Annotated in this window: 55 protein-coding genes, 1 other RNA gene and 1 pseudogene (1 of these 57 running past the window's edge); 30 read left to right on the plus strand and 27 right to left on the minus strand. The window is 53.7% G+C overall.

The window, feature by feature from the left end:
- Nucleotides 1-275: pseudogene (locus tag TH30_RS13805) on the plus strand (methyl-accepting chemotaxis protein); the annotation flags it as partial.
- 81 nt (nt 276-356) lie between these two features.
- Here the strand turns inward: TH30_RS13805 and TH30_RS13810 are convergent.
- The 5 genes from TH30_RS13810 to TH30_RS22000 form a co-directional block, all read right to left on the minus strand.
- A complete protein-coding gene (locus tag TH30_RS13810; RefSeq protein WP_114098691.1) occupies nt 357-1,172 on the minus strand; it encodes a TIGR00282 family metallophosphoesterase in 816 nt (271 codons plus the stop codon).
- 132 nt (nt 1,173-1,304) lie between these two features.
- Nucleotides 1,305-1,465, minus strand: a non-coding RNA gene (ssrS, locus tag TH30_RS13815) — 6S RNA.
- Nucleotides 1,466-1,632: 167 nt separating this feature from the next.
- Nucleotides 1,633-1,971, minus strand: a complete 339-nt coding sequence (locus tag TH30_RS13820; RefSeq protein WP_114098692.1) for a cell division protein ZapA — start codon at nt 1,969-1,971, stop codon at nt 1,633-1,635.
- A gap of 3 nt (nt 1,972-1,974) precedes the next feature.
- Nucleotides 1,975-2,241, minus strand: coding sequence for a hypothetical protein (locus tag TH30_RS13825; RefSeq protein ID WP_114098693.1), 267 nt, complete (start codon nt 2,239-2,241; stop codon nt 1,975-1,977).
- Nucleotides 2,216-2,677 carry a hypothetical protein gene (locus TH30_RS22000; RefSeq protein ID WP_147252005.1) on the minus strand — a complete coding sequence of 154 codons (462 nt, stop codon included), beginning with the start codon at nt 2,675-2,677 and terminating at the stop codon, nt 2,216-2,218. The genes TH30_RS13825 and TH30_RS22000 overlap by 26 nt, the downstream gene beginning before the upstream one ends.
- Here TH30_RS22000 and tkt point away from each other — a divergent pair.
- Both tkt and gap read left to right on the plus strand, forming a co-directional pair.
- On the plus strand, nt 2,666-4,648 hold the full coding sequence (tkt, locus tag TH30_RS13835) for a transketolase (RefSeq protein ID WP_114098695.1): 1,983 nt from the start codon (nt 2,666-2,668) through the stop codon (nt 4,646-4,648). The genes TH30_RS22000 and tkt overlap by 12 nt on opposite strands.
- A 113-nt stretch (nt 4,649-4,761) precedes the next feature.
- Nucleotides 4,762-5,769: a type I glyceraldehyde-3-phosphate dehydrogenase gene (gene gap, locus TH30_RS13840; RefSeq protein WP_114098696.1), complete on the plus strand. Its 1,008-nt coding sequence runs from the start codon at nt 4,762-4,764 to the stop codon at nt 5,767-5,769.
- A 68-nt stretch (nt 5,770-5,837) separates the two neighbouring features.
- Here the strand turns inward: gap and TH30_RS13845 are convergent, their stop codons facing one another.
- Nucleotides 5,838-6,815 carry a hypothetical protein gene (locus TH30_RS13845; RefSeq protein ID WP_114098697.1) on the minus strand — a complete coding sequence of 326 codons (978 nt, stop codon included), beginning with the start codon at nt 6,813-6,815 and terminating at the stop codon, nt 5,838-5,840.
- Nucleotides 6,816-7,011: 196 nt separating this feature from the next.
- Between TH30_RS13845 and TH30_RS13850 the strand changes: the two genes are divergently transcribed.
- The 9 genes from TH30_RS13850 (at nt 7,012) to TH30_RS13890 (ending at nt 15,694) form a co-directional block, all read left to right on the plus strand.
- Entirely contained in the window at nt 7,012-7,734 is a 723-nt protein-coding gene (locus tag TH30_RS13850; RefSeq protein ID WP_114098698.1) for a polyamine aminopropyltransferase, read from the plus strand.
- Nucleotides 7,735-7,746: 12 nt separating this feature from the next.
- Nucleotides 7,747-8,175, plus strand: a complete 429-nt coding sequence (locus TH30_RS13855) for a hypothetical protein (RefSeq protein WP_114098699.1) — start codon at nt 7,747-7,749, stop codon at nt 8,173-8,175.
- A 77-nt stretch (nt 8,176-8,252) separates the two neighbouring features.
- Entirely contained in the window at nt 8,253-8,894 is a 642-nt protein-coding gene (thiE, locus tag TH30_RS13860; protein WP_114098700.1) for a thiamine phosphate synthase, read from the plus strand.
- A gap of 196 nt (nt 8,895-9,090) precedes the next feature.
- Nucleotides 9,091-9,657: an elongation factor P gene (gene efp, locus TH30_RS13865; protein ID WP_114098701.1), complete on the plus strand. Its 567-nt coding sequence runs from the start codon at nt 9,091-9,093 to the stop codon at nt 9,655-9,657.
- Nucleotides 9,658-9,724: 67 nt separating this feature from the next.
- Nucleotides 9,725-10,534, plus strand: a complete 810-nt coding sequence (locus TH30_RS13870) for an inositol monophosphatase family protein (protein WP_220150324.1) — start codon at nt 9,725-9,727, stop codon at nt 10,532-10,534.
- A 267-nt stretch (nt 10,535-10,801) separates the two neighbouring features.
- Entirely contained in the window at nt 10,802-12,007 is a 1,206-nt protein-coding gene (locus tag TH30_RS13875) for an OmpA family protein (protein WP_114098703.1), read from the plus strand.
- Between the two features lie 12 nt (nt 12,008-12,019).
- A complete protein-coding gene (locus TH30_RS13880) occupies nt 12,020-13,204 on the plus strand; it encodes a flagellar motor protein MotA (RefSeq protein WP_114098704.1) in 1,185 nt (394 codons plus the stop codon).
- Between the two features lie 4 nt (nt 13,205-13,208).
- Nucleotides 13,209-14,372 (plus strand): peptidoglycan -binding protein, encoded by a 1,164-nt coding sequence (locus TH30_RS13885; protein ID WP_114098705.1) that lies wholly within the window; start codon nt 13,209-13,211, stop codon nt 14,370-14,372.
- Nucleotides 14,373-14,512: 140 nt separating this feature from the next.
- Nucleotides 14,513-15,694, plus strand: coding sequence for a benzoate/H(+) symporter BenE family transporter (locus tag TH30_RS13890; protein ID WP_114098706.1), 1,182 nt, complete (start codon nt 14,513-14,515; stop codon nt 15,692-15,694).
- Nucleotides 15,695-15,753: 59 nt separating this feature from the next.
- Here the strand turns inward: TH30_RS13890 and TH30_RS13895 are convergent, their stop codons facing one another.
- From TH30_RS13895 to TH30_RS13915, 5 genes are all read right to left on the minus strand, one after another.
- Nucleotides 15,754-17,538, minus strand: coding sequence for a SulP family inorganic anion transporter (locus tag TH30_RS13895; RefSeq protein WP_114098707.1), 1,785 nt, complete (start codon nt 17,536-17,538; stop codon nt 15,754-15,756).
- A gap of 58 nt (nt 17,539-17,596) precedes the next feature.
- The gene (locus tag TH30_RS13900; protein ID WP_114098708.1) at nt 17,597-19,270 is read right to left on the minus strand and encodes a bifunctional protein tyrosine phosphatase family protein/NAD(P)/FAD-dependent oxidoreductase; all 1,674 of its coding nucleotides are present in this window, start codon (nt 19,268-19,270) and stop codon (nt 17,597-17,599) included.
- 18 nt (nt 19,271-19,288) lie between these two features.
- The gene (locus tag TH30_RS13905) at nt 19,289-20,173 is read right to left on the minus strand and encodes an MBL fold metallo-hydrolase (protein WP_114098709.1); all 885 of its coding nucleotides are present in this window, start codon (nt 20,171-20,173) and stop codon (nt 19,289-19,291) included.
- 219 nt (nt 20,174-20,392) lie between these two features.
- Nucleotides 20,393-21,046, minus strand: coding sequence for a Crp/Fnr family transcriptional regulator (locus TH30_RS13910; RefSeq protein WP_114098710.1), 654 nt, complete (start codon nt 21,044-21,046; stop codon nt 20,393-20,395).
- 201 nt (nt 21,047-21,247) lie between these two features.
- Nucleotides 21,248-21,694, minus strand: coding sequence for a VOC family protein (locus TH30_RS13915; RefSeq protein WP_114098711.1), 447 nt, complete (start codon nt 21,692-21,694; stop codon nt 21,248-21,250).
- A gap of 396 nt (nt 21,695-22,090) precedes the next feature.
- Between TH30_RS13915 and TH30_RS13920 the strand changes: the two genes are divergently transcribed.
- A complete protein-coding gene (locus TH30_RS13920) occupies nt 22,091-25,573 on the plus strand; it encodes an indolepyruvate ferredoxin oxidoreductase family protein (protein WP_114098712.1) in 3,483 nt (1,160 codons plus the stop codon).
- Between the two features lie 57 nt (nt 25,574-25,630).
- Here TH30_RS13920 and TH30_RS13925 read toward each other — a convergent pair whose 3' ends face one another.
- The 4 genes from TH30_RS13925 to TH30_RS13940 form a co-directional block, all read right to left on the minus strand.
- On the minus strand, nt 25,631-26,077 hold the full coding sequence (locus TH30_RS13925; protein ID WP_114098713.1) for an MmcB family DNA repair protein: 447 nt from the start codon (nt 26,075-26,077) through the stop codon (nt 25,631-25,633).
- Between the two features lie 76 nt (nt 26,078-26,153).
- A complete protein-coding gene (locus tag TH30_RS13930; RefSeq protein WP_007090950.1) occupies nt 26,154-26,399 on the minus strand; it encodes a DUF2312 domain-containing protein in 246 nt (81 codons plus the stop codon).
- 100 nt (nt 26,400-26,499) lie between these two features.
- Nucleotides 26,500-27,669 (minus strand): carboxylate-amine ligase, encoded by a 1,170-nt coding sequence (locus TH30_RS13935; protein ID WP_114098714.1) that lies wholly within the window; start codon nt 27,667-27,669, stop codon nt 26,500-26,502.
- 1 nt (nt 27,670) lies between these two features.
- A complete protein-coding gene (locus tag TH30_RS13940) occupies nt 27,671-28,471 on the minus strand; it encodes an N-formylglutamate amidohydrolase (RefSeq protein WP_114098715.1) in 801 nt (266 codons plus the stop codon).
- 285 nt (nt 28,472-28,756) lie between these two features.
- Here TH30_RS13940 and TH30_RS13945 point away from each other — a divergent pair, with 285 nt between their 5' ends.
- Nucleotides 28,757-29,506 (plus strand): FadR/GntR family transcriptional regulator, encoded by a 750-nt coding sequence (locus tag TH30_RS13945; RefSeq protein WP_114098716.1) that lies wholly within the window; start codon nt 28,757-28,759, stop codon nt 29,504-29,506.
- A gap of 54 nt (nt 29,507-29,560) precedes the next feature.
- The gene (locus TH30_RS13950) at nt 29,561-30,823 is read left to right on the plus strand and encodes a glycerate kinase type-2 family protein (RefSeq protein WP_114098717.1); all 1,263 of its coding nucleotides are present in this window, start codon (nt 29,561-29,563) and stop codon (nt 30,821-30,823) included.
- Between the two features lie 16 nt (nt 30,824-30,839).
- Here the strand turns inward: TH30_RS13950 and TH30_RS22130 are convergent, their stop codons facing one another.
- From TH30_RS22130 to gcvA, 3 genes are read right to left on the minus strand one after another with little or no spacing between them, the layout of a single operon-like run.
- Nucleotides 30,840-31,079, minus strand: a complete 240-nt coding sequence (locus TH30_RS22130; RefSeq protein WP_114098718.1) for a hypothetical protein — start codon at nt 31,077-31,079, stop codon at nt 30,840-30,842.
- 15 nt (nt 31,080-31,094) lie between these two features.
- A complete protein-coding gene (otnI, locus tag TH30_RS13960; protein WP_114098719.1) occupies nt 31,095-31,880 on the minus strand; it encodes a 2-oxo-tetronate isomerase in 786 nt (261 codons plus the stop codon).
- 59 nt (nt 31,881-31,939) lie between these two features.
- Nucleotides 31,940-32,854, minus strand: a complete 915-nt coding sequence (gene gcvA / locus TH30_RS13965) for a transcriptional regulator GcvA (protein WP_114098720.1) — start codon at nt 32,852-32,854, stop codon at nt 31,940-31,942.
- 122 nt (nt 32,855-32,976) lie between these two features.
- Between gcvA and TH30_RS13970 the strand changes: the two genes are divergently transcribed.
- From TH30_RS13970 to hemN, 3 genes are all read left to right on the plus strand, one after another.
- Entirely contained in the window at nt 32,977-33,666 is a 690-nt protein-coding gene (locus TH30_RS13970; protein ID WP_114098721.1) for an FMN-dependent NADH-azoreductase, read from the plus strand.
- A gap of 206 nt (nt 33,667-33,872) precedes the next feature.
- A complete protein-coding gene (locus tag TH30_RS13975) occupies nt 33,873-34,301 on the plus strand; it encodes an HIT domain-containing protein (RefSeq protein WP_114098722.1) in 429 nt (142 codons plus the stop codon).
- A 92-nt stretch (nt 34,302-34,393) separates the two neighbouring features.
- A complete protein-coding gene (hemN, locus tag TH30_RS13980; protein ID WP_114098723.1) occupies nt 34,394-35,749 on the plus strand; it encodes an oxygen-independent coproporphyrinogen III oxidase in 1,356 nt (451 codons plus the stop codon).
- Nucleotides 35,750-35,817: 68 nt separating this feature from the next.
- Here hemN and TH30_RS13985 read toward each other — a convergent pair whose 3' ends face one another.
- Together TH30_RS13985 and TH30_RS13990 are read right to left on the minus strand one after the other, a co-directional pair.
- A complete protein-coding gene (locus tag TH30_RS13985; RefSeq protein ID WP_114098724.1) occupies nt 35,818-36,642 on the minus strand; it encodes an aldo/keto reductase in 825 nt (274 codons plus the stop codon).
- A gap of 91 nt (nt 36,643-36,733) precedes the next feature.
- A complete protein-coding gene (locus TH30_RS13990; protein WP_114098725.1) occupies nt 36,734-37,918 on the minus strand; it encodes an MFS transporter in 1,185 nt (394 codons plus the stop codon).
- A 168-nt stretch (nt 37,919-38,086) separates the two neighbouring features.
- Here TH30_RS13990 and TH30_RS13995 point away from each other — a divergent pair, with 168 nt between their 5' ends.
- Nucleotides 38,087-38,968 carry a LysR family transcriptional regulator gene (locus TH30_RS13995; protein WP_258548738.1) on the plus strand — a complete coding sequence of 294 codons (882 nt, stop codon included), beginning with the start codon at nt 38,087-38,089 and terminating at the stop codon, nt 38,966-38,968.
- 15 nt (nt 38,969-38,983) lie between these two features.
- Here the strand turns inward: TH30_RS13995 and TH30_RS14000 are convergent, their stop codons facing one another.
- Nucleotides 38,984-39,934 (minus strand): EamA family transporter, encoded by a 951-nt coding sequence (locus TH30_RS14000; protein WP_114098727.1) that lies wholly within the window; start codon nt 39,932-39,934, stop codon nt 38,984-38,986.
- A gap of 65 nt (nt 39,935-39,999) precedes the next feature.
- On the minus strand, nt 40,000-41,007 hold the full coding sequence (locus tag TH30_RS14005) for a mitochondrial fission ELM1 family protein (protein WP_114098728.1): 1,008 nt from the start codon (nt 41,005-41,007) through the stop codon (nt 40,000-40,002).
- Nucleotides 41,008-41,245: 238 nt separating this feature from the next.
- Between TH30_RS14005 and TH30_RS14010 the strand changes: the two genes are divergently transcribed.
- The 7 genes from TH30_RS14010 to TH30_RS14040 all read left to right on the plus strand — a co-directional run bounded on the left by TH30_RS14010 (nt 41,246) and on the right by TH30_RS14040 (nt 50,159).
- Complete coding sequence (locus tag TH30_RS14010) at nt 41,246-43,261, plus strand: sensor histidine kinase (RefSeq protein WP_114098729.1); 2,016 nt, start codon at nt 41,246-41,248, stop codon at nt 43,259-43,261.
- A gap of 47 nt (nt 43,262-43,308) precedes the next feature.
- Complete coding sequence (locus TH30_RS14015) at nt 43,309-44,685, plus strand: sigma-54-dependent transcriptional regulator (protein ID WP_114098730.1); 1,377 nt, start codon at nt 43,309-43,311, stop codon at nt 44,683-44,685.
- A gap of 282 nt (nt 44,686-44,967) precedes the next feature.
- Nucleotides 44,968-45,957, plus strand: coding sequence for a TRAP transporter substrate-binding protein (locus TH30_RS14020; RefSeq protein WP_114098731.1), 990 nt, complete (start codon nt 44,968-44,970; stop codon nt 45,955-45,957).
- Between the two features lie 42 nt (nt 45,958-45,999).
- Entirely contained in the window at nt 46,000-46,578 is a 579-nt protein-coding gene (locus tag TH30_RS14025; protein WP_258548731.1) for a TRAP transporter small permease, read from the plus strand.
- Between the two features lie 21 nt (nt 46,579-46,599).
- On the plus strand, nt 46,600-48,009 hold the full coding sequence (locus TH30_RS14030; RefSeq protein WP_114098732.1) for a TRAP transporter large permease: 1,410 nt from the start codon (nt 46,600-46,602) through the stop codon (nt 48,007-48,009).
- 360 nt (nt 48,010-48,369) lie between these two features.
- Complete coding sequence (locus TH30_RS14035; protein ID WP_181850292.1) at nt 48,370-49,623, plus strand: multidrug effflux MFS transporter; 1,254 nt, start codon at nt 48,370-48,372, stop codon at nt 49,621-49,623.
- A 26-nt stretch (nt 49,624-49,649) separates the two neighbouring features.
- Nucleotides 49,650-50,159, plus strand: a complete 510-nt coding sequence (locus tag TH30_RS14040) for a DinB family protein (protein WP_114098734.1) — start codon at nt 49,650-49,652, stop codon at nt 50,157-50,159.
- Between the two features lie 8 nt (nt 50,160-50,167).
- Here the strand turns inward: TH30_RS14040 and TH30_RS14045 are convergent, their stop codons facing one another.
- The 3 genes from TH30_RS14045 to TH30_RS14055 all read right to left on the minus strand — a co-directional run bounded on the left by TH30_RS14045 (nt 50,168) and on the right by TH30_RS14055 (nt 53,224).
- The gene (locus TH30_RS14045; protein ID WP_114098735.1) at nt 50,168-50,953 is read right to left on the minus strand and encodes an enoyl-CoA hydratase/isomerase family protein; all 786 of its coding nucleotides are present in this window, start codon (nt 50,951-50,953) and stop codon (nt 50,168-50,170) included.
- A gap of 116 nt (nt 50,954-51,069) precedes the next feature.
- Entirely contained in the window at nt 51,070-52,827 is a 1,758-nt protein-coding gene (locus tag TH30_RS14050; protein WP_114098736.1) for a SulP family inorganic anion transporter, read from the minus strand.
- Between the two features lie 124 nt (nt 52,828-52,951).
- On the minus strand, nt 52,952-53,224 hold the full coding sequence (locus TH30_RS14055) for a helix-turn-helix domain-containing protein (protein WP_114098737.1): 273 nt from the start codon (nt 53,222-53,224) through the stop codon (nt 52,952-52,954).
- Between the two features lie 278 nt (nt 53,225-53,502).
- On the opposite strand from TH30_RS14055, the gene TH30_RS14065 reads away from it, so the two are divergent.
- A complete protein-coding gene (locus TH30_RS14065; RefSeq protein ID WP_114098739.1) occupies nt 53,503-54,192 on the plus strand; it encodes an orotate phosphoribosyltransferase in 690 nt (229 codons plus the stop codon).
- A 93-nt stretch (nt 54,193-54,285) separates the two neighbouring features.
- Here the strand turns inward: TH30_RS14065 and TH30_RS14070 are convergent, their stop codons facing one another.
- Complete coding sequence (locus tag TH30_RS14070; protein WP_181850294.1) at nt 54,286-54,990, minus strand: glutathione S-transferase family protein; 705 nt, start codon at nt 54,988-54,990, stop codon at nt 54,286-54,288.
- Nucleotides 54,991-55,027: 37 nt separating this feature from the next.
- Nucleotides 55,028-55,399 (minus strand): VOC family protein, encoded by a 372-nt coding sequence (locus tag TH30_RS14075; protein WP_114098741.1) that lies wholly within the window; start codon nt 55,397-55,399, stop codon nt 55,028-55,030.
- A gap of 119 nt (nt 55,400-55,518) precedes the next feature.
- Between TH30_RS14075 and TH30_RS14080 the strand changes: the two genes are divergently transcribed.
- The 3 genes from TH30_RS14080 to TH30_RS14090 form a co-directional block, all read left to right on the plus strand.
- On the plus strand, nt 55,519-56,391 hold the full coding sequence (locus tag TH30_RS14080; protein WP_114098877.1) for a LysR family transcriptional regulator: 873 nt from the start codon (nt 55,519-55,521) through the stop codon (nt 56,389-56,391).
- Nucleotides 56,392-56,574: 183 nt separating this feature from the next.
- Nucleotides 56,575-57,132 carry a hypothetical protein gene (locus TH30_RS14085; protein ID WP_114098742.1) on the plus strand — a complete coding sequence of 186 codons (558 nt, stop codon included), beginning with the start codon at nt 56,575-56,577 and terminating at the stop codon, nt 57,130-57,132.
- Nucleotides 57,133-57,282: 150 nt separating this feature from the next.
- Nucleotides 57,283-57,671, plus strand: the 5' end (the start) of a protein-coding gene (locus TH30_RS14090; protein WP_114098743.1) for a universal stress protein. The gene runs 454 nt beyond the window's last position; the window shows 389 of its 843 coding nt (coding positions 1-389); the start codon lies at nt 57,283-57,285; its stop codon lies off the right edge, out of view.

The raw sequence follows: 57,671 nt of genomic DNA on the forward strand, positions 1-57,671 counted from the left end.
TCAATGAAATTGCCACCACGATCTCGGCGGCTGTCGAGGAACAGGGCGCTGCAACCGACGAGATCAGCCGCAATGTTCGCGGGGCTGCTGATCGCACCCGTGCAGTTTCGGCATCGATCACCGAGGTTGCAAATGAAACCGGTCGCACCGGTCAGTTGTCGGGCGAAGTTCTTACGACTTCCCGTGCGGCATCTGAAAAGGTCGGTGAAATGCGAAACCGCATTACCACCATTCTTGATGCATTGCGTCAGCAGGCCCGGGACCGCGCAGCGTAATTATCCTGCCCGACCTTAACAAACGAAGGCCCGCCATTTGGCGGGCCTTTTACATTGGTAATCCGATAATGGATTTCGCGATCAGGCGCTTGGCCAACTGCCCTTAAGGCGTCCGCCAATCCGCACTGATTCAATACGTTTTGCCAAACCGGTCTTATCATCGGTTTCGACAAAGACGCCACAAACTGTTGCAGGCCCCTCGGCCGGTTCAAAACGCCCCGCCGGCATCTTGGTCAGGAATTTACGGACCGAGTTTTCCTTTTTCATGCCGATGACGGAATCAAAGTCACCACACATGCCGACATCCGTCTGATAGGCCGTGCCATTGGGAAGAATTTGCGCATCTGCCGTCGGGACATGGGTATGCGTTCCCAGAACCAGCGATGCACGACCGTCACAGTGATGCCCGAAGGCCATTTTTTCCGACGTGGTTTCGGCATGGAAATCAAGAATGATCGCATCAACATTCTTGCCAAGCTTATGCTTGGAAAACAGCTTGTCCGCGCCCTGGAACGGACAGGAAAGCGGATCCATGAACAGGCGACCCATCATGTTGATCACACAAACTTTCTTGCCTGATCTGGTTTTGAAAACATAATCGCCATTGCCCGGCGTCCCATCAGGGAAGTTCCATGGCCGCAAAAGCTTTTCGTCTTCATCGATATAGGCAATGATTTCGCGCTGATCCCAGACATGGTTGCCTGTGGTCAGGACATCGGCCCCGGCAGCGTAGAATTCCTTGCAGATCTTTGCCGTTACCCCGAAGCCGTGCGCGGCGTTTTCAACATTCACCACTGCGACGTCGACTGACAAACGATCGCGGAGCATCGGCAATGCCTCAAGTGCTGCCTTGCGACCGGTTTGGCCCAGAACGTCGCCAAGATGAAGTAAACGCATATTCTTTCCTGTGTCTTTTCCATGCCCGAATATTTGGCATGGCTTTTTATCAATGCACCCTATCCGGGACGCACAGCATATTGCACTACGCAAAGGAGAAGGGAAATGTCCGGATCAAAATCCGGGAGATAAGCGGGAGCCACCGCTGCCGTTGGCCATGTGGTAATTCCTCGTGACCTGCAGGTGCAGGTGGGCGCCGTATAACCAGACCACGGCCTGGAAAGGGACAGCTCCCTAGAGAAATGAGCATCGGCCCCGGGAATTAGCGAACCTGACGAACAGGGCAGCCCCCTTATGCTGGGTTCTTGATCGCCGCGAACGACGCATCGCAAACTGTCAGCGCCCGGAACTTAGTCCCCGGACGGCTGAATTTCAAGTAGATTGCATCGATATGCCCGCTGCGCGTTAGCCGCAACACTTTGCCAGACCAAGCCCGGCTGACCGATATGCATCGGGATAATCAGTTTTGGGCAAGCTTTTCGGCGATTGCTTCGACGCGCGCGGCCATGGTTTCGATATTGTCAGCCAGGGCATCACTTTCCGCATCCGACAGCCCGGTCACCTGAGCCGACTGCTGCGCACCGTTTTCAAGCTTTTCCTGGGTGTTCCCAAGTTCATCGGCAATCAGAAGACTTGCCATGACCAGCAAACGTTGCTCGCCGATCTGGCCGACAGCCTCGGCGATTTCCCTGACCCGTTCGTTGACATAACCGGCAAGGGCGTTAATGCGATCTTCCTGCCCGTCATCACATGCGATGTCGTAGCTGCGACCGTTAATGCGAATGGATACCTGTGCCATGGGTTATGCCTGTTTCTTTACGGGATCTTCGGAAAGAACGAATTTAAGCTGATCAACCGCACCATCAAGACGGGCAGAAACCGTTTCGGTCGCCTCGGTCAGACGGTCGTAATCAGCGCGCATTGCCGAAAGCTGGGCACGCAGTGCTTCAACTTCCTGTGTATCTGAAACTGCAGACTGGTCTTTTTGAGCGATAGCCGACTCCGCGACCATTTCAAGACGGTCCAATGCTGTTTTCAGCCGATCACTTGCCTGTTGCAACCGCGACATTGATCACTACCCGATTGTTTGCTGTTTTACCCAAGACCACAGAACGAACTGAACTGTGACGAATCACCAAAGGCGACATCAAGCCCGGCGAAGATGTCATGATAATGGCTGATTTAGCATCCAGTATCCCGATCAACAACATTTTTGCCCGATTGAACAAGAAATCTGTGAATTGTTTGAAGACCGGTAAAGCAATGAAAACACTGTATGACAATTGCAGGCAGATCAGCAAGCGCGTCACCAGCCATGCACTATTGGCACATCTGTTAGCCAGAATCCGGGTAACAGGTACAGTTTTTCGACAGAAGCGGTTGACGTATGCCCCCTGTAAGGGCATCTTCCGCGCGAATTCCGTTAATTCTGGAATAACCGTATTTAAAGTGTTTTGATCGCCCGACCGCGAAACCCCCAGGAACCGCATCACATGACGACGCAAGTAGAACACAACCGCATGGCCAATGCCATCCGCTTCCTCTCGGCAGACGCTGTTGAGAAGGCCAATTCCGGCCACCCCGGCATGCCGATGGGCATGGCAGACGTTGCGACTGTTCTTTACACCAAATTCTTGAAATTCGATCCGAAGCATCCGAACTGGCCGGACCGCGACCGTTTCATCCTGTCCGCAGGTCACGGTTCGATGCTTCTTTATTCGCTTCTGCACCTGACCGGGTACGAAGATTTCGATCTTGATCAGATCAAGAATTTCCGTCAGATGGGCTTCCGCACCGCCGGTCACCCGGAATTCGGCCACGGTGCCGGTATCGAAACCACCACCGGCCCGCTGGGTCAGGGTATTGCGACCTCGGTCGGTTTCGCACTTGGCGAACGCATCATGAATGCGCGCTTTGGCAACGACGTTGTTGATCACTTCACCTATGTGATCGCAGGCGACGGTTGCCTTATGGAAGGCATCTCGCAGGAAGCCATTTCGCTGGCCGGCCATCTGAAACTGTCGAAACTGATCGTTCTGTTTGACGATAACGGCATTTCGATTGATGGCCCGACCTCGCTTTCGACTTCTGAAGATCACACCAAGCGCTTTGAAGCAGCAGGCTGGGACGTTCAGGAAATTGACGGCCATGATCCGGTCGCCATCGAAGCCGCCATTGCCAAGGCAAAAACCACCAACACCCCGTCGATGATTGCTTGCAAAACCGAAATCGGTTTTGGCGCACCGACCAAAGGTGGTACCTCGGCAACGCACGGATCCCCGCTTGGTGCATCCGAACTTGCTGGCATGCGCGAGAAACTCGGCTGGACTTCCGAACCGTTCGATATCCCGGCAGACATTCGTGATGCATGGCTTGCAGCAGGTTCGCGCGGTGCAGAAGACTTCAACGCCTGGGGTGGTCGTTTCGAAAACCTCGAAGCTGCCCTGAAAGACGAGTTCGAGCGCCGGGTTGAAGGCAAGCTTCCGGAAAACTGGATCGAAGCGTTCAACGACTATAAAAAGCAGATCACCGCTGATCAGCCGAAAGTCGCAACCCGCAAGGCTTCGGAAAACGTTCTTGAAGTTCTGACCAAAGCCATTCCGGAAATGATCGGTGGTTCTGCCGACCTGACCGGTTCGAACAACACCAAGACCAGCGTTCAGGCACCGATTACCGCCGCAGGCGGCTATGAAGGTGCGTATATCTATTACGGTATCCGTGAACACGGCATGGCAGCAGCCATGAATGGTCTGGCGCTGCATGGTGGTGTTCTGCCTTATGGCGGCACCTTCCTGGTCTTTACCGATTACTGCCGTCCGTCGATCCGTCTTTCGGCTTTGATGAACCAGCGCGTTGTTTATGTCATGACCCATGATTCCATCGGTCTTGGCGAAGACGGCCCGACCCATCAGCCGGTTGAACATGTTGCTTCGCTGCGTGCGATGCCGAACGTCACCGTGATCCGCCCGGCGGACGCCGTCGAGACGGCAGAAGCATGGGCAATGGCAATCACCAATGAGAGCGGCCCGACCGTTCTGGCCCTGACCCGTCAGAACCTGCCGACGCTTCGTACCGACTATCGTGAAGACAACCTCGTCGCACGTGGCGGTTATGTGATTTCCGATTGCGACGGCGACCGTCAGGTCACCCTGATCGCGACCGGTTCCGAAGTTGAAATCGCAGTTGCCGCACAGGCCAAGCTGAAAGCAGACGGCATCAACGCCGTTGTTGTTTCGCTGCCAAGCTGGGAACTGTTCGACGCCCAGTCACCGGAATACCGCAAAGACGTTCTGGGCAGCGCACCGCGCGTTGCCATCGAAGCTCTTTCGGTCTTCGGTTGGGAAAAATATGTTGGCGATAACGGCAAGGTTATCGGCATGCACGGTTTCGGTGCTTCGGCACCTGCCCCGGTCCTTTACGAGCATTTCGGCATCACCGCCGATGCGCTGGTCAAAGCGGCCAAGGAACTGGTTTAATTTACAGGGCCGGATCGGTAACATGCCGATCCGGCCTTTTTTCTATGGGTTTGAAACCCTAAGCCGTGATTGATACTCCCCAGGTAGCAATCATTATAATTTTGGAGGGATGAATGGCTATTCGCGTAGCGATTAATGGTTTCGGTCGTATCGGCCGTCTTGTTCTGCGTTCTATCGTTGAAAGCGGTCGTACCGACGTCGAAGTTGTTGCCATCAACGACCTGGGTGACGTTGCCACCAACGCGCATCTTCTGAAATATGATTCAGTTCATGGCGTTCTGGCCAATGACGTCAAAGCCGAAGGCGAAAATCTGGTCATTGACGGCAAAGCCATCAAAGTTTGCTCCGAGCGCGACCCGGCGAACCTGCCGTGGGCGGCCCTGAATGTTGATATCGCATTCGAGTGCACCGGTATCTTCCTTGACGAAGCGGGTGCTGGCAAACATCTGACGGCTGGCGCAAAACGCGTTCTGATCTCTGCCCCGGCAAAGGGCGATATCAAGACCGTTGTTTACGGTGTTAACTCCGACACCCTGACGGCTGATGACGTGATCGTTTCGAACGCATCTTGCACCACCAACTGCCTTGCACCGGTTGCAGACGTCCTGAACAAAACCGTTGGCATCACCAAAGGCTTCATGACCACCGTTCACGCCTTCACCGGCGACCAGAACACCGTGGACAGCCTGCACAAAGATCTGCGCCGTGCGCGTTCGGCATCGCTTTCGATGATCCCGACCTCGACCGGTGCAGCAAAGGCTGTTGGTCTTGTTCTTCCGGAACTCAAGGGCAAACTCGATGGTACCGCCATCCGCGTTCCGACCCCGAACGTTTCCATGGTTGACCTGACCTTCGTTGCTGGTCGTGACACCACTGTTGAAGAAGTCAACGCCGCAATCAAGGAAGCAGCAAACGGCCCGCTTAAAGGCGTTCTTGGCGTTTGCGAAGCACCGCTGGTTTCGGTTGACTTCAACCACAACCCGAACAGCTCGACCTTTGATGCGACCCAGACCCAGGTTATGGACGGAAACTTCGTTCGTATTCTGTCCTGGTACGACAACGAATGGGGCTTCTCCAACCGTATGAGCGACACCGCTGTCGCCATGGCGAAATTCCTCTAAGCATCCTACATAAAAAAAGAAGGGGCAGCTTAAGCTGCCCCTTCCTCCTCCAAGCTCTAAACTTTAAGTCACATAAAGTGATTGTGCAATCTACTCAAGAACCGGTCGAATGCCTCTCTAAGAAAAGACGGCCTACCTGATAGGGGCTGCCTCTCTGGCCACTCAAGAACAAAAAGAACCACGGCACCAGTCAGTTTTTTCAACTCCCCTCTTGCTCTAGAGGAATCTGTTTTTAGGGATCTACGAACAACTGATGTATAGAATTGTTCGAGTGGGAGAGTAAGTTCTGGAACAAACTTGGTTGCTAATCCAATTACCGTCAGCATAACCAACTCAATGTCTTCGCGCTCAATAATAGAGATTATATGATCCGCACGTCTCGGCAACAAACCAGAGCTCTTGTAGTTCCCTAGGTCCTCTCCAGCTAAGTAATCAATTCTCTCCCGTATGTCCCGCAAAGCTCGTCGGGTGAACGCCGCATCATCTCCGTTCGTTGAGATAGTATTGATTGCTGACCTTAATTCTGAAATCTCAGATATAATTTCGGCGAAGCTACGATCTTCCGGATCACCACTCGACCTCAACATTTGCAAATCAATTGTTGTAGACAACGGGGTTTCAATATTCCCCGGGTCCGCCTCAATTTCCCTAATTTGCCGTTCTATTGACTCTTTCGCAGCAGCGGCACTATCCAAATCCTGATGATCGACATGAATAGTACGTGTGCCTGCTACATCAAATGGGATTCTCTCACCTTTCTGGATGATCTGCACCAGTGGTTTGCCAGTCGCATGACGTAGTGCCAACTCATAAAAGACATTAGGGTTCGTCTCCGTGAGATCCGCAATCACAAGTTGGTCAGAAATTACTCTTTCAATAACCTGACTCGTAATCAATCCAGGTTTGTCGATCTCGTCAGCACGCTGGGCTTCGTATCCGCAAGCTTCCGCAGCAGGCCTTATGATATGCTTTAGGACCTTATTTGCTCTATTGCGAGTATCTGATCCTTCCTCCCCTATCGGAGAAATCACAAAACAACTTTTCATATCACCCTCAAAGCTTTTATCTCGCTTTAAGATACTTTTCAGAGCCTAATACAATCAATAACAAATATCTTAATTAAGGCGATTTGCTTACACCTTTACTTCGACTGATCTTGCCCCTTTTGAGGCTTTAAAAGCTTTCTAAACATGCAATAATATCAGTTCGAATATCCCATTTATGACAAAAGGAACCTGACTCTTGGGCCTTCTTTTCAAGGAACTCGATTACCGGCCTACCCCGATGGGCGTTCTTATCCTGCGTCGTCGGCGCGAACTTAGTCTCGATATCGACGTCTACGAGATCAAGCTTGATGACGAATATCTGATGTCGAGCCTGTTCACCGACGCCGAGATTGCCCTTGCCGATCTGGGACTGGCAGAACTTGACCGTGATAACCTTGATGTTGTGGTCGGCGGATTGGGACTTGGCTATACCGCGAAGGCGGCCCTTGATAATCCCAAAACCGGAAAGCTGACCGTGCTTGATACCTTGCCCGAGGTCATCGAATGGCATCAGCAAGGCTTGCTACCGCTTGGCGCGCAACTTTCGAGCGATCCGCGTTGCGCGCTGGTGCATGGAGATTTCTTTGGCGCAGCCCTTTCGGAAACGGCCGGAATGAACCCGGATGCCCCCGCAACAAAACATGATGCCATCCTGCTTGATGTTGACCATTCACCGGGCAATGTTTTGCATGATGATCATAAACGCCTTTATACCAAGGATGGCCTCCAGAAACTTGCACAGCACCTTGTCCCCGGTGGTGTTTTTGCCCTGTGGTCAACCGAGTTGCCCGAACCGTGGTTTGAAGAAAACCTGTCAGCTGCCTTTGACAATATTCGTGCAGAGGTAATTACATTCCGGCATCCGTTGATTGATCGCGAAGACATCAACACAGTCTATGTTGCCCGCACCCCCTTATAACGATACGCACCCATGACGTCAGAGCTTGATCCCATCATCCGAATTCAGGGCATTTCCGGTGCAAGATCGGCATGCCGCGTTATGGGAAACCGGTCCTTCGTCCTGCTCTCACCTGAAAATGCGGCCCTTTCGCATGGTGCGCAGTGGTTCGGTGATCTGGTCACGCTGATCCGCACCGAATTCCCCGACGCCCGGTTCAAGGCAACGCTTGATTGTCGTGGACGCCTGTCGGGGGCATTGGCCGCAATCGAGATCGGCATTGATTGTGTTATCATTGATCCCCTTGACGAGGTGCAAGTCCAAAGCCTGCGCGATCTGGGGCGGCAAGCCGCATGCGCGATCCTGACAGCACATCCGGCGGCAATCGCAATTTATGAAATGGAAGATGACCGATTGCCCGACCATGAACTTGACCGGCGTTTGAAAACCAGTCTTCGATAGGCCCCTTCCCCAAGGCAATTGCCAAAAGCACCGCCAAGGGTTACATAACACGCAGGAAATCATCAGGAATTATCATTGTGAATACTGACGAACTTGCCGGTCTTTATCTTCTGACCCCGCCGAAAATCGAACTTTCTTCCTTTGGCGAGAAGCTGAAGTCCGTTCTTGATACCGGTGCGGTTGATTGCCTGCAGCTCCGCCTTAAAGACGTCAGCGACGATGAAATCCGCAAGGCGATTGATACCATCCTTCCGATGTGTAACGACCGCGACATTCCGCTGATCCTTAATGACCGTCCGGATCTTGCCAAAAAATCGGGCTGCGACGGCGTTCATGTTGGCGAGGAAGACGCCAGCTATGACGAGGCGCGCGCGATTATGGGCGAAGAGCATATTGTCGGTGTTTCCTGCTATGACAGCCGCCACCGCGCGATGATCCTTGGCGACAAGGGTGCTGACTACGTTGCATTTGGTGCGTTCTATCCGACCGAAACCAAAGAAGCCAAAACCAGCGTCACGCCGGAAATCCTTGAAATCTGGACGACCTTTACCACCGTCCCTTGCGTTGCAATTGGCGGAATAACCGCCGAAAACCTTGGCCCTATTGTGTTGGCCGGGGCTGATTTCATCGCAGTGACCGGTGGTGTCTGGAACCATCCCGACGGGCCCGAGGCCGGGGCAAAGGCGATCAAGGCAGCGATTGCGGCCACTGCAATCTGATTGCGCAATCCGTCATAAAGATATTGGGTGACAACCGGTTGGCCTAAGCCATGCGGGAATGACAGGCTGTCATGCACGACAACCCTGATCAATCTGCTTGCAGCAAAAACGCCAAACTGGTACTTAACGCACCTTAAATGGGGCAAGTGCCCCTTATTGCATTGTGAATCTGTGATCTGAAAGAACGGTTGGTGCCATGAAAATCAACGGCAACGAAATCCGTCCGGGTAACCTTATCGAACATAAAGGTGCCCTGTGGCGTGCAGTAAAATGCCAGGCTGTGAAGCCGGGTAAAGGCGGTGCTTTTAACCAGGTTGAACTTAAAGACATTCGTACCGGCACCAAGCTGAACGAACGTTTCCGTGCATCGGAAACTGTCGAAAAGGTTCGCCTTGAGCAGAAAGAATACACCTACCTGTTTGCCGATGGTGACATGATCACCTTCATGGACAGCGAAACCTACGATCAGATCACGATTAATGCTGACCTTGTTGGCGAACCGGCTGTTTATCTTCAGGATGGCATGGTTGTTACCATCGAATCCTTCGAAGGCGAGCCGCTTGGCGTGACCCTTCCGGAACATGTTGTCTTCCAGATTGTTGAAGCCGACGCCGTTGTCAAAGGTCAGACCCAGTCTTCTTCTTTCAAACCAGCCGTTCTTGAAAACGGTGTTCGTGTGATGGTGCCCCCGCATATTGAATCGGGTACCCGCATCGTCGTGAACACGGTTGAAGGCACCTATATCGAGCGTGCCAAGGACTAAGGGCGTTATCCGCTCTCTGGTTTAGGGTTTTTGCCCTCCCTTTAATTCAAACACCGGGAGATATGCCGTGCGAGGCGCCGCCCGTCGTTCTGCGAATATCAACGTTATGTACAAGGCTGTTGAAAAAGCAGCCTATGGACTGAAACGCGACTTCGGTGAAGTCGAAAACCTTCAGGTGTCGATGAAAGGCCCGGCAGATTTCGTATCTGCGGCTGATCACCGTGCCGAGAAACGCCTGCGTGAAGAGCTGGAACGTTCCCGTCCGGGTTACGGCTTCCTGCTTGAAGAAGGCGGTGAGGTCAAGGGATCCGATCCGGAACATCGCTGGATCATCGACCCGCTTGATGGCACCACCAACTTCCTGCATGGCATTCCGCATTTTGCCATTTCGGTTGCCCTTCAGAAGGGGGACGAAATCATCGCTGGCATGATCTATGACGTTGCCAAGGATGAGTGCTTCTGGGCGGAAAAAGGCCTTGGTGCGTTTCTTGACAACCGTCGCCTGCGTGTTTCCGGCCGCCGTCGTATGAACGAATGCGTTCTGGCTTGTGGCGTTCCCCATCTTGGCCATGGCGATCATGCTGCCTTCGAAAAACAGCTGCATTCGGTCATGGATCGTTGTGCAGGTGTTCGTCGCATGGGTGCTGCATCTCTTGATCTGGCTTATGTCGCAGCAGGCCGTTACGATGGCTACTGGGAGTCCCACATCAATGCGTGGGATATCGCAGCAGGTCTTCTGATCGTGACCGAAGCTGGTGGCTATGTCCGCGATATTAACGGTGGTACCAACATGCTTGGCACCGGTAGCGTCGTTGCTGCCAACGACTATATCCAGCCGGTTCTGGCTAAAACGCTGAAGAAAGCGATCACGGACTAACATCCCGCTTTTATTACCGTTTTTTGAAAGGGGCACTTCGGAATTTACCGAAGTGCCCCTTTTGCTTTATCGGTCAAAGCGGTTGTCCATTACCTGTCTCTAAGCTATGGTGCTTGGTACTGAGTGGCCTTTGAACGGGCTGCCAGACAACAGGGGCGGCATTCGGTAAATTTTTGCGGGTGCCTAACGATCGACACAAAACTGTGTGAAAAAGAAAAACGTTATAAAACGATTTCAAACACAGGGTATTAAGGGGCCTGCGATTTGATGAAGGGGTATTCCAATATTTCCGTGCTTGCGATGGCAGCTGCACTGGGAACCGGCGTGTTCTATGGCAGTGACGCATCCGCACAGCAATACTCCCCCGTCTCGGTTGATAATAGCGTACAGGTAAACTGGGATGTCGCAGACGGGTTTGGCGATCAGCCGACCGTGCCGCAATATCTTTCGCCAACCGTTTCGCGCGAACATATCGTGATGCCCGGTGGAGATCTGATTTACCCGGAAACCAGACCGAAATCCGAGTTCCTTGCAGGCGACCAGTTCGCCGGTGCCAGGGCAGCGAGCAGCGATGACATCGGTTATGAAACCGTTGTGATTGATGGTGCAGGCAGTGGCAACGCATTTCCAAGCCGATCCGAATTTTATGGCGTTCCGGGCGTGAGTGCATCGGCGGCAATGGATGATGGTGCAAACCAGACCATTGCCCTGCAACAGCCTGAACCGACGTCTGCGCCGCGCAGCAAACCGGCCGCACCGGTTATGGCAGAAAGCAGCGCATCAAATACGCCAACGCCCTTGACCAAACCGGCGCCGGAACCTGCACCTGCGGCACCGACCATGGCAGCAGCACCGGTTGTAGCCCCGACTGCAGCGCCGGCGGCCGAAACAGCCGAAGTTATTGAACCGCCAAAGGCCCCGCCGCTTCTGTCCGAGGACAGCGCAGCCCCCGCCGCACCAAGTGCGCCAGTAGTTGAACCGATCGCCAAAAGCACCGAAGTTCCGCCTGCACCGGCACCCTCACCTGATACGACCCAGTCTGCACCGGCGATGGCCGAAGCCGCACCGAAAGCCGAACCGGCACCTGCACCGCAACCAGTTGCTGAGGAAGCCGCTATTCCGCCCGCAAGCACTGCACCGGCACCGATGCCTGCAAGTGGTGGCGATGAATACAGCCTAGGCTTTGCCGCCGACAGCTTTGAACTCAGCAGTCAGGCAAGAAGCGAGCTTGATCAGGTGATCGCCGCCATGAACAAAGATGACAGCCTTCGCATTCAGCTTCAGGCCTATGCGCAGGGTGACGGGGCGAATGCGTCAAAGGCGCGTCGACTGTCGCTTTCGCGTGCACTTCAGGTCCGTTCCTATCTGATCGATCAGGGCGTGCGCTCCACGCGCATTGATGTTCGTGCCCTTGGCTCGAACGTTCCATCCGGCCCTGCTGATCGCGTCGATATCAAAACCGTTCAACGCTAGGATTAATCCGTCATGAGCAGTCATTCGGCCAATGGTGCAGGCACGGTCCTGCCCATTACCAAACCCGGAAGTTATCTGACACGTATGGCAATCTTTGTTGCCATTATCGTCGGGGTCGGCGCATTGCTGTTCCCTACATTGTCTGATGCCTTTATGGCCAATGCTGTTCTCAATGGTCTGATCCTTGGCGTGTTTGTGGTCGGGGTTGTTTATACCTTCCGCATGGCGGCAAGCCTGTCACCGGAAGTAACCTGGATCGAGGATTTCCGTCGGTCACGTCCGGGCCTGACATCACAGGTTCCGCCGAAACTTCTGGCTCCGATGGCCAGCATGATGGCCGAACAGCGCCGTGATCGTCCGCAGCTTTCGACCACATCGACCCGGACGATCCTTGATTCCATTCGTTCGCGCCTTGATGAGAGCCGCGAATTGTCGCGCTATGTGGTGGGACTTCTGGTGTTCCTTGGCCTGCTCGGCACGTTCTGGGGCCTGCTTCAGACCGTCAACTCGGTCGCGGATGTCATTGGGAATGTCAATGTCGGCAGCGGGTCGAACCTTGATCTCTGGTTCTCCGATCTTAAGGAAGGCCTGTCTGAACCGCTAAGTGGTATGGGCACAGCGTTTTCGTCATCACTGTTTGGTCTGGCAGGGTCGCTTGCCCTTGGTCTTCTTGATATGCAGGCAGGCCAGGCACAGAACCGTTTCTTCAATGATCTTGAAGAATGGCTTTCAAGCTTTACCCGTCTGGGTTCGGGCAGCGCACTTTCGGATGGCGAACAATCGGTTCCGGCCTATCTTTCGGCCCTGATCGAACAGATGGCTGACAATATGGAAGGCTTGCAGAACTCGATCCAGCGTTCTGAAAGCTCGCAGATCAAGTCGCATAACACCCTGATTGATCTTGCTGACAAATTGTCGACCCTCACCGATCAGATGAAAGCCGAGCAGCAATTGATGGTCAAGCTGGCCGAAAACCAGATGCATCTGAAACCGGTTCTTGATCAACTTGCAGACTCCATGAAAATGGGCAGCTTTGGCATTGATGACAACACGCGTGCGCATATCCGTTCGCTTGATAACCAGTTGAGCCGTGTCGCCGAAGAACTGACCATCGGCCGCCAGCAATCCACACAGGAAATCAGAAGCGAAATCAAACTTCTGGCCCGCACCATCGCCGCCATCGCCGAGGAGGGCTGATCGCATGATCGGGCTTTCGCGCCGTCGTAACCGCGATGTAAATACCTGGCCGGGCTTTGTTGACGCGCTGGCAACATTGTTGATGGTGATCATCTTTCTTTTGATGATCTTCGTGATTGCGCAGGTCTATCTTGGCGCGGCTCTTTCGGGTCGTGATGAAGCGCTGAGTGATTTGACCGCACAGGTCAATGAACTGACCAATCTTTTGTCGCTTGAACGTGGAAATAACCAGCGGATGGAACTGGAACTGACCCAGTTGACCACTGAACTTTCCAACACCAGTGACCAGCGTGATGATCTTAAGGCGCGCGCGGCTGCATTGGCGACGCAGCTTTCTGATGCCAAGCTTTCGGCTGACGAGATCGAGAAAAAGCTTCTGGCTGCCCTTGCCTCACTTGAAGACAAGGAAACCGAGCTTTCCGAACTGCGCAGCAACAGCGAAGAAAAAATATCGGATCAGGATGCCCGTATCGAAGAACTTTCTGCCCTTCTGGCATCGCGTGCGGCCGAACTGGAAACCCAGAAAAACCTGAGCACCGAGGCACAGGCACAGGTTGCCGCGCTGAACCAGCAGATGCTGGCACTGCGCCAGCAATTGCAGAAAATCGAAGCAGCCCTTGAAGCATCCGAACGTGAAAATGCCGACAAGCAAGCCCAGATCGTCAATCTGGGGCAGCGCCTGAACGCGGCATTGGCGACCAAGGTCGCGGAATTGCAGCGATACCGGTCAGAATTCTTTGGCCGCCTGCGCGAGGTCCTTGGCGACCGTCAGGATATCCGTGTGGTTGGCGATCGCTTTGTCTTCCAGTCAGAAGTCCTGTTTGCATCGGGTTCTGCGGATCTGGGCGAAGGCGGTCAGGAACAGCTCGCCAAACTTGGCGAGACGCTTAAAACCATTGCGGCGGATATCCCCGACGATATTGACTGGGTCATGCGCGTTGACGGCCACACTGACAAGGTACCGATCCGGAACCTGAAATTCGCATCGAACTGGGAACTTTCAGCCGCGCGCGCCATCTCGGTGGTCAAGTTCCTGATTGATCAGGGTGTTCCGCCAAATCGTCTGGTTGCAGCGGGCTTTGGTGAATATCAGCCCCTTGATAACCGCGATGATGAAATCGCCTATCGCCGAAACCGGCGTATCGAGTTCAAAATCACCGAGCGCTGATCAAAAAAACATAACCACGCATAAAGGTCCCGAGCCAAGAGCTTCGGGACCTTTATTTTTGTGGTGAAATCAAGAACTTCCCGCTAGGTTCGAAAACCGCGCCATCGCGCAACTCAGAATAGTCAGATGTCGGAGCCATCATGCTGCGGGATATTTCGCCTCAAAGTATTTTCATGGGCCTTTTGGCCGGTTTTGTCGGGTTTGCCAGTTCATTTGCAGTTGTCCTACAGGGATTGACTGCCGTCGGGGCATCGCCCGAACAGGCGGCGTCCGGGCTTATGGCACTTTCGGTTTCGATGGGTCTATGTGCGATCGTCCTGTCATTCAAAACCCGCATGCCGATCAGCATTGCATGGTCAACGCCCGGAGCAGCACTTTTGGCAACGTCCGGAGCAGTTGACGGGGGATTTGCCGTTGCTGTCGGTGCCTTTATCGTTTGTGCGATCCTGATCGTTATAAGCGGTGTCTGGCGTCCATTGGGCCGCGCGGTCGCGGGCATCCCTGCCCCGCTGGCCAATGCGATGCTGGCCGGTGTTCTGCTGGGACTTTGCCTTGCGCCGGTCAAGGCCGTTGCCTTTAATCCATTGCTTGGTCTGCCAATTGCTGTTGCCTGGCTGGTGGTCGGGCGTTTCAATCGTCTATTGGCGGTTCCTGCGGCTCTTCTGGCCTTTATTGCCGTCATGATCTTTGGCGTGGAGTTTCCGGAAAACGCCCTTGCCGATCTTGGTAACTCAATCGCCCCGCCGGTCGAGTTTGTCATACCGGAATTCACGTTAAGCGGCCTGATCGGTATTGCCCTGCCACTGTTCATTGTCACCATGGCATCGCAGAATATTCCGGGAACGGCTGTTTTGCGGGCCAATGATTATGATACACCGCCGGGTCCTCTTTTCACCGTAACCGGTATCTTTTCACTATTGTCCGCGCCATTTGGCGGACATGCGGTTAATCTGGCAGCAATTACGGCGGCCCTTTGTGCAGGCAAGGACGCCCATCCTGACCCATCAAAACGCTACTGGGCAACAATTTCGGGCGGTGTTTTCTATATCGTCTTCGGATTGCTTGCCGGCCTGGTCACCGCCTTTGTCAGTCTGGCACCAAGCATCCTTATCGAAGCAGTTGCCGGGCTTGCCCTGATCGGGGCTTTTGCCGGATCAACCGTTGCCGCCTTCAAGGAAGAAGATGGCCGCGAAGCTGCGGCTGTGACCTTTATCGTTACGGCCGCCGGACTGACATTCTACGGGATTTCAGGTGCGTTCTGGGGGCTGCTGGCTGGGGGGCTGATTTATCTGCTGACCCACCTTGGGAAACGAAAGACCTGACCCAAAAAACAAAAGCCCGGTATACGCAATGCCGGGCTTTTGTCGTTTTATCGTGGCGATCAAACAGCCTTTGACGCAGGCTTTTCATCGCCATCTTCTTGCGTGACGGAGGCGACGGAGACCAGCGGCGCCTTAAACAGATCACTCATCGCGTCATATTGCGACAGGAAGACTTTCCCGGTCAGTTCATCAAGAAAATGGGCACATTTCAGGCGATCCATCACCGGGCCCTTGACCTCGGACAGATGAAGGGTGATCCCCATTTCATCCAGTCTGTGATTGATCGCTTCAAGCGATTCAAGGGCACTCAGATCAATCTCGTTGATCGCCGAACACATCAGAATGACATGCTTGAGCCGGTCATCACCGACTACACGATCAAGGATGTAATCTTCAAGGAAACGGGCATTGGCGAAATACAGGCTTTCGTCAATCCGGATTGTCAGAACCGAGGGATCAGTGATCACTTTGTGGCGTTTGATATTGCGGAAATGCTGGGTACTCGGAACCAGACCGACCTCCGCAATATGTGGACGCGATGTCTTGTAAAGGAACAAACCAATCGACAGCACCACCCCGGACGTCACACCGACCTCAACCCCGAAACCAAGGGTCAGAAGAATGGTTGCCAGAACCGCAACGAAATCCGCCTTGGAATAGCGCCAACTGGTTTTAAGGATCGAGAAATCCACAAGCGACAGCACCGCCACAATGATGGTTGCAGCCAGAGTTGCCTTTGGCAGGAAATAAACCAGCGGGGTCAGCGCAATCGCAGCAATCGCAAGACCAACTGCGGTAAAGGCCCCGGCAGCAGGCGTTTGGGCACCGGCATCAAAATTCACGACAGAGCGCGCAAAGCCCCCGGTTACCGGATAGCCACCGGTAAAAGCGGCACCAAGGTTTGCCGCGCCAAGACCGATCAGTTCCTGATCCGGATTGATCCGCTGACGACGTTTTGCAGCCAGCGTCTGGGCCACAGAGATCGATTCAACAAAACCGATCACCGAAATCAGAAGTGCCGGAATCAGAAGATCGGAAACCAGACCAATCGAAAAATCCGGCATGGTCAGTGGTGGCAGGCTTTGCGGTACATCTCCAACGATTTTCACCCCGGCATCCGCAAGCTGGAATTTCCAGACCGCCAATGTCGTCACCACGACGGCAGCAACCGGCCCCGCCTTTGTTATGACATCGGCAAGACGTGCACCAACGCCGATCTTGCGCAAGGCAGGTTTGAGCCCCTTGCGAACCCAGAACAGAAATACGGTCGCCATCCCGCCGATCAGCAACGTGATCAGGTTGGTCGATGGCAGATGGTCGACCAGCGACATCACCATTTCCCAAAGGTTATGACCACCGGCATTCACACCCAGAATATGCTTGAGCTGACTTGCGGCAATGAGGATGCCCGATGCCGTGATAAAACCCGCGATTACCGGATGAGACAGAAAGTTCGCAAGGAAACCAAGCTTGAACACCCCCATCGTCAGCAAAATGGCACCGGACAAAGCCGCCAGTGTCAGGGCAGCAACGGCATAGCCCATGGTTCCCGTTTGGGCGACATTGCCGATGGCGGCCGCCGTCATCAGGGAAACGACGGCAACCGGCCCGACGGCAAGCGCGCGGCTGGTTCCGAAGATCGCATAGAGAATGATCGGTACAATCGATGCATATAACCCCGCCTCGGGTGGCAAGCCTGCCAGAAGCGCATAGGCCAGCGATTGCGGGATCAGCATGATCGTCACAATGATGGCAGCGACCATGTCATTCCCGAACGCGGTCCGATCATAGCGCCGCCCCCAATCCAGGACGGGAATATATTTTACAAACGACTTCAAAAGCATCGATTGATCTCTTCGATCAGAGTTAATCGGGGGTGACAAGCGCCCCCGACATCATTGGTCAGTTGGCAGAAATCTTTTCCGGCTTTGCCATCCATTCCTTGCCGCGCAGCATCGCTTTCCAATAAATCGGAGGCAGGATCTTTTCCTTAAGCAACCATGCAAGGCGTGACGGATGCGTGCCATCAATCAGCCATTTCGGGAAGGATGGTCGCAGTGCGCCGCCATATCCGAACTCGGCCAGAACGATCCGGCCACGCTCGACCGTAAGCGGACAGGAACCGTAACCGTCATATTGTGCAATCGGTGATTTGCCATCGATATCGGCGACAACATTTTCCGCAACAACAGGTGCCTGCTTGCGCGCAGCGGCGGCCGTTTTGGCGTTGGGTGCATTCATCACATCGCCAAGCGACCAGATATTGGCAAAGGTTTTATGACGCAGCGTTGACTGATCAACATCGACCCATCCCGCAGCATCCGCCAGCGGTGACACCCGGATAAAGTCCGGTGCGACTTGCGGCGGGCAGACATGGATCATATCAAAGGATTTCTCGACCCGCTGGACCGCGCTATCTGGTTTGACCACATCAAACCAGGCCTTTTTCGCAACACCGTCAATCGCCACAAGATTGTGGAAGAAATTCAGTTCTGCGCCATAACGGTCGATGTATTTCTCAAGTGCCGGAACATAGTCCTTTACGCCGAACAACACGCCACCGGCGTTATAAAACCCGATATTGATGTTGTTGATCGCACCATTGCGATACCAGTGATCGCCCGACAGATAGAGCGCCTTTTGCGGGGCACCGGCGCATTTGATCGGCATCGGGGGCTGTGTAAACACCGCCTCGCCTTCACGCATCGACGATACCAGTTCCCACGTGTAAGGCGCCAGATCATAGCGATAGTTCGACGTCACACCATTGCGGCCCAATGTCTCGACCAGACCTTCAATACGATGCCAGTCAAGTTTCAGCCCGGGACAGACGATCAGACGGCCATACTTAACCACCCGGCAACCATCAAGAACGATGGCATCATCCTTTGGCTCAAATGCAGCAACAGCCGCCTTGATCCAGTGAACACCCTTCGGGATCAGTGATCCCATCGTCTGTGCCGTGGTGCTTGCATCAAAGACACCACCGCCCACCATCGTCCAGCCCGGCTGATAATAATGGATGTCGGCCGGATCAATGATTGCAATTTCAAGCCCCGAACGGCGGGCCTGCAAACTTGACGCAACGGAAATCCCAGCAGCCCCGCCACCGACAATAACGACATCGTAGCGGGCATCGCCATTATCGGTCGGGGTTTTGCCACCATTAACGATACGGCGAACAACGCCGCCCATGTCATAGCCTGCGGCCTTGGTTGCGCGCAGAATTTCACTGGCACCAAGACGGGTCGCCTGACTTAGCGACCAGAGCGTTGCCGATCTGGTTCCGGTCCGGCAATAGGCAAATACCGGTTTTGGCAATGCATCAAGCGCCTGACCAAAATCATCGGCATCACGATCACTTACCTTTCCCGACACAATCGGAAGATAGCGTGCTTCCAGTCCTGCCTTGACAGCGGCTCTGGCAACTTCGTCGAAGGTCGGCTGATCCGCGCCTTCGCCATCCGGCCGGTTACAAATGATCGACCGAAAGCCAAGTTTGGCGATCTCGCTGACATCATCTGGCGTGATTTGCGGACTGACCGAAATCCCGTCACTGATCTTTCTGGTATCCATGGGTGATCCTCCCGACAATTACAGGCCGTTGACCGGCACTTTAAGAACCTGATGACCGCTTTCATCGGTTGGCAGTCGTCCCGCACGCATATTGACCTGAAGAGACGGAATGATCAGACGCGGCATATCAAGCTGCGCGTCGCGCTCGGTACGGAAGGCGATGAACTCTTCGCGGGTTTTGTTGTTACCAACATGAATGTTGTTCTGCTTTTCCTCGCCGACCGTTGTTTCCCAACGGATTTCCCGGCCATTCGGACCATAGTCATGGCACATGAACAAACGCATATCGTCTGGCAGCGCGAGCAATTTCTGAATGCTGTCATAGAGAGTTCCCGCATCCCCGCCGGGGAAGTCAGCACGTGCTGAACCACCGTCCGGCATGAACAATGTATCGCCCACAAAGGCGGCATTACCCATGACATGGACCATGCATGCCGGCGTGTGTCCCGGCGTGTAGATCGCAAAGCAGGTCATCGAACCGACCTGATAGGTGTCGCCATCTTCGAACAGACGATCGAACTGGCTGCCATCACGCTGGAACTCGGTGCCTTCGTTGAACACCTTGCCAAAGGTGTCCTGCACAACGGTGATTTGTGAACCAATGCCAAGCTGGCCACCCAGCTTTTCCTGAATATATGGCGCTGCCGAGAGGTGATCGGCATGAACATGGGTCTCGATAATCCATTCAAGCTTGAGATCATTTTCCCTGATGAAGGCAATGATCTTGTCAGCATGGTCGAAGCTGATCCGGCCTGCCGCATAGTCAATGTCCATCACGGAATCAACAACAGCACAGGCGTTGCTTTCCGGGTCCTTGACCACATAGCTGATCGTGTTGGTATCAGGATCAAAGAATGCTGATACGACTGGATTTACAGACATGTTTACCGGGTAATCAGGCATAATTCCTCCTAAACAGTACGGCCTGCAAGTTGTGGTTCACAGCGCAGGACAGACAAGGTTGGGATGAGCCCTGTTCGGTGCTTTTCCGAACAAATCATCATGTTATGCTGTTCATTTTATGCATTCTGGCCTGGGTGTTCAGTGACCTTGTCACCAAACAACGAAACATCATGATGTATTAATAAAAATATCCTGCAAAAGCCGGAAAACATTGCGACATCAGCTTTTTGCAAGCTTGCCGATCTCGTCACGGTCGATCAGTCTTATTGTGCCACGGGTTTGCTCAATCCAGCCGCGCCGCTGGAATTCCTGTAATTGCCGCGACACGACTTCGCGGGCTGTTCCCAGTTCGACTGCCAGCTTCTGGTGGGTTGAAAGTACTGTGTCCTCAGCCCCACAAAGTTCAATCAGCTTCTGTGCCAGTCGGATATCAAGTCTGCGAAAGGCAATTTCCTCGATCACAACAAACAGGTCGGTGATGCGTTTGGAATAGGCGGTGAACACAAACTGTCGAAACTCGATGGAATCAGACACCAGTTTGTCAAAGGCTGCTCTGGGTATTGCGACGGCGCGGGTCTGTGTCTCGGCGATACCCTCTGCGGAATAGTCCTCATAGGCCAGAAGGCAGGCGGTGGTCAGGACGCAACTTTCCCCGGCATGCACCCGATATAAAACAATTTCGCGTCCGGCATCTGACGTTTGCTGTACCCGAACGGTTCCTTCGAGCAATAACAACAAATTTTCCGGCGACTTTCCCGGGCCAAAAATGACCGTATTGGCCGGAACCGTAACGATCTTGCTTTCTTCAAGGAGATAGTTTCGAATGGCGTCAGGCAAACGCGAAAGACCCTGAAACTGGTCAATCCAACTCACGATCCTGATCCCCCTGTTTAGCGTACAACTATTGATCGCTCATTTTAATGCGACCAATAATACATTCAAGTTGTGTAAAACGAATTTCCCCCTGATGCAACCTTGCAGTCCATTCCCCCATGCCATTTGACGCAATCCGGACATAAAAAAGGGCAGCACCCACGCACTGCCCTCTTTCGCATCCTCTATCCCTGGCAAGTGCTATTCCGCCTTGCTGGGAGGAATGATCAAATTCCCTGCAGGATCAATTTCCCAAAACGGGTTAAAGGCAATCTCCCAGGCATGTCCGTCAGGATCACGGAAATAGCCGGAATAACCACCCCAGAAAACTTTCTCGGCCGGTTTCTGAATTTTTGCTCCGGCCTTCTCTGCATCGGCCATGACCAGATCGACTTCTTCTTCGCTGCGCGCGTTATAGGCCAGGGTCAGCCCCGCAAATGTCGCACCGGTATCATCATCAAAATGCCCATCCTTTTTCAGGTCTTCCCGACCGAAAAGACCAAGTGCCAGACCATTGGACAACTGATAGAAAACCACCTGGCCTTCGACCATCTCGGTCATTTGCCAGCCAAGGCCGTCCTCGTAAAAGCGGCGTGACCGGTCCAGATCGGCCACCCCCAAAGTAATCAGCGATACACGCTGTTCCATATTATGCTCCTCGGTGTCAGAGCACCCAAAACCCGTGCCACTTTAACACGGTCCTTTTGTGTATCCGAGCCCGGACTCGACATGCCGTGAAGTTTCGCACCGCAACAAAGACGCAATTATATTGCGCGTAAATCGGTACTGAAATAAGTAAATAATAAGTTGACCCAACGTCAACCGATGCAATCAGGCGTTTTACGCATTGCGATGCGAGTTCACTTTGAAAAAAGGTCAGTATTCATTACCATTCTTGTATCCGGTATCTGTCCCGCAAGCTGTCACCGGATGAAAGACAAACAGGTCATACCGAAACACTGCAATAACACCCATATCAATAAATGCAGTGCGAACGGCCCGAAATGACCCCGCATATCAGAGAGATCCCAAGGGAGACCGGTCATGGCACAATTGGCGGCAATCAGCCTGGACGACAAATATACGCTCGAAGAAGGTCGTGTTTACCTGACGGGTATTCAGGCGCTGGTACGCTTGCCCCTGATGCAGCGCCAATTGGATGCGCGCGCGGGGTTGAATACTGCTGGCTGCATTTCAGGCTATCGCGGATCGCCGCTGGGTGGCCTTGATCAACAGCTTTGGCGTGCCAAGAAATTCCTGACCAAACAGCAAATCGAATTTCAGCCCGGTGTGAATGAAGACCTGGCTGCGACCGTCGTCTGGGGCAGCCAACAGGTGAATATGTATAAAGACGCCAAATATGATGGCGTCTTTGGCATGTGGTATGGCAAGGGCCCAGGTGTTGACCGGTCGGGTGACGTGTTCAAGCATGCCAACCATGCTGGCACCTCAAAACATGGCGGTGTTCTGGTTCTGGCCGGGGATGACCACAGTTGCAAATCATCCACCCTGCCCCATCAGACCGAATATGCCTTTATCGATGCGCAGATCCCGGTTCTGAACCCGTCAGGTGTGCAGGATATTCTTGATTTCGGTCTTCATGGCTGGGCGATGAGCCGCTATTCCGGCTGCTGGGTGGCAATGAAAACCATCGCAGAAACGGTCGAAAGTTCGGCCGCTGCCGATGTTGCGCCGGATCGCATCACCCCGATCATTCCCGAAGATTTTGCGATGCCCGAAGGTGGTCTTCACATCCGTTGGCCTGATACGCCAAAGGAACAGGAACACCGCCTGATGAAATACAAGCTATATGCCGCACTGGCATATGCGCGCGCCAACAAGCTCAATAAAACCGTGATCGACAGCCCGAATGCCCGTATCGGCATTATTACTGCGGGCAAGGCTTATCTTGATGTCATGCAGGCCTTTGACGATCTCGGCATTTCCGAAGCCGATGCTGCCAAGATCGGTATTCGCGTTTTGAAAGTCGGCATGAGCTGGCCACTTAACCGCGATGACGTTCGCGAATTTGCCATGGGGCTGGAGGAAATCATCGTCGTCGAGGAAAAACGCGCGGTGATGGAAAACCAGGTCAAGGAACAGCTTTATAACTGGCGCGAAGATGTGCGCCCGACGGTGATCGGCAAGTTCGACGAAAAAGGCGAATGGATCCTGCCATCCATGGATGAACTGACCCCGGCCCGGATTGCTGTGGTTCTGGCCGAACGCATCAAGCGTTTCTATGACAGCCCGGCCATCCATGAACGCATCAACTGGCTTGCTGAAAAAGAAAAGGAAATCGCCGAACCGCGCCCGGATGTCGCGCGTATTCCATGGTTCTGCCCGGGGTGCCCGCATAACAGTTCAACCAAGGTGCCCGAAGGCAGCCGCGCCATGGCCGGTATCGGTTGCCATTACATGGTCAACTGGATGGATCGATCCACCGAAACCTTTACCCATATGGGCGGCGAAGGTGCGACATGGATCGGCCAAGCCCCGTTCACCCACACAAAGCACGTTTTCCAGAACCTTGGCGATGGCACCTACTATCACTCCGGCTCGCTTGCTGTGCGGGCAGCCGTCGCGTCAGGCGTCAATATCACTTACAAAATCCTGTTTAACGACGCAGTTGCCATGACCGGCGGGCAGCCGGTTGATGGTCCGCTTACGGTTCCGCAGATCACCCGTCAGATGTTTGACGAAGGTGCCAAACGCATCATCGTCTTGTCAGACGAGCCTGAAAAATATCCGATGGGCGCGGACTTTGCGCCGGGTGTCGACATCCGTCATCGTGACGAGCTTGATAATACGCAGAAAGAGCTTCGTGAAATCGAAGGCGTTACGATCCTGATCTTTGATCAGACCTGTGCGGCCGAAAAACGCCGTCGCCGGAAGCGCAAACTGATGGTTGATCCGCCCAAGCGCGTGTTCATCAACGATCTGGTGTGCGAGGGCTGTGGCGATTGCGGTGAAAAATCCAACTGTCTTGCCGTTGTCCCGGTTGAAACCGAGTTTGGCCGTAAACGTGCGATTGACCAGTCCGCATGTAACAAGGATTTCTCTTGCCTGAATGGCTTCTGCCCGAGCTTTGTGACCATCGAAGGCGGTTCGCTCCGCAAGCCTGAAGCAGCCGCAAAGGGCGACAAAACAGGTGATGCCGTTTTTGCCAGCCTGCCACGTCCGACCTTGCCGGATATCAATGATCCATGGTCCGTGCTGATCACCGGTGTTGGTGGTACGGGCGTTGTCACCATTGGCGCATTACTTGGCATGGCCGCCCACATCGAAGGCAAAGGCATTGTCGGCCTTGATATGGCCGGTCTTGCCCAGAAAGGTGGTGCTGTGGTCAGCCATATCCGTTTTGCCAATGACCAGAGCAAACTGCATGCCGCGCGTATTCCGGCGGGTGAAGCAAACGTGGTTCTGGGCTGTGATCTTTTGGTGGCGGCAAGTTTTGAGGGCCTTGCCAAGATGCGCCGCAACTTCACCCAGGCAGTAATTAATACCCATGAAACCGTCACCGGTGCCTTTACCCGCAATCCGGACTTCCAGCTCAGAACCAACGAGCATATGAAAGTCATCAACGATGCCTGCGGGGCGGATGCGGTTCATTTCGTTGAGGGCAGCGACATTGCCACCCGTCTGATGGGCAACTCGATTGCAACCAACCTGTTCATGCTTGGTGTTGCCTGGCAGCGTGGCCTGATCCCGATCAGCGAAGAAGCCCTGATGCAGGCGATTGAACTTAACGCCGTTGCTGTGGACATGAACAAGCAGTCCTTCCATTGGGGCCGCCTTTATGCCCATGATCCCAAACGCGTCATCGAAGTCGTCGGTCCGAACGAAACCGAAGCCCATCCGATTGCAACCGACCTTTCCGAAATCGTTGCCAAACGCCGGTCCTTCCTGACCGATTATCAGAACGCGGCCTATGCCGATCGTTTTGTTGCATTGGTCGATAAAGTCAGAGCTGCGGAAAAACGGCTTGGGGACGGAGACGAACTGTCGCGGACGGTAGCCAAATATTACTTCAAACTGCTGGCCTATAAGGACGAATACGAAGTTGCCCGTCTTTACACGGACCCGGCGTTCCTGAAGAAAGTGGCAAAGAATTTTGCAGGCGATTACAAAATCCACTTCCATCTTGCACCGCCTGCCATTGCCAAACAGGACCCGGAAAGCGGTCAGCTTAAAAAGTCCACCTATGGTCCCTGGATGATGAGTGCGTTTCGTGTTCTTGCGAAATTCAAGTTCCTGCGCGGAACCGCACTTGATCCGTTCGGACGCACCCATGAACGCAAGATGGAACGCCAGCTGATTGCCGATTACGAGAAACTCGTGACCGAGGTCATTGATGGCCTGAATGCGGATAATGCCCGTATTGCCAATGCCCTGCTTGCCCTGCCCGAACAGATCCGTGGCTATGGCCACATCAAGGATGGCAATATCGACAAGGTCAAAAAGCGCGAGGCAGAATTGATCGAACAATTCCGCAACCCGCCAGAACACCTTAAGGCGGCGGAATAACCCCGTTGATCAACAAAGGCCCTGAACATATTTCAGGGCCTTTTGTTTTGAACCCGATCAGGTGATGAACACCGCATCACCTCCCCCACCCTGAAGACGGGTAGCGGCGGTTTGACCAAACGAAATCAGAAGCTTTTTGCGCCTTGCGGCCGAAAGTGAGCATTCCTCACATTGACGAATGATCGCGGCTTCATATCGATCTGCAACGATCAAACCAACATTTCCAGGGATCAGTTCCTTTGGAAACTCCATCGGCACGGCAAAGAAAAACCGGTCGCAATAATCAAGATAGCTTTCCCATTTCTGATCGACCCGGAAATCCTCCACAGAAGATTTGACCTCAACCGCCCACAACTCCCCCTTGGCCCCCAATGCCAAAACATCCAGCCCCCGACCATTACCCAGACGCAGCTCTGTCAAACAGGCCATCTGATGATGATACAAAAGCCGACAGACACCGTCTGTGACTTCAGATGTGATTTGGGGGCGGGTTCTTGTTTCCATGGCGAAATCTTACAAAAACAAAAGCCCGCTCGAAAGCGGGCTTCATGGGATCGTGTATGTCTACTGACAAAAAGTGTCAGCTCATGCCCAGTGCGCGTTTGTAAACCTCGAGGATTTCTTCCTGTTCGGTGCGCTCGTGGTCCTCCATTTTGCGCAGGCGGATGATCTGGCGCAGGATTTTCACGTCATAGCCCAATGCCTTGGCTTCGCCATAGACTTCCTTGATGTCAGCCATCAGGTTGGCTTTTTCTTCTTCGAGGCGTTCGATACGCTCTACATAGCTCGCAAGCTGATCGGCTGCGATACCACCGACTTCGGTCATCAATTCTTCTCCGATGATGGATTGCACAGCGGATATCCGGTGCGCGAAATTTTTAATGCGGCGCGACGATACTCAATGGATTGCCCGCTGACAAGTGTCGTTAGGACGCAATTCCCGATCCAGGCACTGTTCGTTCAATCAGACGGTCTGCCACGGCAAGCAATGCGTCGTTCGGGCTTGCCCCCTGCTCGATTGCGGCATTGTAAATCTCACGCTGGCGCCGGGCACTTGTACCACGATGGATGATTTCGCGGGCATGTTCGACTTCGGCCACACACCCAAAGAATTCTGCATCAGGCCGGATCAGCTCGAGGATTTCCTCGACCAGATCGGCATAAGGGACAATCTCTGCGCGACCGAAATCAATAAGCCCTGCCTTGTCACCCGGATCACTGCCATAGCGGCAGGCCCGCCAGCGGTTTTCGCGCACCAGCATGTTGGAATAAATCCGCCAGCGCTGATTGTTACGCCGCAACCGATAAAGCATCCGCATCACGCAACGCGTAATGGATGCGACACAAATCGCATCTTCAAGATCCGTACAAACATCAGCAATACGCATTTCAAGCGTTGGCCAACGGTCACTCGGACGCAGATCCCACCAGAGCTTGGTGCCGTCTTCAATCACCCCTGCCTGAATAAGCATATCGACATGGCGGCGATATTCCGCCCATGAACCAAACACTTCGGGTAAACCGGTGCGTGGCAGATTATCAAACACCGAAAGCCGGAAGGTCTGAAGTCCCGTGTCCCTGCCCCGCCAGAATGGCGAGCTTGTCGTCAATGCAAGCAAATGCGGCAGGAAGTAGCTGGCCTGTGCCATCAGTTCGATCCGAAGATCATTATCCTCGATCCCGATATGGACATGCATCCCGCAGATCAACAGCCGATCAACCACAGTGCGCAAATCCCGCGCAATCGTGTTGTAGCGTTCGCCATCGGTATGTTTCTGATTATCCCACTGCGCGAACGGATGGGTAGATGCGGCAAGCAGTGCCATATCATACTTCCCAGCGACCTCGCACAAGGTCGAGCGCATATGCGTCAGTTCCTGCCTGGCCTCGGCGGCGCTGTTACAAACCTTGCTTCCGATCTCGATCTGGCAACGCATGAATTCGCTTGAAACCTGATCGCCAAGCTTTGCCTTCGCATCTTTCAGGAAATCGGCGGGCGGGTCCTTGGCAAGATCGCGGCTGTGGCGATCAACAAGCCAGAATTCTTCTTCGATGCCGATGGAAAATCCCGGTTCCTGTGCACTGGACCCAACCAAATCAGTCTCTCCGGATTTTATAAAGGTTCGGGTCGGCAAGGATATCGACAAAGGCATCGCCAAGGATCTTTGCCCATTTCTCGCAACCTTCATCAGTATCAATCAGATCCTGGCGAATTTCAATCGACACACAGGGCAATCCCCCTGCTTCGCCATGATGATCAATAGTGTAGTCGGCCATATGCTGCCCGGAATAGGGTTCATTATCGCCAATGGTCAGGTCCGGGTTCTGTTCACGCAATTTCGCAAGCAATGGCACCGGAATACGATCATCCTGATCCCAAAGAACACCAATTTCCCATGGGCGTTCAAAGCCCTGGAACACGGGTGTAAAGCTGTGGATTGCAATCAGGGCCGGGACGATTTTATGCGCATGGAAATTGGCAATGCGTTCTTCGATCGCACCGTGATAAGGCAGGAAAATCTCGCGAATACGCTTCATATGTTCCGTCGGCGAGATATTCTTATTGCCCGGCACTACCGTTTGGTCGGCAATTTCAGGCATTCCGGTCGGGTCCCAAAGCTGACGGTTGCAATCGATCACCAGACGGGAATATCCCCCCAGAACCGCCGGACAATCAAAACGGTCAACCAGAATCTCTGTCACCTTGCGTGCGCCGATATCCCAGCCGATATGGCGTTTGCGTTCTTCTTCGGGCAGACCGAGGGTACCGAGACTTTTGGGAATAACGCGCGATGCGTGATCACAGACAAAAAGCGAATGCCCCTTGCCTGCTTCATTCAAAATTTCGAACGGGGCCGGATCATCCTGACCCAACAAGGTCCCTGCATGGTGAGACACGCGTATTCTCCTGAAAGTCGGTATTTGCTGTGTGGTGGCGGGTTCTGTCGACAGGTCACTGTCCCGATAGAAGCGGTGCCTGTGATCCGTCCGACATCTGTTGAACTATCAATTTATCGATCCCGAGACAAGATTGCCCTGCATTATGCCATCACTTCGCGCATCGACGCTTTGCGTCCATAGCAAACATCCCGTAAAGTGGTATGACCATTACGTTCAGGATCACGTTGCAACCGCTTGAGCAACCGCGTTGGCATAGAAGAAAACGATTGGAGTAAACCCAACATGCCGTCTGCCAAACCAGCAGCCGTAAACGACGATCAGGAAGGCAAACGCCCCAAAAGGATTGCCGATCAGGTCGCCGATCAGATTCTTGAAAAGATTTCGGACGGCATTTTCCTGCCCGGTGACCGACTGCCCGGCGAGCGTCAGCTTGCCGAAAGCATGAAAGTCAGCCGGGTTTCGGTTCGCGCAGCATTGCAAAAGCTCAAGACGCGCGGTTATCTCCGTGCGGTTCAGGGTGGTGGTACGGAAATCCTGTCATCGACCGGGATCGACATGGACACGGCGATGACCGATCTGGTGCGCGATTCGATCAACAATCTGCGCGATCTGCAGGAAATCCGCTGTACGCTTGAAACATGGGCTGCCCGCCGTGCTGCTATCAATGCCAGTGATGAAGATATCAAATTGCTGCGTCTGGCCTTCCGACAGGCACATGACCCGCGGCGTGCCGCCAAATACCGTGCAGATGACGATCATCGCCTGCATATGATGATTGGCCGCGCCACCGGATCGATCATTTATTATCACGTGATGAAGATGCTTCACGATGTGCTGCAAGCAGCACTGACTGAAATCCGGTTTAACTCCATGAGCGGCCCGTCCTTCGACCGCATGGTACAGGATCACCACCGCGACATTATCGAAGCAATTGCAGCCCGTGACCCGGATGCCGCGGAAAAGGCAATGTCCAACCACCTTCAGGCGGTACTTGATTTCTTTAAAACGGCCTCGGACAAGCAATCAACCTGATCGCAAAAACAACAGGGCCGATAACAAAACAAATCCATTCAGGGGAAAACCGACATGACGACCTCGCGCGAGAAACTTCTGGCTTTGATGGATGCCGCACTGAAGGCAGCTGATCCGGGCGTTCAGATCCCGCTCAACATGCCATCACCGCCAAAGGGGAAAACCATTGTCATCGGTGCTGGCAAGGCATCAGCGAACATGGCGCGCGCGTTTGAACAGGCATGGAAAGGTGATCTCGAAGGGCTGGTCGTGACCCGTTATGGCCATGCTGTTCCATGCGAGAAAATTGAAATCGTCGAGGCATCCCATCCGGTACCGGATGCCGCAGGCGAAGAAGCCGCAAAACGCATCCTCGAAATTGTCAAATCCGCTGGCCCGGATGATTTGGTTGTCTGCATGATTTCGGGCGGTGGATCGGCATTGCTTGCCCTGCCCGGCCCCGGACTGACACTGGATGACAAGCAATCCATCAACAAGGCATTGCTGCGCAGTGGCGCGACAATTTCGGAAATGAATTGTGTGCGTAAACACCTTTCGGCGATCAAGGGCGGACGTCTAGCCAAGGTGGCGGCACCGGCACGCATGGTGACATATCTGGTGTCAGATGTTCCCGGTGATGACCCGGCGATTATTGCATCGGGCCCGACCGTTGCAGACCCGACCACGGGTCAGGACGCGCTTGATATCATTCGCCACTATCAGATCGACATTCCCGAAGCCGCCGAAGCGCTTCTACGCAGTGCTGCTGATGAAACCGTCAAACCCGATGATCGGTGCTTTGACGGGCATGAGACAATCATGCTGTCGCGCCCGCAAGACAGTCTTGAGGCCGCCGCATCGGTTGCCCGCGACATGGGGCTGAACCCGGTGATCCTTGGCGATGCCATCGAAGGGGAATCTCGCGAAGTCGCCATCATGCATGCCGGTATCGCCCATCAGGTTTCCAATCACGGACAACCCGCCGCGAAACCCTGTGTTCTGCTTTCTGGTGGAGAAACCACCGTGACAGTCCGAAGCAAAGGCGGCCGTGGCGGCCGCAACAGCGAGTTTTTGCTGTCACTTCTGATCCAGCTGCGCGATCAGCCGGGGTTCAGCGCCATTGCCATTGACACAGATGGCATTGATGGCAGCGAAGACAATGCCGGTGCGATCATGGATGGGACTAGCTGGAAAAAGGCACAGGAGCTTGGCATCGATCTTCGTGAATATCTTGCCAATAATGATGCCTATAGCGCCTTTGCCCGGATCGATGATCTGATCATTACCGGCCCGACCCTGACCAATGTGAATGATTTCCGGGCGATACTGATTGAATAAGAAGCGCGACGACCGATTAGCTTCGTTCTGAACGGTTCTTGCGTTCCCTAATATAACCTATCATAACAATGCCTGACAGGAACCAATAGCCAACAACTATCAGCTTTGCACTGATTAAAATCTCAAAAAGTTGAACGGGGAATTGTACTATTTCTGAAATGAATCTTGTTGGCCCCCATCCACCAAAAACAAATGCAACACCGAAACAAAAAGCGAATATTCCGGCCAGAAATTTAATCGTAAACCACAACGACATTTGGCACTCCCCTAGTCAAATGCTCGGCATCCATGGCCGAACCCAGCCAAGCCCGTCTTCGGTTTTGCCGTGCGGCTTGTATTCGCAGCCGATCCAGCCGTCATAGCCAATGCGATCAAGCATATAAAACAGGAATGGATAGTTCAGCTCGCCACTGTCGGGTTCATGACGCCCCGGTGCCCCGGCCACCTGAATATGGGCAATTTGGTCAAGATGCTTGTCCAGACGGGCGGCAATATTCCCGCCAACAATTTGCGCATGATAAATATCGAACTGAAGCTTAAGCCGCGGATGGGCAAGCTGTTCGAGGATAACCGCCGCCTGCTCGACCGAGTTTAAAAGATAACCCGGCATATCAAGCGGATTGATCGGCTCGATCAGGATATCTATTCCCGCCTGATCGGCAAGATCGGCAGCATAGAGCAGATTGTCACAATAAAGACGGGCCAGCTCGCCGGAATTCTCGTTCTGTCCCATCACACCGGCCATACAATGAAGCATCTTGCAGTCGGTTGCCGCCGCGTAATCAAGCGCCTTGATCACGGAATCCCGAAATTCGTCCTCGCGCCCCGGTCGACAGGCAAGACCCCGGTCACCGGCCTCCCAGTTACCAGCCGGAAGATTAAACAGCACCTGCTCCAGCCCGTTATCCTTTAGAAGCGATTTGACCGTTGAGAGCGGCATGTCATAGGCACCGATATATTCGACACCGACAAACCCCGCCTCAGCCGCAGCAGCAAACCGTTTCTCGAATGGAAGATCGGCAAACAGAAATGAAAGATTGGCGGCAAAGCGTGGCATATCGCACCTGACGGGTGAGTGAAAATTATCCGGTATGGTTTCCCATGCGCCACACAAGGTCAATCATCAATCAGTGAATTCTCAAGATGCAGCTGTGATTTTTTGACTTCGGCCAAAAGCCAGTCCCCGAACATCTCGACCTCCCCCCGGTTATTGCCGCGCCCGGTATGGACGAAGTGATAATTGTGACCTTCAAGATACAGATCAAAGGGCATGGTCAACAGACCGGTATTGATCTCCTCGCGGGCCATGGCGGGACTGGCAAGAACCACGCCCTGCCCGGCAATGGCGGCCTGAATGGCATGCGTATCATCAGAAAAGCTGATCCCGCCCGATGTTCCAAGCCCCTCCACCCCGTTGACCTCAGCCCAGCGTTCCCAGGTCGGGGTAACGTCATCAGGATTTAACCAGTCAAGATGTAGCAAGGTTGCCCTGGACAGATCATCAAAGCCCTGAATACCCAACGCCGGACTGCAAATCGGTGCGAAAGTTTCGCGAAACATCGTTTGAACCACAAGCCCGTGATGCGGGCCACGGCCATACCGGATCGCTGCGTCAACCGTCCCGCTTGCAAGGTCAACCACCTCTGCCGAGGTATGAAGATGCAGGTGAATGTCAGGATGACGTTTTTGAAAATCCGGCAAACGGCGCAACAGCCATTTGGCGGCAAAGGACGGAAGAACCGAGACGGTCAAACCGCGCGATGTCTTGCGGCGACGAACACGATCAATTGCATTTGCAAAGGACACAAACCCGTCACGAAGCACCGGGTAAAGTTCCTGTCCGGCCTGGGTCAACACCACCTGTCTTGGTTTGCGATCAAACAGGCGCACACCAAGAGTTTCCTCAAGAAGGCGCACCTGATGACTGATTGCCGTTGGTGTCACGGCAATTTCGGCAGCTGCTTTTTTAAAGCTTTGATGGCGGGCGGCGGCTTCGAACGCACGCAAGGCAGCAAGGGGCGGCAAAGACATATGGATGAATTTAACTCATCTGATACGTGAAGAATTCGATTTTGCACCAACCTGAAAAACAAGACAAGTCTTGGTCATCACCCAATCAAAGATGAATTAGAATCATCAGATGGAGCCCCAAAATGACCAGAATTCTTCACATCGACAGCAGCGCCCGTCCCGGTCGTTCCGATCAGAAACCTCACGGATCCCACAGCCGCCGCCTGTCGGCCAAATTCATCGAACACTGGCGCGCCCTTCGCCCGGATGATGAGATTATCTATCGTGATGTCGGTACCAATCCGCCAGCACCCGTCACCGGTGACTGGGTCCATGCTGCATTTACCAAACCCGATGATCGCGAAGACTGGATGCATGACGTCCTTCGTGAAAGTGATCTTCTGGTTGATGAACTTTTGTCGGCTGATGTCATTGTCACCGGTGTCCCGATGTATAATTTCGGCATGCCCGCCCAGATGAAGGCATGGGTCGACAACATTGTCCGCGTCGGGAAAACATTCGGCTTTGACCGCTCGCGCGATGGTGTTCCCTATTGGCCGATGATAACCGATGACAAATCAGTTGTCGTTTTGTCTTCTCGCGGGGACTACGGCTATGACCCCGGCGGACGGGTCGCACATTTGAACTTTGTCGAAGGCAGCCTTTTTGCGCCGCTTGAATATCTCGGCATTACGGACAGCTATGGGGCAGCAATTGAATATGATGAATTCGGCGATGATCGCACCGAACGATCAATTGCCATGGCAGAGGCAGAAACAATCGAAATTGCAAACAAGCTGATCAGGAAACACAGCACAAGAAACGCTGCATGAAATCATACGACCGGGCAAGGATTCTGTCCCGGCCCGGTCGTGTCCCTGATCAGATGCCACCGACCGGACATGCTGATAAATTCGGTTTTCTCATGATATCGTCCAGACCTTTGCTTGTGATCTTCGAATGCACACGCAACCCAAGACAAGCCCGCACCTTGTCGCTATAACAACGGTCTATTGTGATCATGATAGAGGCCCCAAGCATGAACAACGCCTTTGCCCTTCATCCCCAACTTGCCGCTGACACGACCCTTGTGACCGATGGTCCGTTGTCGCATGTGCTGCTGATGAATGATGCGCGTTATCCCTGGCTGATCCTTGTGCCCAAACGTCCCGATCTTGTTGATTATGATGATCTGAGCACCGAGGATCGCATCACCCTTGGCAACGAGGTCGCGGCAGTTTCGAAAGTGATCAAGCGCCGTTTTGAAGCCTACAAAACCAATGTTGCCATGCTGGGCAATATGGTTCCGCAGCTTCATTGTCATGTCGTTGGCCGCTTCAAGAACGATCCGGCATGGCCCGGCCCGATCTGGGGCGTTGGAACGGCTCAGCCATATGCAGAAGATGCCGGTCGTGATCGTCTTGCTACCCTGCGGGCCGATCTGATTTCCGCTTTCAAGCATCTTTAGATATTCAGGCAGCCCTGCTTGACGCACATCAAGGCACCCCAGATTGGAATAATGCAAAAGACGGATAGAACGAATTAACCGGGATATCCGTCATGCAGCTTGCACTTTACGAAAAATACGATCTGCGACTGCCACGTTATACGAGCTATCCGACCGCCCCCCATTTCCATGCTGGCGTAAATGGTGACGTATTTGAAGGATGGCTTGGTGACCTTGATCCCGACCAGCCGCTTTCCCTTTATCTGCATGTCCCCTATTGTCAGGAAATGTGCTGGTTTTGCGGCTGCAACACCAAGATCACAAAACACTACAAGCCGGTCGCCGGGTATGTCGAAGCACTGGTTGGCGAAATCCAAAGCACGCTGAGCAAGCTTCCCGAAGGCAAGAAATTCAGCGTTTCACATATCCATTTTGGCGGTGGCAGCCCAACCATCATGAAAGCCGATGATTTGCGTGCAATCATGACAACCATTCGGGCCCGGCTTGATATTCTTGACGATGCCGAAATTGCTGTTGAGATGGACCCGCGGACAGCCAAAATCGATTTCATGGATGCCATGATCGAGTTCGGCTTCAACCGCGCAAGCATCGGTATTCAGGACTTTAATGAAACTGTGCAACGGGCCGTCAACCGCATCCAGAGCATGGAACTGGTCAGCGATGTGATTACCAATCTGCGCGATCGCGGCATTACCGGTATCAATGTCGATCTGATGTACGGCTTGCCGTTTCAGACTCTTGAAACATTGCGCGAAACGGTTGATCAAACCGTCTCATTGCGCCCTGATCGCTTGTCTGTATTTGGCTATGCCCATGTTCCCTGGATGAAAAAACATCAGCAACTGATCCCGACAGAAGCCCTGCCAAACACGCAGGAACGCTGGGCCCAGTATGAGGAAATCCAGAACCGCCTTGCCATGCACGGATATGTTGCCATCGGGCTTGATCACTTTGCCCATGAAGCCGACAGCATGGCGATTGCCCTGAAAAACGGGAAACTTCACCGCAACTTTCAGGGTTACACCACCGATCGCGCAGAAGCGCTTATCGGCTTTGGCCCTTCGGCGATTTCATCCCTGCCGCAAGGATATGCGCAAAATGATCCGGCCCTTGCGCGCTGGCAACGCAATGTCGAAGACGGCAAATGCGCCATCGAAAAAGGCGTCGCCCTTTCAGCCAGCGACAAGCTGCGCCGCGAGATCATCAATGAATTGATGTGCAACCTGACCGTTGATCTTGATGTCGTCTGCGCACAGTTTGGCACATCGGCGGACCGGTTTGCGCCCGAACTTGAACGCATCAGCGCCATGAGCGCCGATAACATCGCCGAAGTTAACGGCAATAACATATCCCTGACCGAAACGGGACGTCCTTTGGTGCGTGCTGTCTGTGCAGCGTTTGACACTTACCTTGATCCCGCACATGGTCGACACTCCCAGGCAGTTTGATCCTTTGAATAATCCAACAAAAGGGGCCAATTGGCCCCTTTTTCATTGATCGAACGGAGTAGAAAAGATCAGTCCCACTGCGGCGCCAGCCCATCAGGACTGACGATGCGGCCATTTGCATCAGCAAGATCGTGAATGACCGTCATTTGCGCGCTCGACAGTTCAAAGTCAAAGATATCGAAGTTTTCCTTCAACCGGTGCTCGTTAACAGTTTTGGACAGGGCAACCACATTGTTTTGCTGGATCAACCAGCGGAGAACTATCTGCGCAACCGATTTTCCGTGATCGGCGGCTAATTCTTTCAGGGTGTCATTTTCGAATACCTTACCATCGGCCATGGCAAAGTAACTGGTCAGAGACATCCCGAACCTGTTTGCCGCATCCATCACAACGGATTGATCAAGGAACGGATGATATTCGACCTGATTGGTTACAATCGGAGCATCTGAAAGCGATACCGTCTCGGCCATCAGAGCGGTACTGAAGTTGCTCACCCCGATATGGCGGACCTTCCCGGCCTTGTGAACGGCATTAAGTGCGCCGATCTGTTCTGCCAGCGGCACATCATTGTTCGGCCAGTGCAAAAGCAAAAGATCAACATAGTCTGTACGCAACTTGCCAAGACTTTCATCAACAGACGCAATGAAATCATCATGACGGTAATTGCTGACCCAGACCTTGGTGGTCAGGAATATGTCTTTGCGCGGGATACCTGACATTTCGATGGCTTCGCCCACTGCGGCCTCATTCTCATAAATCTGCGCGGTATCGATATGACGAAATCCGGTTTTCAGAGCCTGCGGGACGATGCGTTTCACATCATCTTCGGCGATGCGAAACGTCCCAAATCCAAGCGCAGGAATGCGCGCGCCATTTGCGGTTACATCAAACATTTTCAATCCTCGTTTTGTTGCGTTTTGATGGCAAACATCCATTTGATGTTTGCGTTTCAAACTGTGGAATATTTCGTAGGCGGGAATGCGTTCACCGGGCAGGCTGAAGACTGATCTCGTGACGTCGATCAAGCGATCCACTCAACACAGTCAAACCAAGTGCAACAACAACCAGAATGGCACCAATCCAGGGCGTCGCGACCAATCCCAGACTTGATGCGACAATCTGCCCACCAATCCAGGCGCCAAGAGCAATGCCAAGATTGAACGCCGCGATATTGAGTGCAGAAGCGACATCCACACCATTAGGGCGATGTTGTTTGGCCAGTTTCACGACATAAAGCTGCAGTCCCGGCACATTAGCAAATTGCAGGAACCCAAGCGCCCCCAAGGTCGCAATCGTCGCAATCGGCGAAATGACAGCAAAGCTGAACAGAACAAGGACTGCCGCCTGCAAGATAAACAATCCAGTCAGGGCACGGATGGGATTGCGGTTGGCAAGCTTCCCACCCGCAAGATTACCAATGGCAATCGCGACACCGTAAAAGATCAGGATCAGACTGACCGATGATTCGGTAAAGCCGGTGATTTCCTGCAAGATCGCTGACAAATAGGTAAAGGCAACGAATGTCCCGCCATAGCCGAGTGCCGTCATGCCATAGACAATCAACAAACGCCCACTGCCCAGAACACGGAGCTGATCGCCAAGCCCTGCCGCTTCGCCACGCTTGAGATTCGCAGGCAGCAATGCCGCAATCCCGGCAAAGGAAACAACCCCCAGAAGGGCAACTCCCCAGAATGTCGCGCGCCAGCCGAACATCTGACCAATGAATGTTCCCAACGGAACACCGGTAACAATTGCAACCGTCAGCCCCATGAACATCATGGCAATGGCCGATGCCCGACGATCTTCCGGAACAAGGTCCGCTGCAATCGTCGCCCCGACTGAGAAAAACACACCATGTGCGAAGGCGGAAATCACCCTTGCGACCAACAGCAGCTCGTAACTCGGACTTAGTGCTGCAATCGCATTCCCGATAATGAACAACCCCATCAATCCCAACATCAGGGATTTGCGGTTCATCCCACCGGTAAGCGCGGTCAGGATCGGTGCACCAAAAGTAACACCAAGAGCATAGACACTGACGATCAGGCCCGCCATCGGCAAGGTCACGGCAAGATCCGTTGCAACCGTCGGCAACAGGCCGACGATCACAAATTCTGTTGTCCCGATCGCATAGGCTGCGATGGTCAACGCAAACAAGGCAAGTGGCATCCAAATTCTCCTTCCGCAGATGATGCGGATAATTGTGTTTCATCGGGATTTCCCGGAATTTGGTGTGACTATGCCAAGCAAAACCTTGCGCGATAATCTGGATTGCGCGACAACCATATATGAATTCAATTCAAAGATGAGGCACAATTGGACAATCGCGCAGGTGAAATGGAGACCTTTGTCAGAGTCATCGAGCATGGTAGCTTTTCCCAGGCAGCACGGGATTTGCACATGTCTCCGTCCGCCGTCAGCAAACTGGTCACGCGCATTGAGGACCGCCTTGGCACAAGATTGCTTGTCCGATCCACCCGCCAGCTGCAACTGACACCTGAAGGCGAAATGTATTTGCGCCGTGCCCGGACCATTCTTGATCAGATTGATGAAACCGACCGATTGATCGGCGGCGGCGGTCAGGTTGCACCACGTGGCAAGCTTAGCGTTAATGCATCTGTCGCCTTTGCACAGGTTTTCATTGTGCCCAACCTGCCGCGTTTTCTGCGTCAATATCCCGACATCGAGCTTGAACTGACCCAGACCGATGGCATTGTTGATTTACTGGAAGAACGTGCTGATATCGCCATTCGTTCAGGCTTGTTACCGGACTCCAACCTGATGGCGCGCAAGCTTCTTGAAACGAAGCGCAAAATCGTCGCATCCCCGGACTATTTGGCAGACCATGGCATCCCGCAAACACCGGCCGACCTCGCCCATCATAAATGCCTGCGCTTCAGTTTCATCAAGGGTCGGAATTTCTGGCCATTTACCGATCCACAAACCAATCGACGCTTTGAACAAACCATCAATGGTGATTTTCTGGGAAACAACGGCCCGCTGGTCAAGTCTATGTGTCTGGCAGGTATCGGCATAGCCCGGATTGGCAATTTTCATGTTCAGGATGCAATCGACCGTGGTGAGCTGATCGAAATTCTTAAAGACTGGACTGCGGATGACGTGGAAACGGTGCATGCTGTCTGGGCGGGTCACGATCATCTTGCCACCCGTGTTCGCGCCTTTATCGACTTTGTCGCAAACTGCGTCAAAGAAGCCTGAAATCAAGGCCCCGGACTATGCAGACTTGCGCAAAGTCAGAATGACAATGCCACTGACAACAATCAGGCCGCCAACCATCTGGATCGGGCTGATCATCTGGTCCAGCACCACCCAGCCAAACAGCAGGGTCGCAATCGGCTCGACATTCATCACCGGCGCATTGCGCGCCATATCCAGTCGCGGCACGGTGATGAACAGAACGGAAAACGCACTGCCATAAAGCGTGACCAGAACGGCAAGTCCGATCCAGCCCGGCAAGGCTTGCGGTGTCGCCATGCCACCGGGCAGTACATCACCGATCCCGGCCATGATCATGGCGATAAAGACCACAACCATCGTAAACATGGATCGAACAGAACCATTCAAAGCAGCAAGCTTGTGATCGGTCACCCAGAACGCCACCGACAGGGCGGTTGCGGCCATCAGGGCAAAGACAATGCCAAGCCACCATTCATCAGTTACAGCAATACCGCCCCCCAGGATCCCCGGCAGATCAAGCGCCAGGACAAGTCCCGAGAGAATGAACAGCATCAGAGCAGCTGATTTCAGTGTCGGGCGCGCACCACCCAACCCCCATGTCAAAAGGGCCAGAATGATTGGAAACGTATTGGCCGTCAGCAAGGCCAGCGCCACAGGTACGCGCGCGACCGCAGAATAGAGGCACAGGCTCTGGATCGTGATCATCAGGCCAAGTAGTAATTGCCACCGCCCCAATCGCCTGGGAAGGCGAATGGAATGACGCTGCATGGTGACGATCGAAATCAGGATCAGCAACGCTACACCTGATCGGCACAAAACCGCCAGCAGCAACCCGGTACCATTTTCGAATGCAAGCCGTGCGGCGACATGGTTGCCCGCAAAGCTGCAGGCGACAAGCGCCAAAGTCATCACTGCAATCTGGCGGGGAAACAGTGCGGGGGCAGCATTCGGGTTTACCGGGGACGGATCGTGACGGGCGGCGGACATTCAGTTTAATCCTGACTGGTTGGGGCGCACCGAATAGACCTTATACCCCTTGAACAATCAAGGCGTTATATGGAGTCCTGAAGTTCCGCAGCACTTAGCAGTTCAAGGCATCTCTGTGCAACCAGACGTGCGGGCTGCAAAGATGGATGATGAAACGGCACAAGCTCGGTCCCGGTTTGCATCGGCCGGGCATAGCCACCTTCATACAGCGACTGTTGAAACCGTCGGTGACGTTCCGAGGACAATCCATCGGGCGCATAGATATAAACCCCGCCGGACGCGGCCGCTGCTTCACAACACATCGAAACGGAATCACCGGTTACAATCACCACATCGGCAAGTGCGAGATATCCGAAATAGGGATTTTCGTTCTGCGATGTCCAGTCGTGATAGTGATAGGCAAGCCCCGATGCTTCCAGACGCCTTGCGATCAGGGCTTCATTCTCAGATCCCGTGCGTCGGCTTGTCGTGACCATCAGGCTGCCATCGACAGCCTGGGCGGCCTCGATTGCCTTTGAGATCAGCTCGTCGGCCATCACACTTGTAAATGTTGTCTTCTTGGTATTGCCCCCGACAATGACGGCAAAACGCGGTGACGGCAGCCCCTTGAAAACAGGGCGCCATTGATCGGCCTCGATCAAAAGACGCGTCTCGGTGACCCGATGCGGGGCACCAGGAATTTCGACAATATTTTCGCGGATCGTGATCTGGTCATGCGCAGGAACCGCAATCAGATCAAACGCACCTTCGCCACCATCCGGACGCATGATCTGGCAGATGCGGCTGTGACCCCGGCTTTGCTTTTTGATCCATCTGGCGATCGGCGCAGTCCTGCGACCGGCAGAAATCACAAGGTCTGGCCAAGGCGCGGTCAATCTGGTGCGCGAAGACATATCAACACCGATCAAACTTGATCCACGGATGAAGTTTGGCAGACGCGCCCATTTGGTATAACCGATATCGATACGCTTGAAGGGTTGCGCCAATGCCTCGGCGACACCGATTGCCTGATTGACATTTCCGGCCCGATCATCGGCCAGAACCCATATCAGATGCGTGTCTTGCTCGGTCATTCAGGGAAACTTTCCTGATTTGATTATTGTTTTTCGACGATGGCACAAAACAGATTATCGTTTTTGCCTGTCCGGGTCGATGGATGCTGATCTGATAGGTACAGTCAGATTATGGGTTTATCAAGCATCCACGCAAAGTCATGAAATTGGCGCTGGGCAATGAAACATTTTTGTAATTTAATCATTCGCCCCTACCTATTCTTTAGGATGGGAAACTTATTACTCAGGCGCAGGCAGAATGCTCGGCTCATCGGTATCGGTCAAAAGAACTTCAAGAACTGTCCTGTGCATCCTGCTTGCCTTGCTGCCGGTCATTGTATGGATGGTGACCGAATTCTGGCGCGAAACCAAACTTGTCGACATCAGCGAGGATGGCCGGAACAAGCTTGAACTTTATCGCTCCAACCTGCAGGGCGCGATCAAGGAACATGAATATCTTCCGATCACGCTGGCCTCGGACAAACGCATCATTGATCTCGCACTCGGGGCCGATCCGGCGACCGCAGCGGCGGTTAATGTCTATCTTGAACGGCTTACGGCAGACAGTGGCGCATCTGATATCTATTTCATGGATGAGAGTGGTGCGACTATTGCCGCAAGCAACTGGAACAGCCAGGCATCCTTTATCGGGCGCAACTTTTCATTCCGCCCCTATTTCCAGCAAGCCCGCATGGGCATGACCGGTCATTATTTTGCGTTTGGTATCACATCGAATGTTCCGGGTTACTATATCTCCCACCCGGTCCGCCCGGACGGCACGACCTTTCAGGGGGCTATGGTGGTCAAAACCCATCTTGAGGCCCTTGTGCAACGCTGGGCAAGGGGCAGTGAAAGCGTTCTTGTCACCGACGAAAACGGTATCGTCATTATTGCGTCTCATCCTGAATGGCGGTTCCGCGATCTTGACGGATTGCCGACAAAGGAGCGACCGCGGATCATTGCTTCACGCAAATATGGTGACCATTCACTTGATCCGATGCCATTGATTTCCGGTGACTGGCCAAAAGGCAATGACCTTGGGACCCTTACACTTGGCGGAACACCGCGCAATGCGGGCGATCAAAACATCTCCTCCGCGCCCGAAACCGGTCAGCTCCGCACCGAAAAAGCCAAACCCGAACTGGCCAAAACCACCTATCTTGTGACGGGCAGCACCCTGCCAACACAAGGGTGGCGGATGTATTTGCTGACCGACAAATCATCACTGGATCGTTCGATCATCAGTGCCGGTTTGATGGGCGGTGCAGCGCATATCATTTTCACCGGCCTGGTGTTTATCATCTTGCAGCGCCGACGCGCGATGCTTGAACAACTTGAAATTCGTGACTGGTCACAGCGCGAGCTCGAACGTCAGGTTCGCCTTCGTACCGCCGATCTGATGAGCACCAATCTGCGTCTTGCCCAGGAAATCAATGAACGGTCCCGTACCGAAGATGCCTTGCGATCAGCACAGGCAGAACTGGTCCAGACCAGCAAACTCGCAGCCCTTGGTCAGATGTCAGCGGGCATTGCCCACGAAATCAACCAGCCGCTAACCGCCATTCGAAGCTATGCCGAAAACGCCCTTAAATTCATTGCGCGCGGCAATGAAGAAACGGCAAGCCGCAATCTGCAACGCATCTCGGAACTGACCGACCGAATGGGGCGGATCACGAACAACCTCAAGACATTTTCGCGCCGTCCCGAACAGGACAATCACCCGGTTGACGTCCCCAAACAGATGCAAACGGCGATTGATCTTGTTCATGAAACCGGTCGTGCCGGCATGGCCGAGATTGTTATGACCCACGATGAAAATATTCGCCCCGTCATCGCAGAGGCCAACCAGCTGACACAGGTCTTTACCAATCTGATCAGCAATGCCGCAGATGCCTGCAACAGTATCGAAAACGCCAAAATCGAAATTTCTATTATCGAGCGTGAAGACCGTGTCCTTGTTAAAGTCAAGGATAACGGGCATGGCATCCTGCCCGAAAACCTGCCGAAACTTTTCGACCCGTTCTTTACCACCAAACCCTTTGGCGACGGTTTGGGACTGGGTCTTTCAATCTGTTATGGCATCATTCGAAGCTTTGGCGGCACCATCCGTGCGGAAAACCGCCCAACTGGCGGATCATCCTTTATCATTGAGCTTCGCCATGATGGTGTTGGCGAGGAGAGCGGGGAAAACAGTGTCTCGACGGGAAATGCAGGGCCTGATAAAAACCAGAATCAAATCGCATCTGCTCTTGATGTGCATGGGGATCAGGCCTGACCACAAACCGGCTTTCTGATCCGGTATCAGGATCAAAGGATACGCCAGTGCCCGCCACCGCCGAATGTGTTCTGTTTGTTGATGACGACGCTGATGTGCGTGAAGCCGCACAACAAACACTTGAGCTCGCCGACATCCCGGTCGAACTTTTTGCCGATGCCACATCCGCCCTTGCCCGCCTGCGCAAAGGATGGCCCGGTGTGGTCGTCTCTGACATTCGCATGCCGAAAATGGACGGGCTGGAATTCCTGACCGAGGTCAAAAAAATCGACCCCGACATGCCGGTGATTATGGTTACCGGGCATGGCGACGTCGCAACCGCGGTAAAGGCCATGCAAAACGGGGCATTCGATTTTATCGAAAAACCCTATGCCCCGGACATGTTCGTGGATGCGACCAGGCGAGCAATGGCACATCGCAGCCTGATCCTTGAAAACAGAACACTGCGCATCGAGCTCGCCAAACATACGAGAAATGCGTCTGACTTCATCGGCCGCAATCCGGCAATGGAAAAGTTGCGCACCCTGATTGCCAATATTGCCAGCACCAATGCCCATGTCCTGATCAATGGTGAAACCGGATCAGGCAAGGAAGTCATTGCGCGCAATTTGCATGAAATGTCGGGGCGTAGCGGCCCGTTCGTTGCGGTCAATTGCGGCGGCATGCCGGAAAACCTGATTGAATCCGAACTGTTTGGTCATGAGGCCGGTGCATTCACCGGTGCCGATCACAAACGCATCGGTAAGTTCGAGTTTGCCGACAAGGGTACGATATTCCTTGATGAGATCGAAAGCATGCCGCTTTCCCTGCAAATCAAGCTGTTGCGTGTCTTGCAGGAACGCGCCCTTGAACGGCTTGGGTCAAACCGGGTGCAACCGATTGATCTGCGCGTGGTTGCCGCCACCAAAACCGATCTTCGAGCAGCATCATCACGCGGGGAATTTCGCGAAGATCTGTATTACCGGCTTAATGTCGTGCAGCTTCACATCCCGCCGCTGCGCGACCGCAAGGATGACATCCCGCTTCTGTTCGAACATTTCACCCGGGATGCGGCCAAACGGTTCGACCGCTCGGTAAAACTGGTAACACCTGCTGAAATGGCGCAATTCACGGCCTATGACTGGCCGGGAAATGTCCGCGAATTACGCAACGCTGCCGAACGTCGTGTTCTTGGTCTTGATCCTTTGGCAAGCGACAATGACGCGGCACCACAAAGCGGATTGACGCTGCCCCAGCAGGTCGAGGCCTTTGAAAAAAGCCTGATCACCGAGGCCCTTCGCGAGCATCGCGGTAACGTGACCACAACCGTCAGCGCGTTGGGCGTCCCGCGCAAGACATTCTATGACAAGCTGACCAAATACGACATCACCCCCTCCGAATTCAGAAAAACCCGCAGCAACAGCAATGAAGAGCCCGCCAGCTAGGCGGGCTTTTTGCTTGAGACGATGCCACATCCAACTTGTGTGGATATCCACACAAACAGCAAGTAATCATGTGCGAGATAACTCACAAATCAACAAAATATACCGCACCGCAATAGCATCAGATTCAGCTTAACAAGCTGATTTAAAATAATAATTTTTAACACCCCCAAACTGGCCCGTCCCTTGCTGATTACGGCACAGCGCCAAAAGGCGTTTCAAAACGACGCCACAAAAGGCGCGCTAACGGGAAAACGCATAAGCCAGTCAAAGGGAGACAATCGAATGCGTCCTATCACCAAACATATCCTCGCAGCAGGCGTTGCCGCCGCAGCACTCATGGGTGTCAATGCAGCCTCCGCACAGGAAGTTATCAAGTTTGCGCACGTTGTTGCGCCGAACACCCCGAAAGGTCAGGGTGCGGAATTTTTCAAAAAGCGTGCAGAAGAAATTCTGGGTGACAAAGTAAAAATCGAAATCTATCCGAACTCCCAGCTTTTTGATGACGACAAGGTTCTGCCGGCCATCCTGCGTGGTGACGTACAGTTCGGTGCACCGTCGCTGGCGAAATTCGGCAAATGGACCAAAAAACTGCAGGTCTATGATCTTCCGTTCCTGTTCAAGGACATGGATGCCGTTTCCTGCTTCCAGAATGGCGAAAAAGGTCAGGAGCTCCTGAACTCCATGTCGGGCAAGGGCCTGACCGGTGTTGGCTACTGGCATAACGGCCTGAAACAGCTTTCGGCCAACAAGCCGCTGCGCGCACCCGAAGATGCCGCAGGCCTGAAATTCCGTATCCAGTCATCTGACGTGATTGCTGCACAATTCGAAGCAATCGATGCAGTTCCGCAGAAAATGGCATTCTCCGAGACCTACTCTGCCCTTCAGACCGGCGTTGTTGATGGTCAGGAAAACACCTGGTCGAACATCTATTCGAAGAAATTCTTCGAAGTTCAGGATTACATCACTGAATCCAACCATGGTCTTCTCGACTATATGGTCGTCACCTCGACCAAGTGGTGGGACGGTCTGGATCCGGAAATCCGCGCGGGCCTGACCCAGGCAATGAACGAAGCATCCGATTACGCAAACGGCCTGTCGGCCAATCTGACCGCTGAACAGCGTCAGGCAGTGATCGATTCCGGCGAAACCGAAATCCTTTCCGTTTCAGCAGATGACTTTGCCAAATGGCAGACAGCAATGAAGCCGGTTTGGGATGAGTTCTCTGGCGATATCGGTCAGGACATCATCGACGCCGCTGCTGCGTGTAACTGATCCTAGCTTTTTCCCCACTTTATCGGAAAAGGGCCGTTTACGATGATCTCGACGGTCGTTACCCGGCTGGAGGAGGGCATTATTGCCCTCCTGCTTGCCGCCATGACATCGCTTACCTTTGTAAACGTCGTCATGCGTTACGTTTTCAACTCCGGTCTCACCTGGGCCTTGGAAATCACCGAATTCCTGTTTGCCTGGCTGATCCTGTTTGGCATGTCCTATGGGGTCAAGGTCGGTTCCCACATTGGTGTGGACGCACTTGTCCGTCTGTTCCCGGATCGGGTACAGCGCGTGATTGGCCTGATCGTTGTCGCAACAGGCATCCTGTATTCGAGCTGGTTGATCATTGGTGGCTGGGAACTGGTCAGCTTCAACCACATGCTTGAAATGGAAGCGGAAGACAGCCCGCTGATGCTGTGGTTCGTTTATCTGATCATGCCCGTTGGTGCAGCTTTGCTGGCATTCCGTCTGGCACAGGTTGGCTGGCGCATCATCACCGGCAAACAGGTTGGCTTTAATCTGGCAGACGAAGCACGCGAAGCGATTGATCAGCTTAATCATGCTGGCAATTCAGCTGCAAACGGCGACAAGTCCGCCGACGCATCAAAGCCAAATGCGTAAGCCGCGCGGGGGACATTTTTCATGACAATTGCATTTCTGTTTATCCTGCTGTTCGGCTTGATGGCCATGGGCGCACCGATCGCCATTTCGCTTGGCGTATCTTCGCTTGCGACCATTCTGATGTTTGGTGATGACAGCCTTGCCACGCTGGCCGAAAAGCTGTTTGGCGGGATGGAACATTACACCCTTCTTGCCATCCCGTATTTTATTCTGGCCTCGGCATTTCTTTCGACCGGTGGTGTTGCCCGCCGTCTGATCCGCTTTGCCATTGACACTGTGGGCTGGTTCCCCGGCGGTCTTGCCATGGCATCGGTTCTGGCTTGCATGCTGTTTGCGGCCGTATCCGGATCAAGCCCGGCCACGGTCGTCGCCATCGGCTCCATCGTGATTGCCGGTATGGTCCGCGCGGGTTACCCGCAAAGCTTTGCGGCCGGTGTGATCTGTAATGCCGGGACGCTTGGCATTCTGATCCCGCCATCCATCGTCATGGTGGTTTATGCAGCCGCGACCGAGGTTTCGGTTGGCCGCATGTTCCTTGGCGGGGTCATCCCGGGTATCATGGTTGGCCTGCTTTTGATGATTGCCATCTATATCGTTGCGCGCATCAAGAAACTGCCAAGCCAGCCACGTCCAAGCATCGGAGAATGGGGCGGAGCACTGTTTTCAGCATCCGGTGGCCTGTTGCTGGTTCTCCTGATCATGGGTGGCATTTATGGCGGTGTCTTTACCCCGACCGAGGCCGCCGCAGTAGCAGCCTTCTATGCCATGTTTGTTGCTGTGCTGTTTTACCGTGACATGGGCCCGATCAAGAACCTTTCATGGGTTCCGGAAAACGGCAATACCGGCTTTGGCAGCCTGATTGCCCATAATATTCCGAAGATGGGCAAGGCTTTGGCATTGCTACCATTTGACAAGGAAGTGCGTCACGTTCTGCTGGATGCGGGCAAAGTCACCATCATGTTGATGTTCATCATCGCCAATGCGATGCTGTTTGCACATGTTCTGACATCCGAACGCATTCCGCATACCATTGCCGAAACCATCATTGGCTGGGGACTTCCGGCATGGGGCTTCCTGATTGTGGTCAATATCGTTCTGTTGATCGCCGGAAACTTCATGGAGCCAAGCGCGATCCTTCTGATCATGGCACCGATCTTGTTCCCGATTGCCATGCAGCTGGGCATTGATCCGATCCATCTTGGCATCATCATGGTGGTCAATATGGAGATCGGCATGATCACACCGCCGGTGGGGCTCAACCTGTTTGTGACTTCGGGAATCACGGGGATGCCGCTTCTCAAGGTCGTCAAGGCAGCCCTGCCCTGGTTGATGATCCTTCTGGGCTTCCTTGTGCTCATCACCTATGTCCCGGCCATCTCAACATGGCTTCCGACAACCCTGATGGGACCGGAACGGATCATGACCCACTAGACGGCTCTGATTTTCCGGAAAGAAACCTGAAAAGGGCGGTGTTCGACGTGACACCGCCCTTTTCATTTGGCCGCATAGCAGCCATTCCAGCGGATCGGATTGAGGCACTTGGAAAAAACAGCGATCTTGTGGATAATGGGATTTCTTCAATTGTTTCAGGTTTCTGTCCCTGAAGGTGTGGCATGTGTCGCACAAGCGCGGACGCAGAATTGACGCCACCCCGTTTGCCTTATCCCGTTAAAACCGCGTTCGATATCGTGCGCGGATTTACGCCCCGACTTGGCAAATAATTGTCAGCATGCCCGGAACGCTGAAGAATTTAGCCCCACTTGCCACTGCATGAAACGGAAAGCAGACCAAATGGCACAAAGCACGCCCGATACAAGGCCCGATCCCAAACGTCTGGCTTTGCTGCTTGCAGCCCTGATTGCAACGGCCCCCTTTGCAATCGACACCTACCTGCCAGCGATCCCGGCGATGGCCACCGACTTTGGTACTGCAACCCACGCGGTTGAAATTTCGATCAGTACATTTCTGATCGGATTTGCCCTTGGGCAACTGATTGGCGGCCCGTTATCTGATCGTATCGGGCGGCGTCCGGTCGCGTTGACCGGGCTGGTTATCTATATCATCACCAGCGCGCTTATCACGGGCGTTGAAAGTGCTGCGGCACTAAATGTCATGCGCTTTATTCAGGCAATTGGTGGCGGCTTTGCACTGGTTGTTGTCGGCGCGTCCGTTCGTGATCTTTATGAAGGCAAGGAAGCGGCAAAGATGTTTGCGCTGATTGCCGTGATCATGATGATCGCGCCACTGGTGGCACCAACAGTGGGATCAGCACTTCTGGTCTGGTTTGACTGGCAGGCGATCTTTGTTCTTCTGATCATCTATGGCAGCCTGATGCTGTGTGTCGTCTGGTTCAGGATGCCCGAAACCACCAAATACCGTCCGCATTATGCCGGACCAACCCGGCGTGTCTGGTGGACCTATCTTGAGGTCCTGCGCACGCGCAAGGCCGTTGGCTTCATGCTGACCCATACGGGTGCGAGTGCCGTCATGTTCAGCTTTCTGACCGACAGCCCGTTCATGTATATCGACTTTTTCGGTTTTACCCCGGCACAGTTCCCCTATCTGTTCGGGGCCAATGTTGTGGTCATCGTGCTGTGCAACCGCCTGAACAATCCGTTACTGCGCCGGATGGAGCTTCATCAGATTCTTAAATATGGAACAGGCATTCAGTTTGCGGCTGTGATCGGACTGTTTCTGGCGATCAATGTGTTTGAGCCAAGCCTGTATAGTGTTGTGCCTCTGGTCATGATTTCGGTCGGAATGATCGGGCTGACCGCGCCAAATGCAACGGCATCTTTCATGCAATATTTCCCCCATATCGGCGGAACCGCGACCGCATTGATGGGAACCATCCAGTTCGCAACCGGGGCACTTGCCGGCATGATCATTGGCCATTTTCATGATGGCACGCTTTTGCCTGTCACGCTTTCGATGCTGGTCTTCGGGTTATTTGCCAATGTGATGGTTCATTTCGTCGCAGAAGCAAAACCGACCGACGTCACCGCAAATTTACGAGAAACATCCGCGACAGATGCCGCAGAATAAAAGATTGAACAGGAGAACCACCGATCATGGCAAAGATGAATTTCAATGATTACGGTCGTTGCATGGCGACCTACAACAGCTGGCAGAATGGCGTGCTGTTTGATCTTTGTGCGCAAATTGGCGATGAAGAACGCCGCCGTGACAGGAACATGTTTTTTGGCTCAATCCACAACACGCTGAACCATCTTCTTTATATTGATCTGCGCATTTTGGGTATTCTGAAAACCGGTCAGGCCGGAACCTATGATGCGCGCACCATCGTTGCAGATGACTTTGAAGATCTCAGGGAACAACGTATTGCGATGGACAAGGAAATCAGTGCCTTTGTCGATGCAACCGATCATGCATGGCAAGATGATTACCGTGAATTGATGGGGCTGGACGGGGTCACAAGAAAGCTTCCCCGCCAGTTATTCCTGATGCAGCTTTTCAACCATCAGACCCATCACAGATCGCAAATCACCAGTGAATTGCACAAGGTGGGTCTTGATTACGGCATCACGGATGTACCGCTTACCCCCGATTTGCCGCTGTAAGGTCGGGATTATTTCCCGATAAAGACCGCTTTGCGCTTTTCAAGGAAGGCAGTGTAGCCTTCCTTGAAATCCGCACTGTCAAAGGCGCGATAGCCTTCGTCAAATTCGCGCGCGTCAATCGCACCGCCCTGACGGAGACGGTTGATCATTTTCTTGTGCAGGCGCTGGGTAATTGGTGCGCCACCGGCAATGCGGTGCGCCGTTTTGTCGATCTCGGCATCAAAGTCGGCAATCGGCACATGACGGGCAACAAAGCCGATCTCACGCGCGCGCTCGGCATCAAAGACCTGCCCTTCAAGCAGGATTTCAAACAAGGTTGCCTCGCCCAGAAGATCAAGCATGATCTCAAGCTCCGGATAACCCAGCGTCGCACCAAGCTTCATTGGCGGAACTGCAAATTTTGCATTATCTGCCGCAATGCGCAGATCACAGGCCGATGCCAGAACGAAAGACGCCCCCATGCAAGGCCCATCAATGGCCGCAATCACCGGATGGGTGCAGTTCTGGATCGCTTGCAGGGCTTCTGCATGCAAAAGCCCGTAATCACGGGCCTTTTCAAATCCGGCCCGTTCACGCACGAACTCATGAATATCTGCACCAGCACCGAAACCGGCCCCCTCACCACCGCGAATAACGACACAGCGCAAATCCAGATCACCGGAAAGTTCCTGTGCGATATTGGCAAGCGTGCCCCACATCGGCTTTGTCAGGGCGTTTTTGCGGTCGGGCTGACAAATGGTGACAGTCGCAATGCCATCTGCAATGGCGACATTCAATCCGGTCTGGTCGGTCATGACATTTCCTTTGGGGCTTGCTGTGTGGACACAGCTTAATTCGGCATAACTATACCGAATAAACCGAAACAGCGGTCTTGCCAATAAAAGACAAGCAGTTTCCGGTCACTAGAACATCAGACACCATGACTTTCTGTCGTCACAGATGCCGTTTCCCGTGATTTGTTCAGCCTTCTGTCCAGCCATGCCACCGCCTCATCGATATCAGCCTCGTAATGGACTGCTGGCGGCTTCATGCCATGTACGAACAGATCGCGGCGGATGTCGTGTTTTGTTCCGCAAAAAACGATCTGCCCGCCACGCCCGCGCACCTTTTGCACAAGTCCGGCCAATGTATTTGCCGCCGTTGAATCCAGAAATGGCACAGCCGAGAAATCAACAACCAGAGCACGACGTGTATCGCCTATACGATCAAGTACCGAGCCGAATGCCGCTGTCGCCCCGAAGAAAAAGACACCCGAAATCCGAAACACGACAACATCGGGATCGCCAGCCGACACCGCATCGCTATTGGGCGCAACCAGCGTGCTGTCTGCCAGATCTTCTGCAACAAACGGGGTGTGGCTTTCGACATCTGCCATGCGAGACATCCGGCGAATAAACAAAACCGACCCAAGCGCAAAACCGACAATGATGGCTTCGAGCAGATCGCGAAAAACGGTGAGCAACAACGTCGTCAACAAAACCGCCGCATCGCCGCGCGATGACCGCAGCAATGTAAAAATCGCGTGTTTTTCGATCATGTTCCAGGCCACAACGGCCAACACACCGGCAAGACATGCCAAGGGAATGAAACTTGCCAGCGGAGCCGCAACCAGAATGAACACCAACAGGAAAAACCCGTGCAGGATACCGGCCACCGGTCCATGCGCCTTGGAACGCACGTTGGTTGCCGTACGCGCAATCGTGCCGGTCACACAAATCCCGCCAAACAATCCCGATGCAACATTCGCGACCCCCTGCGCCACCAGTTCACAATTTGACCGGTGTCTGCGCCCCGTCATGCCGTCCGCGACAACCGCAGACAACAGGGATTCAATCGCCCCCAGAAGCGCAAATGCAATCGCATTGGGCAAAACGGCCTGCATCTTGGCAAAGCTGATCTCCGGGAGCGACGGCACAGGCAAACTGTCGGGAATTCCGCCAAAGACACTGCCAATGGTTGAGACCGGCAGATTGAAGAGTGCCGTTGCCGCAGCCGCGCAAACAACCGCAACCAGCATACCGGGCCAATGGGGCCGAACATGTTTCAATCCGACAATGATCAGAATGGTCAATCCGGAAAGAATGACCGTTGTAGCATCCGTTCCCGGCAAGGCGTTCCAGATAACCGGGATCTTGTCCAAAAGCGGTCCGGGCTCTTTTCCTTCAAGGGTCAGTCCCAGAAGGTCCTTGATCTGGCTGGCAAAGATGATGACAGCAATCCCGGCCGTAAAGCCGACCGTCACCGGATAGGGAATGAACTTGATATAGGTCCCCAGACGCAACAACCCGATCAGAACAAGGATGATCCCGGCAAGGATCGTGGCCAGAAGCAAGCCATCCATTCCGTGTTCCTGAACCGTTGCCGCGACAAGCACGATAAAGGCCCCTGCCGGTCCCCCGATCTGGAACCGGCTGCCCCCCAGAAGGGATACCAGAATACCGCCGATGATCGCGGTATAAAGACCCTGTGCGGGCGTAGCCCCCGATGCAATTGCAATCGCCATCGACAGGGGCAACGCAACGATTGCCACGGTCAGCCCAGCAATGGCATCGGCGCGCAAATGCCCAAGCCCATAGCCTTCGCGAAGAACGGTTACGAGCTTCGGCGTAAACAGGTCGACAAAACCCGGCTTGCGATGCTGTTCGTTTGCAGATGTTGCTGTCTTCATTTCCCGTTGCAACCTTGTGGATATTGATTGCACAAAACCAATGCCCTATCGGGCACCCGCATTTCCCGTTTGGCAGAACATGTTCACCATGCCTTCTGCATCGGATAAAATCCCGAAACCGAAGCTAGTCGTCGCCCGATGACCGGATGACCGGTTCTTTCAGTCGCACGCCCCGACCAGTAGCAAGACTTGGTGCCTGCTCCCCGATCAATTCAACCCCCGCACGATCAAGGGCCTCGATCACCTTGGACAAGGTATCGACGACTCCGCGGACATTTCCGTTGCTGGCTTCCATCCGCTGAATGGTCGGAACAGAGACCCCTGACATTTCCGCCAGCATTTTCTGGTCAATCCCCAAAAGGGCCCGCGCCGCGCGCATTTGTCCGGCTGAAATCATCAAGGTCCCTTTCCCAAAGGCAGGCCATCATTCTTTAGGGGGCAAATCTAGCACCTGAGAAATGATATTTCAAAATAAATAAATGATGTTTTAAACATCAAAACTGCCATATTTTATAAACATGGTTCTTTTCATCCCGCCGCCCGCACCCGCCCCGGATTGTCAAACACAGGACAGCCAGCAAACCTGACCAAACGGTCAGCGGCTTTTCTTTGCGCTTTTGGACAGAAAGCGTTAAGAGGTCGGCAAATATTCGATCCGAGAAGGGTATATCCGCCATGACCAACGAAAAACCGACCGCGCATTGCACCTATGCTGCGAAGACCGTCGCCAAGATTTTGCTTGATATTGGTGCGGTAAACTTCCGCCCGGAAGAAGCCTATATCCTGACATCCGGCTGGGCCAGCCCGGTCTATATCGATTGCCGCAAACTGATTTCCTTCCCGCGTGCACGCCGCAAGGTCATTGAACTCGCCGCCCGTCAGGTATCCGATGCGGCTGGCTACGAGGCCTTTGATGCGGTTGCTGGCGGTGAAACGGCTGGTATCCCCTATTCCGCATGGCTTGCCGATGCGCTTGACCTGCCAATGCAGTATGTCCGCAAAAAACCCAAGGGCTTTGGCCGCAAGGCCCGCATCGAAGGTGACATCCACGAAGGACAACGCGTTCTTCTGGTCGAAGACCTTGCCACCGACGGCGCATCGAAAGTCAATTTCGTCAACGCCATCCGCGAAGCCGGTGCCGAGTGCAAACACGCCTTTGTCGTCTTCTTCTATGATATCTTTGAAGGTGCGCTTGACGAACTGCGCAAGGACGACATCGAAATGCATTACCTTGCGACCTGGGCCGATGTCCTCGCCGTTGCCGAGGAAGGTGAATATTTCAGCAAGGAAGCCATCGAAGGCGTTCGTTCTTTCCTGAATGATCCGATTGGCTGGTCCAAAGCCAATGGCGGCAAGCACGACTAAGCTGCAACAAGCCCAAAAGACAAAACGCCCGCGGGTTCAACCAAGCGGGCGTTTTTTATTGCCTTTATTGCGCATCACAACGCAATCACATCATCAGCTTGGTGGCGCAAGCACGATGTTGTTTTGCGGTATCATGCGTAAACGGTTTGCCAGATATCCGTGCTTGCACGCGATGAATTCGTGCAGTTCCCGATGGTAGGTGGCGGGCACTGCGTTTCGGACCGTCTCGTGCTTGGCCAAATCACTTGCCCAGCCACGCAACCCGGGAAAACCGGCAAACAGATCCCGGTTCAGCCCGACCGCTATCAGGGCAAAAGGCCGAAAAACCGTCGCAAAAACGATATCGAGCATCGAAAGCTCTTTGCCCCCGTCCAGGGCCTGTGGCAGCACAAGACCGGACACAATCGACATCTGTTTGTGGATCTGATGCATCGTTGCATCGACGCTGTTTTCAGACAGATCGCGATAAATCAGATCTGCGGTGAGGGATAATAACTTATCCCCGATCGCAACCACCGCCTGCGCCAAGGCTAGGTCATAGGCATCCGCCCCACACGGTTTTTTCCCCGTTATTGCCTCAAGGTATTGGCAGATGGCGGCGGCCTCAAACAAGGTCCGCCCATCATCAACCACCAGAACAGGAACATTTCCGGTCGGGCTTAGCGCCAGAAACCAGTCCGGCTTGGCATCAAGGGCAATGTCTGTGCGTTTGTGGGCAATGCCATTTTGCGCCAGAACCATCGCGACACGCTGGACATAGGGGCAAAGCCGGTGACCGATCAAATGATACGATGTCATCAGTTCATCCCCCGCAGCATCACAACCAGTCATCGCCCTAGCCCATATGATGGATGTTGAGTTTGTTACCATCCAGATCGCGGAAGTAGGCCGCGTAAAACCCGTTTTCGTGGCGTTGCCCCGGCTCACCTTCCGACATCGCACCAAGCGAGATCGCCTTCTTGTAAAGCGCATCGACCTGATCACGCGACGCTGCTGAAAGTGCGATCATCGTGCCATTTCCAACCGTTGCCGCATTCCCGTCAAACGGAACATGCACCGAAAATGCCGGGCTGTTTTCGCCGGCACTCCAAACGATAAAGTCCGGCTGCTCAAAGACGCGCTGCGCACCAAAACCGGCAAGCAATGCGTCATAGAACGCGCCCGAACGGGATAAATCATTGGTGCCGAGTGATGTGTATCCGATCATGTTTTCTTTCCTGACATATGAAGGTGAATTCCGTATGCCGACCACCGTAGGTAATTTCAATTTTGCAATACATAGGCAGTTTTGTAGTATTTGATTGCAAATTTGAAATGGAGTATTCGGTGGATTGGAACTACATCAAGTCATTCCTTGCCATTGTCGAAACGGGAAATCTCGAACAGGCAGCACAGAAAATCCGGGTAAGCACCACCACGGTATTTCGCCATATCCACGCCCTGGAGGAGCAAACCGGAAGCCGGTTGTTTGATCGAATACGCGGTCAGTATCACTTGACCGACACGGGAAATGAAATGCTCGTTCCCGCCCGTCAGATCATGAATAGTTTCGATACCATCAGCACCCATGTTGCCGGTGCCGATACTGATCTTGGCGGGCTGGTCCGATTAACCGCCCCGACCAGTTTTTCATATTTTCTCTTGCCAGATTGCATCGCCAAACTTCATCAACGCTGGCCCGAAATTCAGGTGGAATTGCTTGCCAGCAATCTGGAATTCAATATGACACAGCGATATGCAGATATCGCCATTCGCGTTGCGGCAAACCCGCCAGACCATCTCGTTGGCACCGAAGTCCGGAAAATTGAATGGGGCATATACGGCGCAACAGGAAAATACACACCGGACGGGCTAGACACGATGTTCGATCACACTTTCATCGGTGGTGCAGGAAACCTTGTGGGTCACGCGACGTTCAAGTGGCTCGATCAACATATTCGCAAACCATACAAACAGCGAACAGATGATCTGATTGCCATGGCGCAACTTGCGCATGCGGGATGTGGCCTTGCCTGTTTGCCAGCTGATCTTGCCCGGCCCGGTTTGCAATTGCTGGCAAAGCTGCCTGATGTTCCCGCAAACAGGCTTTGGGTTTTGACCCACCCTGATCTGCGCCATATTTCGCGCATCCGAGAAACCATGCGCTGGATCAGCAAGTCCTTGAAAAATGATCCTCGGCTGAATCTTGCACAGACTTAGGTGTTTGGCGCACCAAACATCGCAATGATGGATTGTTCATCCTCGCAGACTGGACAGCGTGAACAACCACGTTCAATATGTTCCCAAGTAAAAGCAAAGCCATAGACCGAACTATGGCAGATATCCGGGACAATACACAGACGCGATCAGGGCAAGATTACCCGACGGTCAAAGGAGCAACCCATGTCGATGCACAAGACGGCCAAATGCCTGACCATGATTGCAATGGGCTTTGCCTTGTCTGGCTGTTTGCTTGACGCCAAGGAACCGGTCACGGTTGCCAATGAGTCCCAGACGCTGGTCACGCCCTGGGGCGCACCATCATCAACACGCAGTACCGCAACGAGCAGCAGCGACAGCAATCTGGTGATGATGGAAGACGCCAACCGCAAGGCGCTTGACCAGATTCAGCAAAAACAGATCGACGAGGCGCGAATTGCCCTCGGCATCCTTGATCGCATGGCAAAGCGTTGCGTTCAGGATGGCGATGCTGCGGCCTGCGCGACACTTCAGACCAATTGGGCACCCCTGTCGCAACAGTTGCATAAAACCCTGTCGATGATGGCCGGGGACAGCATGCAGATGCCGATGACCGATCCTTCAAATGATCCGGCGATGGTGCCCGCAAATGACAGTCCGCCAAGGCCTCCGGCTCCGGCAACGAGTGCGCCTGCAGGCGATAGCGACACCCCGACAATGGAAAAGATCATTCCCATGAGCAGTTCGGGCTCGGACGGCTGAAGATCTTTTCAACTCAATGAGCTGCACTTTGAGATAGAACAAAGAAAACTTCCGGTTACTTCGATATCGTGCTTGGCATGACGTTTAGACCTGTAGGGTTTGGCACCGTTCCGGTCTGCGCCACGTCTTTTATGCAACGGAGATCAACCTATGTATCGGGATATTCTTGTTCACATCGACACCTCGCCAGCGTGCAAGGAACGTCTTTCGGTCGCATTGAAAATCGCAAAGGCACAGAACGCCCATCTGACGGGTCTGTATCTTTTGCCATACCCCGAAATTCCGCGTTTCATGGAAGTTCAGATCACCGAGGAAATCATCTCCCAGCAGCGCGCAGCCATGGCGGAAACCGGCAACGTTGCCCGCAAGGAGTTCGAAAGCACCTGTGAAGCAGCAGGCATTTCGTTCAGTTGGCAACAGACTTCCTGCCCGGCATCCGAAATTGCCGAAACCACCGCCATGTATGCCCGCCACCACGATTTGACGGTCCTGGGGCAGCGCGATCCGGAAAGCTCCGATCCGTGCTCGGTCTCTGAAAT

This window comes from Thalassospira profundimaris (assembly GCF_003326795.1).
Classification (GTDB): Bacteria; Pseudomonadota; Alphaproteobacteria; order Rhodospirillales; family Thalassospiraceae; genus Thalassospira; species Thalassospira profundimaris_C.

What these genes read in the sequence shown, in the direction of transcription:
- TH30_RS13810 (WP_114098691.1), bottom strand. Translation starts at nt 1,172, where the DNA reads ATGCGTTTACTTCATCTTGGCGACGTTCTGGGCCAAACCGGTCGCAAG.
- TH30_RS13820 (WP_114098692.1), bottom strand. Translation starts at nt 1,971, where the DNA reads ATGGCACAGGTATCCATTCGCATTAACGGTCGCAGCTACGACATCGCA.
- TH30_RS13825 (WP_114098693.1), bottom strand. Translation starts at nt 2,241, where the DNA reads ATGTCGCGGTTGCAACAGGCAAGTGATCGGCTGAAAACAGCATTGGAC.
- tkt (WP_114098695.1), top strand. Translation starts at nt 2,666, where the DNA reads ATGACGACGCAAGTAGAACACAACCGCATGGCCAATGCCATCCGCTTC.
- gap (WP_114098696.1), top strand. Translation starts at nt 4,762, where the DNA reads ATGGCTATTCGCGTAGCGATTAATGGTTTCGGTCGTATCGGCCGTCTT.
- TH30_RS13845 (WP_114098697.1), bottom strand. Translation starts at nt 6,815, where the DNA reads ATGAAAAGTTGTTTTGTGATTTCTCCGATAGGGGAGGAAGGATCAGAT.
- TH30_RS13855 (WP_114098699.1), top strand. Translation starts at nt 7,747, where the DNA reads ATGACGTCAGAGCTTGATCCCATCATCCGAATTCAGGGCATTTCCGGT.
- efp (WP_114098701.1), top strand. Translation starts at nt 9,091, where the DNA reads ATGAAAATCAACGGCAACGAAATCCGTCCGGGTAACCTTATCGAACAT.
- TH30_RS13875 (WP_114098703.1), top strand. Translation starts at nt 10,802, where the DNA reads ATGAAGGGGTATTCCAATATTTCCGTGCTTGCGATGGCAGCTGCACTG.
- TH30_RS13880 (WP_114098704.1), top strand. Translation starts at nt 12,020, where the DNA reads ATGAGCAGTCATTCGGCCAATGGTGCAGGCACGGTCCTGCCCATTACC.
- TH30_RS13885 (WP_114098705.1), top strand. Translation starts at nt 13,209, where the DNA reads ATGATCGGGCTTTCGCGCCGTCGTAACCGCGATGTAAATACCTGGCCG.
- TH30_RS13890 (WP_114098706.1), top strand. Translation starts at nt 14,513, where the DNA reads ATGCTGCGGGATATTTCGCCTCAAAGTATTTTCATGGGCCTTTTGGCC.
- TH30_RS13895 (WP_114098707.1), bottom strand. Translation starts at nt 17,538, where the DNA reads ATGCTTTTGAAGTCGTTTGTAAAATATATTCCCGTCCTGGATTGGGGG.
- TH30_RS13900 (WP_114098708.1), bottom strand. Translation starts at nt 19,270, where the DNA reads ATGGATACCAGAAAGATCAGTGACGGGATTTCGGTCAGTCCGCAAATC.
- TH30_RS13905 (WP_114098709.1), bottom strand. Translation starts at nt 20,173, where the DNA reads ATGCCTGATTACCCGGTAAACATGTCTGTAAATCCAGTCGTATCAGCA.
- TH30_RS13915 (WP_114098711.1), bottom strand. Translation starts at nt 21,694, where the DNA reads ATGGAACAGCGTGTATCGCTGATTACTTTGGGGGTGGCCGATCTGGAC.
- TH30_RS13920 (WP_114098712.1), top strand. Translation starts at nt 22,091, where the DNA reads ATGGCACAATTGGCGGCAATCAGCCTGGACGACAAATATACGCTCGAA.
- TH30_RS13925 (WP_114098713.1), bottom strand. Translation starts at nt 26,077, where the DNA reads ATGGAAACAAGAACCCGCCCCCAAATCACATCTGAAGTCACAGACGGT.
- TH30_RS13930 (WP_007090950.1), bottom strand. Translation starts at nt 26,399, where the DNA reads ATGACCGAAGTCGGTGGTATCGCAGCCGATCAGCTTGCGAGCTATGTA.
- TH30_RS13945 (WP_114098716.1), top strand. Translation starts at nt 28,757, where the DNA reads ATGCCGTCTGCCAAACCAGCAGCCGTAAACGACGATCAGGAAGGCAAA.
- TH30_RS13950 (WP_114098717.1), top strand. Translation starts at nt 29,561, where the DNA reads ATGACGACCTCGCGCGAGAAACTTCTGGCTTTGATGGATGCCGCACTG.
- TH30_RS22130 (WP_114098718.1), bottom strand. Translation starts at nt 31,079, where the DNA reads ATGTCGTTGTGGTTTACGATTAAATTTCTGGCCGGAATATTCGCTTTT.
- otnI (WP_114098719.1), bottom strand. Translation starts at nt 31,880, where the DNA reads ATGCCACGCTTTGCCGCCAATCTTTCATTTCTGTTTGCCGATCTTCCA.
- gcvA (WP_114098720.1), bottom strand. Translation starts at nt 32,854, where the DNA reads ATGTCTTTGCCGCCCCTTGCTGCCTTGCGTGCGTTCGAAGCCGCCGCC.
- TH30_RS13970 (WP_114098721.1), top strand. Translation starts at nt 32,977, where the DNA reads ATGACCAGAATTCTTCACATCGACAGCAGCGCCCGTCCCGGTCGTTCC.
- TH30_RS13975 (WP_114098722.1), top strand. Translation starts at nt 33,873, where the DNA reads ATGAACAACGCCTTTGCCCTTCATCCCCAACTTGCCGCTGACACGACC.
- hemN (WP_114098723.1), top strand. Translation starts at nt 34,394, where the DNA reads ATGCAGCTTGCACTTTACGAAAAATACGATCTGCGACTGCCACGTTAT.
- TH30_RS13985 (WP_114098724.1), bottom strand. Translation starts at nt 36,642, where the DNA reads ATGTTTGATGTAACCGCAAATGGCGCGCGCATTCCTGCGCTTGGATTT.
- TH30_RS13990 (WP_114098725.1), bottom strand. Translation starts at nt 37,918, where the DNA reads ATGCCACTTGCCTTGTTTGCGTTGACCATCGCAGCCTATGCGATCGGG.
- TH30_RS13995 (WP_258548738.1), top strand. Translation starts at nt 38,087, where the DNA reads ATGGAGACCTTTGTCAGAGTCATCGAGCATGGTAGCTTTTCCCAGGCA.
- TH30_RS14000 (WP_114098727.1), bottom strand. Translation starts at nt 39,934, where the DNA reads ATGTCCGCCGCCCGTCACGATCCGTCCCCGGTAAACCCGAATGCTGCC.
- TH30_RS14005 (WP_114098728.1), bottom strand. Translation starts at nt 41,007, where the DNA reads ATGACCGAGCAAGACACGCATCTGATATGGGTTCTGGCCGATGATCGG.
- TH30_RS14010 (WP_114098729.1), top strand. Translation starts at nt 41,246, where the DNA reads ATGCTCGGCTCATCGGTATCGGTCAAAAGAACTTCAAGAACTGTCCTG.
- TH30_RS14020 (WP_114098731.1), top strand. Translation starts at nt 44,968, where the DNA reads ATGCGTCCTATCACCAAACATATCCTCGCAGCAGGCGTTGCCGCCGCA.
- TH30_RS14025 (WP_258548731.1), top strand. Translation starts at nt 46,000, where the DNA reads ATGATCTCGACGGTCGTTACCCGGCTGGAGGAGGGCATTATTGCCCTC.
- TH30_RS14030 (WP_114098732.1), top strand. Translation starts at nt 46,600, where the DNA reads ATGACAATTGCATTTCTGTTTATCCTGCTGTTCGGCTTGATGGCCATG.
- TH30_RS14035 (WP_181850292.1), top strand. Translation starts at nt 48,370, where the DNA reads ATGGCACAAAGCACGCCCGATACAAGGCCCGATCCCAAACGTCTGGCT.
- TH30_RS14040 (WP_114098734.1), top strand. Translation starts at nt 49,650, where the DNA reads ATGGCAAAGATGAATTTCAATGATTACGGTCGTTGCATGGCGACCTAC.
- TH30_RS14045 (WP_114098735.1), bottom strand. Translation starts at nt 50,953, where the DNA reads ATGACCGACCAGACCGGATTGAATGTCGCCATTGCAGATGGCATTGCG.
- TH30_RS14050 (WP_114098736.1), bottom strand. Translation starts at nt 52,827, where the DNA reads ATGAAGACAGCAACATCTGCAAACGAACAGCATCGCAAGCCGGGTTTT.
- TH30_RS14055 (WP_114098737.1), bottom strand. Translation starts at nt 53,224, where the DNA reads ATGATTTCAGCCGGACAAATGCGCGCGGCGCGGGCCCTTTTGGGGATT.
- TH30_RS14065 (WP_114098739.1), top strand. Translation starts at nt 53,503, where the DNA reads ATGACCAACGAAAAACCGACCGCGCATTGCACCTATGCTGCGAAGACC.
- TH30_RS14070 (WP_181850294.1), bottom strand. Translation starts at nt 54,990, where the DNA reads ATGACATCGTATCATTTGATCGGTCACCGGCTTTGCCCCTATGTCCAG.
- TH30_RS14075 (WP_114098741.1), bottom strand. Translation starts at nt 55,399, where the DNA reads ATGATCGGATACACATCACTCGGCACCAATGATTTATCCCGTTCGGGC.
- TH30_RS14085 (WP_114098742.1), top strand. Translation starts at nt 56,575, where the DNA reads ATGTCGATGCACAAGACGGCCAAATGCCTGACCATGATTGCAATGGGC.